This window comes from Shewanella hafniensis, from assembly GCF_019655335.1.
Taxonomy (GTDB): domain Bacteria; phylum Pseudomonadota; class Gammaproteobacteria; order Enterobacterales; family Shewanellaceae; genus Shewanella; species Shewanella hafniensis.
In genome coordinates, this window is record NZ_BPFD01000011.1 from 1 (window position 1) to 57,671 (window position 57,671).

Consider the following 57,671-nt stretch of genomic DNA (forward strand, 5'->3'; position numbering starts at 1 on the left):
GATGTCATCAGAGCTTCTTAGTGAGGCAGGTGGAATAGCTGTTTGACTGTTTGTGGCTCGTATGATTCGATCTCTAGCTTCTTCATTTTCTTCACATATTACTCTTACAAGTACTGCTCTTTCATCACCCTCGTGATTATCCAACGGCGAGAAGTATTGGTATATTTCATGTGATGTCTGAAGCCCATTAACAATTTGAGGATCTTCAATTGTAAGTTGCTTTCCTGCCATTACTGCTTTAGGTGTGATGATTGTTACGCCATTATTCAAATACCAAAAATTTTCTGAGTCCCTATTTTCAAGTGTCTTCCGTATGCCGGTATTGACTACAACACTCCCCTGATAGTCTCTAACATTTGATTCGAATATGCTGCGTGCCAACGACCCTGAATCAGATATAAACTCGTAGTATTTAGACAGACTCACTAAACATAGATAACTACCAGCGGTTGTGCCAATTGGTGATTCCGCAACCTCAAGTACTCTCGAAGTAGACGGCACATTTCTTGTCATCTCAAGGAGTTCAGATGCTCCAATAAATTCAAACGAAAAATCTGCCCCACTAAACATTTTGACAACATCTTCCTGCAGCTTTTGCACTTTCCCTGACACATTATGGTGAACTTCATCACCCTGAGTAGCATAAAAATATCGTATTTCAATTTTTGGAAATGTCTTTGCTAACTTTGCATATGAATCTCTAAAAAGCTTAACCTTATCGATCAAATCAGCGTTGTAGCGAGCGGCATAATCGTCTGGATTATTTGCTAAGTTGAATAAATCCTGTGCTGACTCCCTGAATTTGATTACAGCATCTTCTTTAAAGGAGGCCGAAGTCTTCGATTGAATTATAATCAGTTCAATGTGGTTCTTTCTCTGGTTGGTATTTACTGGCGTATCTTCTTTTAATGGCTCGCCATTTATAAATGTATAGATTGAATCAATTCCACCATCCCCACCATCACCCACTATTCCGTATGAAATGTCATCGTAGCTAAGGTCATAATTCTTTAATATTTCTGATGCGGAATATATTTCGAAATACTCTGAAACGGTCAGTTCATCACCAGATTCAGCACATCGTTCCTTAATTATCTGCTCAAGAATTATCTGATCATTTGTCTTTTGAGCCATTTTTATTCCTTAGTAATTTGATACTTATTTGCCTTCAAAGAGCTAACATTTTATTAGTGCGCATACGTACACAGTTAACTAGTTGTATTGAAAAGAACTTATCAGCTTTCGTCTAAATAAACCATCCGGGGAAACGCGTTTGCCGTTTTTCAAACCTACCACCCAAACCAAAATACCCGTAAGCCATTAATTTTAAATAACTTTTACTTTGACGATTGAAGTGACGCACAAAAGTTTAAAACCAATTAAGTTTGAATATGGCTGTATACCCATCCCGCTTCACTCACTCATGATGAAGAGTTAAAACTCTCGGTTAATAGATAAGAATTGGTAGGACAACTCGTGCGGAAATTTTCGATTAAGCTGACGAGTGAAAACACGGAATGGGGCAATAGCTTTTTAGCTAAACGAACAGCAGAAGTGTTAGTTAAGATTGGCACTGTTGCAACTGTGACCGTTTGCGGCATGGATGCCGTCGTCGAGCCCTCAGGGACGAGTTTATGGCGAGTCACAGGGGAAACAATGACAATTCATGCTGCACAACTGACGACAAAATTATCTTGCTTTAGGGCAAATATCTTTTTAGTTAAACGAACAGCTGAAGGGTTAATGAGGATTGGCATTGTTGCACCAGTGACCTTCTAAAACATGGATATTTTATTAGAGCCCTCTGGGATGCTTCTTGTTAAATAAAGAGACGGAGTGTCACTGGGGAAACAATGACAATTCATGCTGCAAACTGACGATAAAGTTATCTTGCTTTGGTGCAAAAAGAAAAGCCCGCGGCTGCGGGCTTGGCGTCACTTAAAATCAACGGAATAGAAGGACTGACTTAACGATACGTCAGCGTCGTAGTATCCGTTAACTTGTCGTTATCTTTAACGGTCAGTTCAACTGTGTGTTGTCCACGGCGGGCAAGACGTAATACCACTTGACCGTTAGCGCGGGTGCCATTGTCGAACGTCCATTTATGTTGCTTGATTACGCCATCGGTATCGTAGCTAGTCGAGATAAACATATCGACGAACAATAAATTGATACGCTGAATTTGCGCAACGGGTGGTTGTTTAACATTGCCAGCAACCACTGTCACCATTTGCGACGTGCTATGGGTTAAGCCGTCATTATCAGTCACAGTTAGCGTGACCAGATACTCACCGCTTTGGCTGTAACTGTGAGTCACTACCTCACCCACTGCGACTGTATTATCACCAAAGCTCCACTCGGCAGACACGATTTGTCCATCGCTGTCGGTTGAAGTGGATGTCAGTTGCACCGCAGCGCCATTCACCACTTGAGTGAAACTGGCCACTGGCGCGACTTTTTCCGCTTCGAGCAAGAGTGAAATCACCACAGGATCGTGATCCGATGAGCGATACGCATCAGTTGCGAATAAGTCTTGGATTTGAGTAGGCGTCTTAAACTCTTCGTTATAATCCAATACGCGCGGTTCGTCGGTATTGATATGCCACTCAGTCACATCCACCACTTTATCCAGCAGGGCAGCATTCGCTAAAGCATGATCCAACTGACCCGATTCTGCCGAGAACACATAGGAATAAGGGTTCGGCTTTTCAAGTTTGGCAAACAGCTCACTAAAGCCCGCGTTACCTAACGCCGTTAATGGCTCTTCCTTCGCATAGGCGTTCAAATCACCAATCAGCAACACGCCTTGATCTGGATATTGCTCGCTAATCCATTGACCTGCAGCAGTCGCCGCACGGGTACGAGTGATATTACAGTTGCCTTGACCATCATTGAGATCAGGATCGCCCGCACATTCACTGCCCTTAGATTTAAGGTGATTAACCGCAACGACCACGCCTTCTTCACTGCCGTTCACGCTAAAGGCTTGGGTCAGCATTGGACGGTTTTTACTATCATCAAACAAGGGCTTTTGATCGCTATCTAATGGCGAATTGGCACTGGATAGAATACGTGCAACGCCCTGCGGCGTGACTTTATCGCTACGATAAATCAAGCCAACTGTGATGGCATCGGTGCCAATCGCATTCATGCCTGTTGGCGCGATATAAGCGTAACGCGTTTCACCTACAGCAGCATTCAAACCTGCGACTAAATCGGCAATGGCCGAATTGGCGCCAAAGCCATCGTTTTCAATCTCCATCAAACCAAATACGTCGGCACTGATGCCCACCATGGCGCTGACAATCTTCGCCTTTTGACGCTCAAATTCGCTTAAGGTATTAGCACCACGGGCAGTTGGGAAACCTGCACCTTGACCATCACCATTGAAGTAGTTAAGTACGTTAAAGCTAGCGACTTTTAGATTACCGCCCTCAACCAATGTAGGCGCAATTGGACGTGGGTTTTCCGCCACAAAATTCACCGTCTCGATTGGCATAATGCGATACAAATTAAAGCCATAGTGCATTACACCCGTAAGCGATGTGGCTTTATCGCCTACACGCACAGTGTTTGATGCGCTAAGACCAGGAGCGGGGAATTGCACAGGATCAGGATTCTGCGCCGTTAAACCGTCATCCAATAAAATACTGTCGCGTTGGTTAGCCGCGCTCACCGCCAGCGCATCCGCGCCCGGTGCCGCCACTTGCGTACCAATAAAGTGGCGCTGACTGCCTAATGAAATCTCGCCGTAACGACCGAGGTTGTAGACTTCGTTCACCACTAAATCTTGGCTGAAACGAACACGCATGCCCTCAAATGGCTCAAAATCATCACTGCTGTTAACCGGTAAGGTCACCACAGCCGCCGTTGGCAATGCTTGTGCAGTGGCACACAACTTATGATCTGATACAGTCGTTAGTTCAGTTAAGCCTTGGTATTCAGTGACTTTGGCTTTTAAACGAATACGATCGCCCGCCACATACGCGGTAGGCGCAGTGCCGGTATACACAAACACCCCTTCCGAGGTTTGGGGATCGCTATCGGCCTCGTTATCAGCCATTTGCACGAAAATGCCCTTAAGCCCGGCTTCTTGATTACTGACGACAACCGCTTCAACCACTAAGGTTTGACCATTAAGAGGACTGGCTGCGCCCGCGCCTTGCAGCGCATGAATTGCTGTGGCTTCTTCGCCGCACACTAAAGAACTCGGTGGCGGGTCGACGGGATCGGTTGGCGTACCGGCGTTGAATTTACCGAGATCAGAAATATCATCCTTCGCAAAACCTAACCAAGTGCTAAAGCTGACAGCATCGTCACTGATGGGATCGGCAATCAGCTGATCAGGATTACGGCGCAGAGTATTATCTTGAGTGGATAAATCACCACTGCCCCACTCTGCACCGGGATCGACACCAACTTGGCCTAAACTATCAATCACTTGATTTTGATAAGCCAGTTCAATCGCATCGTCACCGTTAAAGAAGCTGGCGTTACTCTGTTGATTGGTAACCGCAAGAATATCGGCAGACGCGTCGTTATCGGCAACCACATACGTCGCCCCCGCCGCTAATGAGCCAGTGAGCGCTATGGTCGTACCGACGTTGGTGCTGCCATTGAAATAAAAACGCAATTGGTATTGGCTTAAATCAATAGCGCCCGCGGTTGGGTTATACAGTTCGATGGCTTTATTATTGCTGCTGCCTTCGACATATTCTGAAATGATCACATTATCCGCGCCATGGGCAAGCCCACAAACGCTGCTGATGGCTAACGCCAGCACAGTTTTAGTGTTAAACATTGAGACCCCTAAATGTATTGTTTTAATATTTTGTATTGAATTGCGATTTAATGGATGTGCTTAGATGCTTCAAGATGATGTCACCTCGAAGACTGACGATACTATAGGCGACCAAGGTTACAAATTGGTTGCGCTAAAGTTGCAGCTTAAGGTTGATATTATTGGTAGGATTTGACAATCAGAGCTTAGCGATCAGAACTAGGAAGAAAGCAGTACGGGAAATGCTGGCCGCTCATTACAAATGCGGCAGGAATAATCAATGTGATGGGATAAATGGCTCTTAAAAATAAGCAGAGCCAATGGATGAAAGTCCTGACGCTGGGCTATAAGGGCTCAAGTTTTTCATCAAGTAAACTGACCAGCAGTAACTCACCTTGGGCGTTCACCCTAAACTCGCCGTATTTAGCCGCACTAAAATGATCGGCTTGCCCTTCTTCAAAGAAAAAGCTGTTCGATGCGAGCTTAATTTGATTACCACGGACACGAAATTGCACCCGCAGCTGATCTTTACCCAGCGCTTGGTCAGTATAAAAATCCACAAAACGTGCCACTTTTTGCCCATCCAGTGCCAGCAACAACTGGCCCTGCATTTGTTGCGGCGCTAAGGCGCTGCGCACATCGCGGGCAATGGCATATTCCAGCGCCATGTAATCCCCCTGCATTAACGAGCGCGGATCGACTGGCGCTAATGCAAAGCGCACGACTTGGCCGTGATTCAGCAGTTGTTCGAATTTGAAAATGCGCCAATTCACGCCAGCAAGAATCGCAACGGTCGTAAAAAGTACTATGCCCAGCGCCCATTTATGTGAAGCCGCCAGTTTTCCCATCACATTTCCCATCAAATAGTCTCCTTGGCATTTTCATTGGCAGGAAATAACCGCCACATCAGCATCCTTGCCACCAGCAGTAGCGCACCCAAACCCATCAAATAAGCAGATTTAAGCAGTAGTGTTGTTTCTAAGGAATAATAATATCCGCTGACAAACAACAGCGCCGACACCATTCCCATGCCTTTTAGCCAAGGCTCATTGCAATAGTGGCCAAGCAGAATCAATAGGATAGCCGTCGATAATCCCTGCATGGGTAAAGATAAACCGCTAATAACCATTAAACCGAGAAAACAGCCTATCGCCGCTATTGAGCTAAGTGATTGTTGGCGTTCGCGAAATACAGTGATCAACAATAATCCGCAAATGACAAAAATAATCGACAGATGGCTAAGCGTGAGCCACAGACTTTGCTGCCAAGGACTGAATAAGGCTTCAAAAATACTGTCCATGCTAAAGGCATGCATCAGTTGCAATGTCAGTAATGCCAGTGCAAAGCCGTAAATAAGCATGCGCGCGCGGCGGTAATGACGCCCGCACCGATTGATATTGAACAACACTAGACTAATGATTAAGGCAAACAGACTTGGGCTGACATTGAGCCATTCGAATTTATCCATGAGGCCAATCACGCACCAACTTAAGCCAAACGCGAACACAAACTGGGCTAACCCATGGGCAATTAAGCCCCACAGCAGCAAGAGCATGCCCGCCATACACAGATACCAATTAAAGCTAAAATCATTGTCGATTAAATCATAGAATCCCCAAGCCACACCGATCAAACCACTCAAACAGGCGGCAAAAGCAAATTGCTCAATGAAAATCTGTTGCCGCGGTAAAAAGTACAGCCCAATGCCCACCGCCAAATAAGTTAAGCCGATAAATAAGGCGACGCCCTCACCACTCTGATCGAACATAGCGCCAAATGCTGCCATCATAAAACCCAATAGAAACAGAGCCGCTATCCAAGCGGCGAAGGCTTGCATAGCGGCAATATACCAAGGAATATCTTGGTTTTCTGGCATTTGGGGCGCGCTGACTTTCCCCTCGGTATACAAGGATTGCCACAGTGTTATCAGACTGAATTCACCCGATGCATCAGTTGAAGCGGCATCCTCTTTTGATGGAGATTTTAAAGGAGTCGCTACTGAACTCGTTAAAGAATTGGTCACCATGTCGCCATCCGGTAAGCCATTATTATTGCTCATGAATGTCTCCCACTTTCCCTTGGGTCGCTCTCGCAGCGGGCTTAGGTGCTAATTCAGACATAGATTCAGGCATAGATTCTGACTGTGGTTTAAGCTTGCGACTAAGTGCCTTTAACCAAAGGCTTAATCCTGTGCTCGCCAAAATGATGTAAAGCCCAATAAACAAAAATCCGCCTATGGGATCATTGTCCTCAAACATCAGCCGGATCAGTAACGCAGCGCCCACGGCAATCAGGCTAAAACCGCCCAAGGCCAAGGGATATATGCGCGGTAAGCGATAGCGAAAAATAACGAATCCAAATATCAGGTGGGCAATATAACCACAAATGATCCAAGTACTCGCGCCATCAGACTTAAAAAGATCGTCGAAAATCAACCAAGTGATTAACCAAGTAAAACAACCCATAGCAAACAATGAGCAGGCATATTCGAGGATTGGCGCGTGCCAACGCCCCGCGACGTTACGGCCTAACAATACAAAAGCGTAATAAAAAGATAAATTCAAACAGATAAAGATCAGCAGTTGGCTTTGCTCATCCAAGAAAGCTCCCCATAAATGCGAAAAGGAATCCAAAAATATCCCTATGCTTAGGTTAATAAGCCCCACCAACAGCAGCCATAAACCATCGAATCCTGCCACCCACGCAAAGGGGAAAATCACTAACGCCCATAGGGCGAATAGCTGCCAAGGATCGGCACCCGTTTGGTAGGTTTGTCCAACCAGCGCTAATAAACCGCCCACCAATACGCTCGCGGCCAGTAACACGCCATTGGCTGTCGTCGCACCAAATCTGCTGTTGTTGCTGTCGTTGCATTGATTACTGCGGTTACTATGACTGTGACGAAGGGAATGGGCAGCCGCAGAAAGGGAATTAGCACGATAATAGAGCCAAGCAAATGCGGCGATGGCGAGCACTATCGCCACTTCAATCAGTCCGAATTTGGCAACACGCCCGAGGGATTGCCAATTGTAGGCAAAGAAAAAAATTACCCCAGAGGCAAAGCTTAACGCGCCAAACCAGAGCAATAGGTTAGCGATTAAACTGCGCCAGCTCGACGCATCTGGCAACACTGTAACCTGCCGATAAAGCGTATTCGCTTGCTCTTGCGTGATATGTCCCTGTTCAACCCAGCCACACACTTGAGATTTTATCTGGCTCAATGTGAGTTCTCCCTCGTCCTGTTTACGCTAGCTTACTATGACCCATTAAAAACTCGCACCATATCAACAGGGTTAAGTAAATTAAATTGTGTATACTTGTAAGAAAATCATTAACCTTTGGAATGATTAGGGGTAAACATGGTATTTAGACACTTGTATCGTCTGCTGTTTATTTTTATCTTAGGCTTTAGCATCTTTTCGGCCGCAATCGCCCAAGATAACAATCAGTCACCCACAGCACCTAATACAATAGTCCCCAATACAACAGCACCCAACACGATACCGACTATTCGTGTCGGTGGTTATCCATTTGCCCCCTATGTGGATCTACAACAGGATGGCCGTTATACAGGCCTCACCCTCGATATCATTAATGCATTGAATCAAATACAACAAGAAGTGTTTTTTGAATTTACCGTCACCAGTATTGAGCACAGATATAAAGCCTATATGTTAGGCCGCTTCGACATGATGATATTTGAGAATCCCGCCTGGGGATGGCAAAAAATTGCGGATCAGTTTATTCCGCTAAATATGATAGATGGAGAAGTGTTTATTGCGCTTAAGGCCAAAGCCCATAATCAAAATTATTTCAAAAACTTAACCAATAAATCAATCGCATTCGTTAAGGGCTATCACTATCAGTTTGCCCACTTTGAAACCGATACTGAAACGCTGAAAAAGCAATTTCGCCCTTTATTTGTCAGCAACAATAGAGCCTCTATCGAAAGCATTCTGCGCGAACGGGCTGATATCGCTCCTGTCACTCATTCCTATTTACAGTATTATTTAAAGGCTAATCCACAAGAGAGCCATTTACTTTTAATATCAGATAAATGGGACCAAAAGTACGATAATGGCATCTTGCTTAACCACAGTTCATCACTCGATGCTAAGAAGCTAACACACTGGATTCAGCAGCTCATCAACAATGGCAAACTCACCGAACTCGCTGCCCAATACGCAATCCAGTCGAGCCAATAATGTTTTATTCACACTATTAGCGCAATTAGTTTCGCCAAGCCGTTAACGCGTCAAGCGCGATGATTATCTGAGCATGATTAGCGATTTATGCGACAGACAACAGAGGCCCAAGCATTGCCAAAGTGCCAATTAGCAAAAAAATTAAAGCCTGCACTATAATCATCTGGCCACTATTTGGCGGGCTCAAAGTGGCAATATAAAACTGCCAAATTGCGAAGATCCCGTAATTCATCCCAAGAAATAACAATAAGCTATAGGCATACATACCTGGGATCACTCTAAGCGCACAGGCCAAAAGTACCGCAGTTGAGGCCACAAAAAACACTGACTGACAATGAAATAAACAGCGCAGCATTTGCTTGCTCTGCTGGGAAACATTGGCCTTTAACAGCGGCGCCAATAGAACACGCTTACCATAGATCAAATGGTATCCACAGACTCCAGCACTCAAGACAGTTGCTGCCATTAATGTTAAAACCATACTGCTCCTCGTTATTGCTCATATTGGCTGGTGTTTGAAGATAAAGCGTAAACAGAACTAAAATTGCAACCCTAGCGATAAGACCCTGAAAACCCCAGTTGAGTTTCAGCAGAGTGCAAAAAGGAGCCCTTAGGCTCCCTTACATCACATATTTCAATTCACAATGCTCAAAGTCAAATGCTCAAAATCACATGCTTAAAAACCTGTACTGACTCAAACCTGCCGACTACATAGTCGCCATAGTCCAATAATCTAAACGCTTTTGTGGATCGGCTAATAGGTTTTTACATTCTTCTTTATATTTGCCCATTAACGCACCTAAGTTACTTGAGCCCCCTAAGCTTTCGATTTGACGCGCTTTCGCGTCGGCAACTGCTTGAGTCACTTCAGCTTCAGAGCTGTATTTCTTGGCTAAATTCTCAGATTCAATTTTAGAGCTTTTTAAACGCTCACCCACAGCCTGCATTTGCGGTGCATTCATCGCCCCAATAGCTTCTGAGCTAATTTGGTAATAAGCGGCACACTCAATGGCTTCTTTACTAAACGCTTTTTCTGCTTCATCAGCCCAAACTACGGTACTGGCACTCAATACTAAACCACCTAATACCAATGTTTTTACCTGAGTTAACATGTTACTTTCCTTCTAATCGTCATAAATAAACCTACTCAAGCCCTGGGTGGATCTCAAGCTCGTAGATATAAAAATCTTGGTTTCGCACAAAGCCTAAGCCTTCATATAAGCCCTGCGCACGCTGGTTTTTTTGCTGAGTTTCTAACATCAAATAACTCATATTATGCGCTTTGGCATAACTGGCGGCTTGCTGCACTAGCGCTCGCCCAATTCCGACACATCGAGCATGTTGAGTCACAAACACATCATTGAGGATCAACATAGGGGCCAGACGTAACGATGAAAAGCTGGGATACATTTGCACAAAGCCTAATCCAAGCCCTTGATTATCTTTGGCAATAAATATCACCGATGACTCATCTAGCAATCTTGCTTGAATAAACTGCTCCGCCGCCGCGACATCATCCCTGCGCCCATAAAACTGTCGGTACTCATTGAATAACACTGCAATCTCATGGGCTTGAGTCACATCTGCTCGAGTTATAATGCTTGCCATGGGCCTTTCCTTGGTATCGTTAGAGTGTTGGCGGGTGTTGTCGCAATCGAAATTGCAGACTGTTTTTCACCGCTGGCCACTCAGCATCAATAATGGAATACACCACAGTATCGCGAATTGTGCCGTCTTTAAGAATTTTGTGATTACGCAACACACCATCTTGCTTAGCACCTAGTCTGGCGATGGCTTGTCTGGAGGCTTGGTTATGCCAGTGAGTTCGAAACTCAACGGCAATGGCATCTAAGGTTTCGAAGGCAAAGGTCAATAGTAATAACTTAGCTTCGGTATTGATCCCCGTACGCTGAGCACGTTTTGCATACCAAGTGTAGCCAATCTCAAGGCGACGATTTTCAGGCTCCCAATTGCAAATTCGCGTACAGCCGACAATTTCACCGCTTACTCTATCCCGCACTGCAAAGGGAAAACTCTGACCCCGCGCTTTTTCTTCGAGGGCTTTTGTCACATAGGACTTCACCTCGGCAGGTTCTGGCACGCTAGTAAACCACAAACGCCAAAGCTGACCATCTGTCACAGCTAAACTCAATGCCGCCACATGGGACAAAGATAAAGGCTCAAGCACAATATGCTCACCCGTTAAACAACCTAAGTTATCTTCACAGCCCACAGCCTCGCCTCCGTTAGATAATAGAAAAGTGTGTTGTTGCGCACATTTTTATCTAGCCTAACATTAAACGAGAATAAAAAAACACCCTATTTTCAGCATGATTGGACAAATTTGTCCTATTGTCGGCGGCTTAGATTACCTAAAGCTTAAGAGTGTAAAAAAATTTGAAGAAATGAGTGAATGGCAGTTAAATCCGCTTTGAGTCAATACTGCTATCACAGCATACGTCGCGAAATGAGATAAGCAATCGGGGCCAATAACAGCAAACACCTAAATCTGCGTTCAGTATTTAAGTGTTTGCTATCCGTTGAAGCTAGCCACCATAGTTAAAGGCTAAAGTTAAAATCTAAAGTTAAAAGCCATGCACACTGTTACTGACCCTAAACCAACCCGCAATACTATTGCGCTGGGCTAAGGTTTTAGTCACTTCATGGGGAAAGCGCTCACTGAGAAAAATCACAAAATGACCCATTTTAGGTGCGATGCGTTCGATCTCAATATCAGCTTCATCATAGATAATCAACTCGCCACAATCTGCCGCTTTCCAGTCAGGATTTAAGAAAAACACTGTGGTTAAGATGCGATTTTGACTGCCTTTTAGCGCATCGACATGCTTTTTATAAAATGCCCCTGGCTGATATACCGCATAGTGACTTTCATAGTCGAACAATCCCATAAACAAACGACGATTTAAGCCATTTTTGAGTTGCGTCATCAGTTTAAGATATTGGGCATCAGGCTCGTTGTGCTCTTCTAGCCATTGTATTCTGTCGCGGCGAATGTCGGGGTTTAATTGCTGCTCTGCGCCACGACCAATGGACGCAGCTTTTAGCTCATGTGCTTGCGTTGATTGAATTTTATCCAATAGCACTTGGCTTATATTGTTTGGAACTAAGTCAGGTAAAAAGATATAGCCTTTGTCTACCAAGGCATCAGCGATCACGTCCAGCATTGCTTCACTTAATTGCGAAACCATTATGCTACATCCAATAAAAGGGCTACGCTTTTGCTGTACTCAAGGGCTCAAGGAGGGATTAAATGAGCCTGATTTTCGAGGGGCGTCGATACGAGATATGATTGCCATATCTCAACAGTAAATTTTGCAGAATTCTAGAGTAAAGAACGCCGAATTACAATAAAATAAAAACCAATACAAACAACAACTTAAATTCAACTAAACAGTTCAACTGGCTCATCATCTGGGCTAAGCTGCACACACTGCTCAAACTGTAATCCCAGTTTGTTCAGCAATGCCTTTGACGCGCCATTATGGGCGCTCACAATCGCCACAATACGCTCGATACCTAAACTTTTGCCTAAATCAAAAGCGGCTTTCGCGGCTTCGAATGCGTAACCCTTACCCCAATATTGCGGCAAAAATGCATAGCCTATGTCGACATTATCAAGCGTCGGCCGTTTGATTAAACCGCAAATTCCTATGGTGAATCCGTTCTCCGCAAGCACCACGGCGTAAAAGCCAAAACCACATTCGGCATAACTTTTCATTGGTCCATTGAGGATATAATCCTTGGCCTGCACAAGCGTGCGTACTCCTCTGTCCCCTATATTCTCAATAAAGCCTTGGCTATTGAGCAACACTAACATAAATGAAGCATCGGCTGGGGTTAACTGCCGCAGGATTAATCTAGGAGTACGCGCAACTTGCATAGGATTTCTCCACTAGAAATAGACAATGTTTATAAAAATATAGTCATAAGCTTTTTCATAAATAACGGACGTATTGGCTGCCGTCCTTTTGCGGTTTTTGGGGTGCCACAACCGCTGGCGTACCGACATACAAAAAGCCGACAATTTGATCGTGTGGTTCAAGGCCTAAGGCGGCATTCACATTAGCATCGAAGGCAAAATCGCCCGTGCGCCATACCGCGCCTATGCCTAAAGCAAAAGCCGCTTGTTGCATCGCCATCGTTGCGCAGCCCGCTGCAATTTGTTGTTCAAGTACAGGCACTTTAGGGTGTTGCTGCGTTTTTGCAACGACAGTGATCACCATAGGCGCACGCATTGGCATACCCTTAGCTTTATTAACGAAATCCTCGTCGGCGCCGCTGGCTTTAGCCGCCTCAACAAAGATATCGGCTAAGGTGTTTAACCCTTGATCTGTGGCAATAATAAATTCCCATGGGGCTAATGCACCATGATCTGGCACACGAATGGCAGCATCTAAGATGATTTTTAATTGACTCGCATCGGGAGCGGGAGCGATTAATCGCGGGGTCGATTGACGGGTGAGCAAAAGTTCAATAGCGTCCAAGTTCTTATCCTAGTTCGATATAAATTGCGTTCAAGCATAGCAAATTGCAGGCAAAGAGGCATAAAAAAATCCCACCGCATGGATGGGATTTAACGCTTTGATTGCGCTTGAAAATCGAGAGCTCTTTATAAAAGGCTTACTTAACCCCGCAACGCTTAGCGATGAAATAATCTAGGCTAGTGTAACGGCCGCCGCCTAAGGCAAAGAGTGCCAACAACATAATGAAATAAGTGGCCGCAAACTCAATACCATTATTAAGCACAGCTAAGTTACCTGAGCTGGTCAGCCAGTCGTAATTACCATGCTCCTGCAATATTTCTTTGGCTTTCGCCAGTTTATCCCCAGCCTCAAGCACTCTGTCGTTGGCAAGCCAAGAACTGCCATCGGCAATCGCTAACCAGCCATTTGGCCAATGCACTGCCAATGCGGCGACCAACATAGTGACCATCAAAGGGATAGAAATCAGCCGAGTCGCAAGCCCAAGCAGTAATAAGATAGCGCCAAAGAACTCGGTTCCCGCCGCCAATCCTGCCATTACCGCCGGCATTGGCAGGCCTAAACCCCAATCGGGATTAGCAAACCAAGCCACCGTATCGTCAAAGTGGGCGAGCTTGTTATAACCCGCTTGCATCAACACGGGCGCAAGGTAAATCCTGAGGGCTAATGGTGCTAAACCATCGAAATAGCGACTCATATTGAGCAATTTTTGGTAACGGGATGCAAGTGGCATAGTGTCTCTCTTTGACCTGATGAATTGGCTTGCAGGAATAGACCCTAGCAAGCCCATTAATCTTTCATGGTCTAGGCTTTTTTTGCACTTACCTCTTTTTCAATGGCTTCTTGATTTAGCTCGGTGAGATCTTGAATGAGTCCGCCCAACTTTTTATAAAAGTGCTTCGACTGCTTATCCGATAGGCTCGCGTTCATTGCTAGCAGTAAGGTTCCAAATGCCTCAGTATTTTTACGCAAAAACACTTTATGTTGTTCAGACTTAAGCTCATCGGGCTGCGTCATTAGCAAGGTCAAACGCTCGGTTAATAGCGCTTTATCGGCGCGCTGACCAAGGGCGACCTCAAACTGACGTAACCATTCGTGGCGATACTCGAGCCACATATCTAAGGTGGATAAGCGCTGTTGATTATACTGATGAATAAGCTCTTTTTGTTCAGCACTCACGCTGCCAAGCCAGTCATCAAATTGTTCTTGAAGGTTTTCATCGGCCTCTTTTTGTAACTGCGTTGGGGTTTTGCCGGCAAACTCTTTGACAAGCTCCTGCTCATCTTCCCGTAATTTGGCGAGGATTTGCTTCACCTGTGCATCGGACAAGGACATTATGATGGGCAGTAATTCTGGCAAGGCAAACTCAAACAAACGAAACCAATGCCGCTTAGCAATCTCCACATGCTCGGCCCATAACACTGGCGTTAAGGTATTGGTTTTGATGAGGCTTTCGACTTCGGTTAGTTGCACCACATAGTGGGACAATTCTTTGGATTGGTGCCACAGGACAAATTTTTCAATGAGGGCATCGAATGCCTTTTGCTGTGATTTATCTAAAGTAACGTAATCCTCTTGCTCCCAACCGATGGCCCAATCGAGGAAATGGTAACTGAATTTAGTGGAACAGGCGCTTAAGCCTAAGAGACACACAAGTAGCATCACGCCTTTTTTCATTCTGAATCATCCATCCTAGAACTGTTGCTAATATGACGCTTGAGCCTATATAAAGTTGCCTCTTATATCAAACAAGTTTGTCTAATAAAGGTTTTCAACATGTTAATACTTTGCCTACTTTATGATTCAAATCGAGCAGCCATCCTTATGATGCTTGGGTGATGAGCGGCCAAAAACAATCAAACCATGCGAGATAGTCGGCGCTACGACTGGGCTCCGTTTGCGCCGCCATCAATAATGCCCAGTAACAGGCAAATACCCAGTACATGTCAATGGCGGCGGGCACGGCCGCTGCGGCGTTTATTGAAACATAAGGGTGTTCACTCAGATACTGCGTCACTAACTCGTTTTGCTGGGCAGGCGTTAACGCATGGGTCGCTAACACTACGGCTAACTCACACAGGGGATGCGACGCCGTCGCATACTCAAAATCGATACAATACAAACGATTATTTTTGAGTAGCAAGTTGTGGGGATTAAGATCGCGATGACAAAACTGCGGTTTAATTAAACAAGCCGCTAAGTTATCGCACCAATCTTTGATGGCGATTTGGATGTTAAGCAATTTAGCCACACGCTCATTCCAATTGTGCATTGTGGTAAGAGATGCCTGATAAGCAAGCATCTGCTGGTGATATTCCTGCCATTGTTCAGTGATACTAATGGCATAAGGACCTGTGGGCAGTTCCCGCAATTGCAGCAATAATTCCAGCAGTAAGCGCGCAGTTGAGTTGGGATGCTTATCTTGCTGTATTGGCATCAACCTAGGCTCAGGACTTAAACAAGCTTGTGGTGAAGAGCCGTGATGTAAAATGCCCAAAGACGACTGCCCCAGCACAAAATCAGCGGCACTGGTTTGGCGCTCTAATGCTGGCCAATGGATGAAGCGTTTACGTTGAAAGCATTGGCTATCAATCATAGTGTGTTCAATTGCCGCACACTCTGCTGCGCTCGCTACTGCACTTTCGATAAAGTCACTCTCAATAAGGTCACTCTCAATAAGGTCACTTTCAATAAAATCGCTGAGGTAATAGCGCTCATCTTCACTCACCCACAGCAGTGCAGGGGCAAGTTTAGCTTGGGCGAGTTGTTGCCAGTAAAAACGCTCCTGCTCGCGGGTGCAAAAACTGTCCGCCGCATCGGCATTGACCCGCAGCACATAACACCCTGTTGGCGTAGTGATCTTATAATTATGATTACTCAAGCCGCCCGAAAGCTCGCAAATACTCTGCACTTGCTCAAGCCCAGCTTGTTTGAGTATGGGCAAGAGTGTATTGAATGATTCGCCCGTTGAGTATGGCTTAGCAGCATTGACATCGAGCATTAACTGAGTAACTTCAAGGCATTGGCCTCACGGGCATCGGCTAACGCAGTGCGCCACAGGAAATACCCTACAACTGCAAGCCCTACATAGAGTACGAATAATAACGAGGTCAACATCAAGCCTTTACTGAGATAAAGGTAAATAGACACTATGTCGATAACGACCCAATAGAGCCAATTCTCAAGTACTTTCTTCGCCACTAAATAGGTCGTCATCACTGCAAAACAGGTCGTGGCCGCATCTAAATAGGGGAACGCGGCTTGGGTATACATCGCCATGCCGTGCCCGACAAAAAGCGAAATAACGCCTGTCACCGCGATCAACTTCAAGTGGGTTTTCAACGACCAAGTAGTCACTTTGACCCCTTGATGTTTATCGCCGCCTTGGGTCCAGAGCCAATATCCATAGAGCGCCATCGCCATATAATAGATATTCAGCACTGACTCCATCAGTAACGACACCTTCCAAAACAACACAGTGTAAATGGCGGTACTGGCAAAGGCCGCCGCCCAGCACCAGACGCTCGCCTTCATTGCCAGCAGTAGATATGCCATGGCCAGCAATACCGCTAAGGCTTCCCATGCGGTCATCACATGGACTTCACCAAAGGCCGCATTCATACTCTCGACCAAGGTTAACCATAAATCTGTCATTGTGTTGTTCTCACTGCCTATTTGTCGCGTATGTGACGCTAAAACATTATTCGCTGTGGGCTAAATTCAGCTCACCACCGATAAACTTACACACAAATACTGCCTTGCCCCACTTCTCATGGGCGGCTTGCATCTCTGTCGCCAGCATAGTCATCACATCTAAATAATCGCCGCACACTTGGGTTGCCATCGCATTGGTCACGCGCTCGATATTAGGATAGCTATCCACGCGACCAATGAACCACTTTATCGGATCGAGGTAGTTCTCATTGAAGGGATACATGCTAATTTCTGCGGTCAGTTTCATCTTAATTCCTTAAATTTGAGAGAAGCTATAGCCCTTACACCGGACTACAGCTTAGTCATAAGTTAACTCAAATGGCTCATAGTGACCTGAGCCATTATATGAGCTTTTACATAAACTTAACGTTAAAGGTGACGCCAATCTGACGCGGATCACCGTAACGAATATATTGCTTTTCTGCCCAGCCATTATCTGGCTCGTTACCGAAGTAGAAACCGCGTACACCGTATTCTTCATTGAACAAATTACGGCCCCATAAATAAGCCGACCATGCACTCGCCTCATAACCCACGCGGGCATTGACGATAGTGTAGGGTTCAGAACGGGATTCATTGCTGTCTGAATAGTAAAACTCGCTCTTACCGCTTAAGTTTAGGTTAGCAAACCAACCCGAATTGGCACGATAAGTCCCACCAAGGCTGTAGGTAAAGTGTGGTGAATGGGCCAGATCGCGGCCAGTTAAATCCACCTCAGTGCCATATTTGTCCTGATACTGATAATCGCCGTAGGCGGTTTCTAACCAACCTAAGCTTGAGTAAATTTGTAGATTATCCGTGGCATACCAGGTCGCATCTAACTCAGCACCATAGTTATTCGAACTGCCTGCGTTTTCGGTGAATAAAATAAAACGCTGTGGTTTATCAGGGTCTTGCTGGGATGCCGCCACCTGTTGATCTTGTCTGTCCATATAGAACAGTGCCAGATTAGTATCGATAAGCCCTGCTAGCCAATGGGATTTAAGGCCGATTTCATAGTTATAAAGCGTCTCAGTACTGAACTCTTTTTTATCGTTCAGTTCGACAGGCAAAGTCATGTTAAAACCGCCCGCCTTGTAACCGCGCGCGACACGGACATATGCGTTGTGTGAGTCATTCAGCACTTTACTCACTGCAATATGACCACCCCACATGGTTTCGCTCGGGTCGAAATTATCGTTATTCGTATCTGAGTAATGGCTATTGCGGCGCTCTAAACGTAAACCCACAGATAAAGCATAATCTGAGCCCAGATCCGTATCGAGCTGACCAAACAAGGCATAGTTCGTCGCTTCATACTCAGAGTCTAAGACTTCATCCGGCCAAGTATTGTATTCAGAATACAATTGGTTATCTTCTTTCAGATTCATGGCGTACACACCAAGCAACCAATCTGTGCTGTCCGCAAAAATTCGGCCCTGCTCGGTAGAACTTAAGCGAAACTCTTGCGACACAGTTTTACGTTGGCCAGTTTTATCCCAAAAATAATCATATTGGCACGGCGCCAGATTGCCATCGTCATCACTGCATTGCTTAGAAGCCCAATACTCTGGGTTCGACCAATCGCCATCGTAACTGTAATGGTGATCGGTATTCGCAAAAGAGGTTAACGAGGTCAACTCAAAGGTTTCGGCGCCAGAATAGGTCGCTTTAAAGCCTGCGCCTGTGGTGCGCTGGCTATCGACACCCGGTTGATCCGATGTCGTCTGGGTCGGTGAATTGGTTAAACTCCACACATCGTAGCCATTATCAAAATCGGCGTGCAGCACAGTTAAATCAAACTGCAAATCGTCAGTCGCATACCAGCGCAGCTTAGCGCGGCCGCTGAACTCATCGCGGCCATTGGTATCGTCACGGCCTAAATAGAGGTTGTCGTGGTAGCCATTTTGTTGATGTTGCTGCAGTGACACGCGATAAAGCAGCTTGCCAGAATCCGTTAATGGGCCAGAACTGAAACCGCTAAACGTGCGTAAATCATCATCGCCTAACGAGACTTCGCCGCCATGTTCAAACACATCAGTGGGATCGTTACTTTTCAGATAAATCAGTCCCGCTAAAGCATTGGCGCCATAACGTGTGCCCTGTGGTCCACGCAGCACTTCGACTTGCTGTAGATCGTACATGCTCGACACCATACCAATACCGGATAAATCGATATCATCAATGATGTAACCCACAGAAGAATTAGGCGCACCTTGGTATTGCTCTTGCTCACCTACACCGCGAATTTGAAAATATTTTGGCCGCGAACTTCCACCTGACCAGTTAAAGTTAGCAATAGAATTAAGCACATCCTCGAAATGCTGCGCGCTTTCATCTTGAATTTTTTGACTGTCGATAACGGTAATACTTGAAGGCATTTTTTCTAAGCTTGAACTGCGAAAATCCGCCGTCACTACCATGACTTCCATCTCAGTGCTGGGATCGGGTTTATCGATAGCGTCGGTTTGTGCAAATGCAGCAGAGCTCAGCGCGGCAGCAATGGCTAATGCCAGCGGCGCTCGGGTTAAAAACGGGGAATGACGGTTTGACGTTTTACGGTTTGACATAGGACCTCAAATATAATGTTTGAGATCCGGCAACGAATAAGCGATTCAGAAGTGTGCTGTTAATTGGCCCATTCCTACGCCGGTATTAGCCGGATCAGGTTCTAAGGGTTCGTCAGCTGACATCTCAGTTTGCAGTAATCAACGTAAATTCATTCGCTGCAAACACCCCTTGGCGGCGCCTAGTATACATGAGTAATAGCATGGGATGACACATTTACGTCATAAAAAGAAAAATGCCAGCATAGCTGGCATTTTCTGGGCGAACTCAGGCTTAGTTCGAAAAGGTTTCGCGCACGTACACATCAAATTTAACCACTTGGGCATTAGGTGCCACGGCGGAAACTTGCAATTGTTGCTTGCCGTGTAATTTGACCGATTTCCAGCTGGTTGCCTCATCTTCTATGGTGTAACCGCTGGCGTCGTACCAAGTGAATTTATACTGCACACGCATGTCAGTTGATGATTTGCTAACAATCAGCGCAGAGCCCTGCACTAAATCACCGACTCGGCGAGCATCCACACTCTGTAACGCAATATCTCGGGCAAAGCTGGTATTATCGACGCGGGTTTCACCCAGTGAACTCACTGAAATCCCGGCGGTATGTGAGGCACAAGCACCTAAGGTCAGCGCCGCGGCCAATAATAGTCCGGTATAAATTTGTTTCATATATTTCTCCCAGTCACGCGACTAAATGCGCGGCTAGCGCGCATTATTCCCTATTAAACGACAAGCTAAGTGAACTGTGCTGAACTTATGCTTAACAAGACAGACTTAATCATCACTCAACTATCTGCTCACTAAAACGAGTTAATCAATCAGAAAGTGCGCCCGTGCCGTAGCAATAAGCTGCTTACGATTGGTTTGCCAACAATCAATATTCACATTGGCGACTCGTCGACCCTGACGGGTAATACGACACTCAGCAAAACTATCCTTGTGCAGACCTGCACGTAAATAGTCGATTGAAAAATCAACGACTTTAGGCACCTTTGCCGTTTGCATAAATACCATTAACTGCACTATCGCTGACATTTCCATAAAGCCCGCAATCACGCCACCATGAATGGCGGGCAACACAGGATTACCGATATTGTCGTCTTTAGCGGGCAATTTAAAAATCAGTTCATCACCAAAACGCTCCACCTTCATCCCAATAAATTTGGCATAGGGAACGTGCTCAAGTAAATGGCCAAAATCATTAAGTTCAGTGGCGCGCTTAACAATGCCTTGCACATCGATAGGCGCTTTGACTTGGGCGTGTTGAGTGGGACTGGCAGTGCCAAGTTCCGAATTATTTGCGCTCATCAGTATCTCCTATCTCAGACACAGCTTCACCCATCAACGCTTGTCTAAAGGCATCACCGACCATTTCTGGGCTGATCCGCATAAAGGAACCAACAGCATGGGCAATGGGATCATCGATGCTGTCTTGATAAGCAATCGCGCGGGTAAAGGCAATATTGGAGGACAACTTGTAGCATTCCGCAAATCCGAACACAGGTTTATGGGGCTGAGCGGGCTTCATATAATCCACCCGCAAATCGAGCGTGGGTGAGATTTCTAACAATTTGAATTTATGGAAAATTGCACTGACCACTGCACTACCACAGGCGGTATCCATTAAAGTAGTAATGACTCCGCCATGGATAACGCCCGTATCGGGATAACCAATTAATTCAGTGCTGTAGGGCAACTCAATCAACACATGGTGCTCACTCGCCTCCAATACGGTTAAACCGAGACGGCGACACTGAGCGAGTTGATCCACAAACCGCTGCGCCATTTGGGTCAGCGGGAAAAAATCCGAATTTACCTTCATTTGCCTTGGCTCAACATGGGCCCCAGAGGCTCCCCGCCCACAAGGTGGAAATGAATGTGATAGACTTCTTGTCCACCGTGTTGATTGCAGTTCATGATCAGTCGGTAGCCATCTTTAGCAATCCCTGCTTCCGCCGCTAATTTAGCTGCAACCGTCATCATACGGCCAAGCACAGGCTCATCAGAGGCTTTCATGTCGTTTGCCGTTGGGATTAAATGATTTGGGACAATCAAGAAGTGCGTAGGCGCCTTAGGGGAAATGTCTCTAAAGGCAGTCACTAGTTCATCTTGATAAAGAATATCCGCGGGAATTTCGCGACGAATAATTTTGCTGAAAATCGTTTCTTCGGCCATGGGGCGTCCTCCTTGGGTTAGTTGGCATAGTATATACCCAAACAACTTGAAGATGCATGATTCAGCGGGAGTTTAACGCACTTTAGGCAAGGCGGTTATTTGCAGACCTAGTGGGCTAAGTTAAAAATAACCAACAAAGCATAAAGTGCGTTAAAACCCGCCGGGACGGAGCGTCTAGGGCACTCCACTCCCGTGTTGCATCAATTCAAAAGGTGGCCGACATTCTGTCATTGATGCGCCTTGAATTGAAGCACCCTAGGCGCTCTGAACTCGTATCTTCAGGTTGCTTGGGTATATTGACAATTCAATGCTTTGTGTCTGTAGATATTTTGCTTTTCATTTGCCAGTTGCAGGCATTTTTGGCAGCATGGCCACCATTAAAATACTCAGGTTTTGCAGGATAAATATGATCCATTACCAGATAATCCCCGTCGATCCGAAAGCCCATTTATTCGCTGTTACTATGACATTATCCCAACCCAAGCCAGTGCAAGTCTTTAGCCTACCCGCTTGGCTGCCTGGCAGTTATATGGTGCGCGACTTTGCTAAAAATATTATTGAACTCAAAGCACAAGATGCACAAGGCCAAACGCTCAAGCTCAGCCAACTAGATAAGCAAACTTGGTCGATTGACAATAATAGCAGCGAAATTATTCTGACTTATCAAGTGTATGCTTGGGATCTGTCGGTGCGTACCGCGCATTTGGACACGACCCACGGCTTCTTTAACGGCAGTAGCGTGTTTCTATCCGCCCACGGTTTTGAACAACAAACCCACACTGTCACTATGTTACCGCCCTCTGAGTCCACATTAAGTGATTGGCGCGTCGCTACCAGCATGACCCGCATCAGTGGTGACGACTTTGCCTTCGGCCAATTTAGTGCCACAAGCTATGACGAGCTCATCGATCATCCAGTGGAAATGGGCTTATTTACTTTAGCTAGTTTCGATGCCTGCGGCGTCCAACACGATATCGTCCTCAATGGCCGTCACCGCGCTTGCATGCCAAGACTCTGCCAAGACTTGAAAGCCATTTGTGAGTATCAGATCAACCTTTTTGGTACGCCTGCGCCGTTTAAACGTTACTTGTTTATGACCACAGTATTAGACAATGGCTTTGGCGGGTTAGAACACAGAGCATCTACCGCATTGATGTGTTCACGCAAGGACTTACCGCTGTCGCTCAATGCGCCAATCAATAACGACTATCGCACTTATTTATCCCTGTGCAGCCACGAGTATTTCCACAGCTGGAACGTGAAGCGTATTAAGCCAGAGTGCTTTTTACCCTATAAACTTGAGGCTGAAACCTATACGCCGCAGCTATGGGCCTATGAAGGCATCACCTCCTATTATGATGACTTCCTTACCTATCGCGCCGGGTTGGTAGATGAACAAAGTTATTTAGATATGCTGAGTGAAACCTTCACCCGCGTTTATCGCAGCCAAGGACGCTTTAAACAAAGCGTTAAGGACTCGAGCTTTAATGCATGGACTAAGTTCTATAAGCAGGATGAAAACGCGCAAAACGCTATCATCAGTTATTACACCAAAGGCGCGCTGTTTGCGCTGTACTTAGATTTAACCCTGCGCCATGAAACCCAAGGCAAATACAATCTCGACCATGTGATGCAGATCCTGTGGCAGGAATATGCCCTGCAAAATAAAGGCACGACTGACAGCTGCCACCAAGCGATTGTCGAGCGACTCCTTGGCCGTGATTGCCACGATTTGTTTACCTACTTAGATAACACCGACGATATTCCACTGGCTCCACTACTCGCCGAATTTGGTGTCGAGTTTAACCTTCGCGCCAGCCAAGGCCCGCAGGATGTGGGCGGCGGGCAACTAAAAGGCTATGACATTGCCTTTGGCGCGAAAACTCAAGTGGCGCCGATGGGATTGAAAGTGGTGACCGTTACCCAAGGCAGCCCTGCCCACCTTGCGGGATTAAGTGCGGGGGATGTGTTAATTGCCGCCGATAACTTGCAAGTCAGCGCGCAATTTGAGGCGCAGCTACAGCAATATCCGCTAGGTGAATCCTTGAATTTACATTGGTTTAGACGAGATGAATTGATGACGGGTGAATTGATGATAACTGCCGCACCAAAGGACACTGTCGCCCTAGCAATTAGTGACAGAACTAAACTCGCGGCTTGGTTAGGACGTTAATTTAACGTTTTAATTCGATTGATTTTAAGACAAACAAAAGGGGCAAAAGCCCCTTTTATCATTTCTGAGATAACACTTAACTTAGGTACTAATCTCTAAACGCACACATCTATGTCTAGAACAGTATTCCCTTGCCAAATTAGTGTCTTCTATCAGTGCTAATACAGATTTAAACCACCACATCGTGCAAATAGGTTTGCGCCCACGCGATCGCTTGACCACGGCTCGACACACCGATCTTACGGAATACTCGGTACAAATGGGTTTTTATCGTGCTTTCACTGACAAACAGCTGATTAGCAATATCTAAGTTAGTGCTACCCGTTAAGAGGGCTTGTAATACTTCTCGCTCACGAATCGTCAGCGGTTCAGTATCTTCGAACAAACCAAAGTCATCGTTCACCCCATTGACGAGTTGAATTGGGATCACCCTATGGCCTCGTAAAATATTCGAGAATCCTAGGCTAATCTCAGTTAAACCCGCATCGAGATAAAACACCCCTGCGGTCGTGGCAGCTTGCATTAAAAAGCGCGCATCCACTTGTTTAGGGAATTGTAAATAGACGACTCGTACACTTGGTTGTTCACGGGCAAGTAAACGCTGAAATTGATGGGCTTTTTGAAGATCAACAGTCGCTAAATCAATCACTACCATGGAGGCATGATTATCCTTGATTTGTTCACACATCTCATCTGGGCTGACTTGCGTCAACTTAACGAGAAACTCCTGTGGCCAACGTCCTGCTAGCAGTTCCATTAATACTTGCGATCGTGACACTACAATCCAATGTAATATTTTGAACATCCTGCTCACTCCCTGTCTGATTAACGATTATTCATTTTGAGAACCTAAGATCCTCTCAATACAACTTCAACATCCGTTCAATAGACTTCCAAGTCTATCGTGGTGACGATATTAGCATTAGATAAAACAGATTAAAAAGACTTACGTGAAAAATATTTACCGTACGCAAATCAAAAACTTCTAACACTTTCGTTGAATACACTATCAATCAGAAGTCTTAATTGAAACTGAAAAAAATTACTGAAATTTTGAGATAAAAGCGTAAGATCATACCAACAAAAAAAATAAGGAAATTCCATGTCCAACAGCAAACCCAGCGCGTTTGAAGTTAAATCCTACTCAGTTTGGGACAAACTGACGCGATTATTCCATTGGATTAATGTCATTCTCGTACTCGCACTCATCTTAGTCGGTGGCATCATGATGTATCGTGCAGAGTTAGGCATCACTGAATTAACGGGCAAAATTGGCTTAAAAACTTTACACGTGTACATAGGCTATGCGTTTGCAATCAACCTCATTATTCGCCTTGTGTGGGGTTTTGTCGGCAACAAATATGCGCGTTTCAGCCATATGTTTCCCAATGCTAATAGCAAAAATGAATTAATGACCTATAAGTCAGAATTGGCCGCGGGTAAAAATCCGCAGTATTTAGGCCATAATCCTAAAGGCAAATTTGCCGTTCTCGGCATCATGCTGCTATTAATCACTATCATGGTTACTGGGCTTTTACGTGCAGGAACCGATATTTACTTTCCGCCATTAGGTAGTGCAGTACAAAGCTATCTGGCCGATACCAATGTCGACCCAGCAAGCTTAAAACCCTATGATGCCACTGGGGTGAATACTGAGAAAGCGGCTGCGCTTAAACCGCTGAAGGGACTAGCCGGTGAAGTTCACGTTTATGCGGTTTATCTACTTTTGCTACTGATTTTACTACATGTATTCGCTGTGGTTTATACCGAAGTTAAACGTCAACCTGGCATTATTTCAGCCATGTTCTCAGGTAAGAAGATCATCCAAGGCCAACCAAAAGACGAGTAATTGATTCATTTACTGATAAAAATAACGCCAACATTTGCTGGCGTTATTTATGTAGACTTGAAGGCAGATGCCAACGCTTCTAACATTTTTTAATTATTTTTTCAGAATCGTCGCTGGTGTGCGGCCATCATCATGGCAACTTTCACAGGTCGGTTTTTCACCTACATTCATATCATGCACCGCATGACAATCTGCACAGACTAAATTGCCGTCATGTGGTTTATGCACAGCGTCCATTTCAGCAAGAGAACCGTGACAGCTTTGACACTGTTCAAATTCAAAGGCACCATCCGCAGAAGGTGTACCATCTTTATGACAGCTTTCACATCCACCCGACTCAGCGTGGAAATCAGACAATTTTTGATCTGCAGCAAATGCGGTTGGCGACAGCGCTAACGCTGCGAGACTTGCCCCGAAAAGCGCACTTAATAGTTTTTTGCTCACAATAGTATCCTCCAATGGCGATTGTCAGTGGAAATTCTTGTCAGGGTGACTTCCATCTCGCAACCAAAAGTAAATAGCACGACTCGATATAACTTAGCTAAGGATGTACGAATAAGCAAACCCATGCTAAGTAACCCAACTTTATCAACATACTCAAGGGTAAAATGTGCGCTGCATCATGTAACCACATGCTTATATAAGAGTTTTACATATACCTAACCTAGAGGCTACATAATGTAAATCCCTATAGCAACTAAGGACATAATAAAAAGCCAGGGTTAAACAATTTGGGCTCTACTCGAGGGACTTAAGGACAAACTCAAAACCATAAAAGTTAACGAAAGGAGTAAGTGCTGCTTGATAAAGATGTGTAATGACGACTATACGTGGAAATTAAAAAGAGTGCCTAAACGCCCTACTCGTCTCTGACACTGAGCTCCATAGCGGAACTCAGTGTCAAATTTAGTCTCTAAATTTAGAGACTAAATTCAGTTGTTACATGCAAGCCAGCAGACAAAACAAGCTCTGGAAATCGAGCGAGTCGTCATCAACTCGCATCGAGTCCCTGAAGAGTCTCAACCTCAGTTTTAGGCCAAGCGTTAATCACGGCTTTAACCAAGGAAGCCAATGGAATGGCAAAGAATACCCCCCACACGCCCCATAAACCACCAAAGACTAATACCGCGGCTATGATTATCACTGGATGCAAATCCACCGCATCGGAGAACAAAATAGGCACGAGTAAATTACCGTCGAGCGCCTGAATAATACCGTAACCCAACATTAAATAGCCAAACTCAGAACTAAAACCCCACTGAAAAAATGCCACTAGGGTGATAGGTAATGTAACTAAGGTTGCACCGACATAAGGGATCAATACCGATAACCCCGTTAACACAGCGAGCAAAGCCGAATATCGCAGTCCCATCAAGGCAAACAAAATATAAGTTGCAACACCCACAATCACTATTTCGATCACTTTACCACGAATGTAATTAAAAATTTGTTGGTGCATTTCAAACCATACTTTGCGGGCTAATTGACGATTAGCAGGGAAAAAACGCTTACTGCCACTGATCAGCTGATCTTTATCCTTTAAAAAGAAAAACACCAACAGAGGCACTAAAATCGCGTATACCATCAAGACGAGTAATGACGCTGAATAGCCAATTAATTGCTTAGCAATATCCAGTACATGCTGAGTATCGAGCAGTTTTTTAAGCTCTGCGACCATCAAATCTAATTGCTCAGGATTGATAAATTGCGGGTATTGGTTGATCAAGGTTTGTAGCGTCAGCAGCCCTTTATCTATCATGCTCGGCAAATCGGCAATTAAGCTCACGCCTTGACGCCACACACTCGGAATTAAGCCAAATGTCAGTAAGACCACAATGCCCAAAAACAACACGATAACTAAGGACGCACCAGCGGTGCGATTAATGCCTAATTTCAGCATTTGCGCCACGGGCCATTCCAATAAAAATGCCAACACCAGCGCGACTAATAAGGGGGCAAGTAAACCTGCGGCAAAATAAATCACTAAAGCGAACCCAACAAGAATAGCCATTAAGGTCACAGCTTGTGGATCACTAAAGCGCTCTTGATACCAACGAGAAAAAACAGTAAACATGGATCATTCCAATAGTGATGGTTGGCTAGGCTTCCCAAACGCTCAGGAAAGTTTATTTATCATGGTGTTATCTACGACGTTATCAAACTACTTTCACTTCAACTTGTTAGCAGAACGGAAATCTTACGCCCAGCTAGCAAACTCATTTGGTGAACTTATCTAGCGTGCACATTAAATTAGGTCACGACTCGGAAAGGATTTAAACATGAAAATCCTCAATTTATCCCTGAGATAGATCAACTTTGGTGACCATCAAGGCTAACAGACTCACATCATTACGCAACTCTTGCACGACATGACCTTGTTTTTTTAAATATTGGGGAACATCTCGCCGCGAACCTGAGTCTGAGAGTAAGATATGCAATTGCTCGCCGTCTCGCATTGGCTTCAATGCAAGTTTCACTTTAACTAAAGGTACAGGACAGCGAAATAGCGTTAAATCAATAAAAATCATAATGAACTTGCTATAGACGAACTTGGGCTATTATCCTAAGTTGCACCTCAAACTACAAGCTAAGTGCAGTATCTCTGCCTTTAGTTGAGATAATTAGAAATAAAGGATCCGCTTGCGTAACTTGACTTTTTTGACTCGATTAAAACCTTTTGTTGCAGGCGCATTCTCTTTGATGCTGCTTACCTTAGCCGCCAAAAGCTTTGCCAACAATGACTTACCGGATTTAGGTACGGCCGCAGTTAACACCTTCAGCCTTGAAAAAGAAATGGTTTACGGTGATGCCTATATGCGCATCATTCGCTCCTCGGCGCCTATGTTAAATGATCCTGTGTTGAGTCAGTACCTTACTGAACTTGGCAACAAACTGGTCGCCCATGCCACAGGGGTAAAAACGCCCTTCTATTTCTTCTTGTTACAAAATGATGAAATCAACGCCTTCGCCTTCTTCGGCGGCCATGTTGCCGTGCACACAGGCTTATTTCTCAATGCCGATAACGAAAGCGAACTCGCCTCAGTACTCGGCCACGAAATTACCCACGTTACCCAACGTCACCTTGCGCGTTCGCTCGAAGCACAACAAAAGAGCAATCCTGCGACAATTGCGGGTTTACTCGGCGCCATTTTATTAACCATTGCCGTACCACAAGCCGGTATGGCTGCACTGGCGACGACCCAAGCGATGGCAACACAATCAAAAATCAACTATACCCGTTTGCACGAGAAAGAAGCCGACCGCATCGGTATGCAAATTTTGGTGGATGCAGGCTTTGATCCCAACGCTGCAGCGGATTTCTTTGGTAAGTTAGCCACTCGTTACCGCTTTACCACCACACCGCCACAAATGCTGCTAACTCACCCATTACCAGAGTCGCGGATCACTGAAGCCCGTAACCGCGCCGAGCAATATCCTAAGCGTTATATTCCCGATAACCTGAACTTCCAACTGGCGAAAGCTCGTATTCAAGTCCGTTTTTCCAGTTATAGCGACGAAGCGGTTTTGAGCATGTTTGACAAGCAACTAAACAAACAGACCTACAGCTTTAAAGAGGCGGCGCTCTATGGCAAAGCGCTGGCGTTATTTAGATTGAAGAAGTTTGATGAGTCGGAAAAAATCGTCGATGAACTGTTAAAAATTGATGATAACAATCTGTTTTATATCGATACTAAAGCCGACTTATTGACCGAACGTAAGGACTATGCAAAGGCGATTGCTATGCTTGAAGCCCAGCGAAAAATGAAGCCAACATCGCAAGTGATTAACGCCAACTTAGCCAATATTTACATCGAAGCTGACCAAGCCCCTAAAGCTATTCCTTTATTGGAGGAAATGATATTCCTCGATAAACAAAATCAGCTGCCCTACCAATTACTGAGCGCTGTTTATAAAAAAACAGGCAATCAGGCGTTAGAATATTTTTCTACCGCTGAGCTCATGGCTTTGGGAGCTAATTATAAGGGCGCTATCGATCAGCTAAACTTTGCCTACCGTGCATCTGAAAGTAATCCCTTACAGCTTGCACGTATTGAAGCCCGTATACGCCAGTTCAAAATGGCCGATAAAGAGATGGAAGCGCTTAAGTAATCAGTTGTTTTACAAATTGATTTAACTTCATTACCCATTTATACGCCCCGAACACACTGACGGGGCGTTGTTTTTTCTGTTATCATCCGCTCCATTGTTATTTCAGCCCGTATTGAGCCTCTAGCACTATGACCCAAGCGACGATTTACCATAACCCACGTTGTTCAAAAAGCCGTGAAACCTTAGCTCTACTTGAGCAACAAGGTTGTGACATTACCCTAGTGGAATACTTAAAAACGCCTCCTACGGCTGAAGTCATTGGCGACATTCTGACAAAATTAGGCATCAGTGCTCGCGAATTAATGCGCACCAAAGAAACGGAATATCAAACCTTGGGGCTTGCCGACACCTCATTGACTGAGCAGCAATTGATTGAAGCCATGGTGAACACGCCTAAACTCATAGAACGGCCAATTGTGCTCGCCAATCAACGCGCTGCCATCGGCCGTCCTCCAGAGAATGTGCTCGCTATTCTTTAATTATGATTTTTATAAAATCGCTTTAATTTTAATTCTTAGGTAGACATATGACGTCCAACACCTTATTTACTCTTAGCCGTTTAGGTTACTTTGCGCTCGTCCTGCTATTAGGCGGCTGGTTTGTTGGTCAGGGTATTAGCGGTGAGTATACTCTGCTATTTAGCCTCTTATGGATAGTGCCATTGTTACTGCCTGCAAAAGGGGTTTTTCAAGGTAATCCATATACTTATGCTTGGGCGAGTTTTATTCTGTGCCTCTATATGCTGCATGGGCTGACGCTGCTTTATGTCACTACCGATGCCTTCGTCTTTGCATTAATCGAAGTATTGTTGATTGGTGTACTGCTGATTGCCTTTCCCTTCTACGCTCGGATCCGTGGTCGAGAACTGGGATTAGGCCTGAAGAAAAAATCCAAAGAATAAGCCATTGCATACAATGTGATTTCAGCGCCGTCTTGCCTTACTGGGTATGACGGCATTTTTATATCGCAACGCCAAACTCCGCTAAAGATCTGCGTTCAAATACCCTCTTTATCCTCAGTTCAATGCACAGTTAATCGAACAACTAAATCGCATAAAAATTAACACTTAACATACCTATAGCGACTTTTTGCAACTTAACCCCCGTGCTATAGTCAGTTTTTCATCGTGGAGTATTGATGTCCCGCGAGTCACAAAAAGCCTGACTGCACCGCTGAGTTAACATGGGAGAATGTTGTAATGGGGATATCGATACCACTGAAACTTTTAGGATTAATAACCTGCTCTAGCCTACTTATGGCGTGCGGAGGCGGTGGAGACAGCAACACAGATAATGGCGGAGTCACGCCCCCCTCTAGCTCGTTGCCACGCTGCACAGAAAGCATTTCGCCGCTTCTTGTTACCACATCATCCTCAATCCGTTTTCAAACTGAGCCGACGTATGTGGCAGGTCAATCCAGTGCCATCATTGCCAACATCCTTAATCGCGATAGCCAAAACTTAACCTTTCGCTGGCAGCAAATCGATGGGCCGAACATACAATTAGTCAGTCAAAACAGTCCTGTATTAGCATTCGATGCTCCTACCGCTGGCGACTACCGTTTTAGCTTGCATGTGACGGGAAGTAATCTAGATGTCAGCGGAGAAATCGGCATTAATGTCGACCCCGCATCGTCGGCTATACTGAACGTTCGCCAAGATCACCAAGTGGTTGAAGGCAATAGTGTCAGCTTAAGGCTCGGACAACAATCAGGATTAAGTACTGCGAATATCTCTTGGTGCGTAGCGTCTGGCCCGGATTTAATGGTCGATGTAAGCGATCCGTTTAGGCCGTTATTTACCGCGCCAACCGTCGCCCAAGATACAATCACTCGACTCAAAGTGAACGCCAGTATCAATGGCAATCCACTCAGTGATGACGCCTTTGTGCTAACAACTGCGGCGCCGGCGATCAGCTCGCAATATTTCGATACCCCAGTGGCACGCACCCACGCCTATCGTCCAGCCTCACCTTACGCCAATGTGTTAGCGGGCTGTGTTTACTCCAATCAACTTAATGATAGCTGCACTATCAATACCTTACCTTTGATAGGCCAAACCTCAAGCGATCTAAATCGCGAGACTATTCTTAATCGTGTACTGGTTTCCCACGACTGGATGGGCGATAATTTTGCCGCCTTTTTAGCTCAGATGGACCCCAACAGCGATTTTGCTCGCCTGTTACAATCCGTCACGGCCGTAGTGATTAGCTATGATGTGCGCCCTTCCTTCTATTGGGTCGTTACAGGAGCAATTTATCTCGATCCCGACGATTTATGGCTTACGCCAAGCCAGCGCGACACCATTAATGAAGCGCCGGATTACCGCAGTAATTTTGGTGATGATCTTAACTTTGTGATGCCTTGGCGTTATGTGAAAGACAATCAATATGCGTCACTTAGCGTACCTATCACCGTCAGAGCAGACCGCACGTTAGCGCAAATCAATCCCGATCTAGCCTCATTGCTGTATCACGAGCTTGCCCATGCCAATGACTTCTTCCCCCGCAGCGTACATGCCTCACTCACAGGGCCAAGACTGCTAGATGATTACAGTCGCCGCAATGCCAACAAGAGCCTGATATCCGATCAAGTCAGCAGCAGTTATCCATTAATGAGTGATGAAATGATGGGACTTGCCAATGTCCGTTTCCTCGGCGCAGCGGCGAATAATGTGCAAAAAGCCTATCAACCATCGGATGTGAGCACTTTCTTTTCTACCGATATCGCCAGCGACTTCTATGCCTATTCCAGTACCCGTGAAGACACGGCCATGTTATTTGAGGAAGCCATGATGAGTTATCGCTATCAAATATTGCGTGATGTCGCCGTCACCAATAAACCTGCGGTGTTAACCGCTGATACGCTGATTATTGACTGGGGACAAAGAGGTAGAATTGCACAAGACAGCCTAGAGAATCGCGCTGCACTGGTGATTGATGAAATTCTGCCAGAGCTTGATGGCATCAGTCTGATTGAAAGTCTGCCCGAACCGATTGCCATGATCCAAGGTCAAAGCTGGCGTCAAACGCTTGCGATATCACCTACGAATGCACAGCTCAAAGGCCAAAACAATGCTCCAGCACGTGATGCAGAACCACGCTTTGAGCCTGAACTTCGCTTAAGTGGCGACCGTCACCGACATCCTCAGCAATAGAGTGTTTAAGTTGTAGATAAACAAAAGCCCGTCTGCATTCAGCATGACGGGCTTTTGATTGTTAGGCTTTAGGCTTTAGGCTTTAGGTTTTAGGTTTTAGGTTTTAGGTTTTTTACATTTTCTAGCGTTTACATCGCTCAAGACTAATTCAAAACCACTCAAACCGTGTCTCTAACCAATCATGCTTTTATAGATGCAGCATCTCTTTGGCAAAGGGAATAGTGAGCTTGCGCTGATGCACTAATGAGGCTTTATCTAACTTATCCAATACATCGAACAAGGTACGTAAATCCCGCGCCATTCGGTTCAACAAAAAACGCCCAACGTCTTCCGGTAATTGCAGACCACGCATAGCGGCGCGGCGTTGCAGAGCGGCAAGCTTTTCATCATCAGCCATAGGTTGCAGTTGATAATTCAACCCCCACTGCATGCGTGAAACGAGATCAGGTAACAGAAAACCCGCGTCCGCAGGAGACGAACTGCCACTGACCACTAAGGCACAATTTTTATGTTCAGCGACGCGGTTGTAGAGATCAAAAATCGCTTCTTCCCAGACGGGGTGACCGGCGATGGCATCGACATCATCGATACAGACTAAATCTAACTGTTCTAGTCCTTCAAGCAATGCGGTCGAAATGCTCGCATGTATGCCTAAGGGAATATAAAAGCTGCGACGCTCAACTTCGTTGGCGTGAGCACAAGCGGCGTGCATTAAATGAGTTCGACCCGATTTCACTGGGCCCCACAAATAAATGGCGGCTTCACCCTGTCCTTCGGCATTGGCTCTCAGTTTTTGAATAAGTTCATCATTACCCGCGGCGGGGTAATAACTATTAAAGGTTTCGTCATCTGGCAAATGCACAGGTAACGAGAGTTGCAGAGGTGAGTTTAAGGGCACTCGGTCTTCTCAATATCAAATAAAAACAATGCCGTGCTTAGCATAACTCAGCACGGCCGATAACATCTTAAGGTAAACGCCATTCATATACAGGCTTGCCTGTTTGGTTAGAGACAGGGCTAAATTCCCCCGCACTCACAGGTGCGACCACAGAAATCCGCGGCTCTAAGCTTAATAAACGTTGTAAATCCGTTTCTGAGCCAAACAAATCTAACGAGAAGGTCGCGGTATGGCCTTGAATATGCGTTAAAGTGGCATTTTTAATCGCGCTAAGTTGCTTCAAATATCTTTCAACTTCTACTAATTGCGCCATTTTTTGAATATTAACAAAAGTGACACTCGCGCCTTGCTGTGTACCAGTATCGGCAATCGCGTACTTAGTAAAATAGTATTCGCCTAACGCCGCCATCATGGCTTCAATCGCCTGAGTCGAATTTTCAGCAGTGCCGTTGTAGCTGAATAACGGTGGCGTCAAAGAGTCAATGGTGGCCTTAGTATAGAGATTTAAACGATAACGAACTTGACTGCCAGCGGCATCAATCGCCACCAGCGCCAAAAAGTCAGCTTGATAGCGGCCGGAGACACTGGCCACGATATCTGCAAACATACCTTTGATATCGTTAGGATTAATCCCCATCAACTCATCAAGATCTAAGATAGGCAAAAGTACCGGAATACCACGTGCATCGGAAAAATCACTAAAGAGTTTACGTTCGGCTAACGCAGACGAGTCACCCAATATCACAGTGTCGCCATCACCTGGCATTGCGACCCAAAATAAGGTCAGCGGGCGTTGTGTTCCCCAAACCGGTAATTGCGCCTGACGCAGTAGCGCCACGATGCGACGGTGTTCAAAACTGGCCGTTAACAGTAATTGGCCATTCTGCTCGATATAACCATACTGGCTCAGCAAGGTATCAGGATTACCGAGCTGAGATTGGATCAGACTGTTATCGAGGGATCGCGCCGTGCCAGTGTTCTTGATAATGACTTGCTCAAGTGCACTTTTTAAGGCTTTGTCGCGTTCTGCAACCGCGCGCGAAGACACAGGCACATTGGCCTGATCTAATTTACTCACCTCAACAGCATTGACGCTATTAATCGTGAACAGACAATATAGAAATGCAATTAAGCTCGGCTTCAATAGGAATTTCAGCATCTTTGAGTAGTTGAAGTAACGTCAGATGGGGCAAATTGTACCATAGTTAGCGCCTTAAGCGAGTCTTGGCAAAATTTAGCCCCATTTCAGTGCCAACCATGGCATGGAAAACCCAAACAGTGATCCGAGTCGGCAAAACGGGCGATTTTCTTCTGCTGAAAATCCAACAAACTGATATCATCTGGCGGTTTACCCTAAAATTAACGAGAATAATAAATGAGACGACTCGCTATCCCCCTACAGGGCGCACAAATGCTGTTTGTGGCCTTCGGTGCCCTAGTGTTAATGCCGCTGCTGACAGGACTCGACACTAGTGTGGCATTGTTTACCGCTGGTATCGGTACCCTTCTGTTCCAATTGATCACTAAACGCCAAGTGCCTATCTTCCTTGCCTCATCCTTCGCCTTTATCGCCCCCATACTCTATGGCGTGCAGACTTGGGGAATTCCCTCCACCATGGGCGGCATTATGGCCGCGGGCGTGGTCTACGTCATGCTCGGCGCCTTGGTCAAAGTGCGCGGCACCGACTTCATCCATAGGCTATTACCGCCTGTGGTAGTGGGTCCTGTGATCATTATCATCGGCCTTGGACTAGCTCCAGTTGCCGTGAATATGGCATTGGGGAAAAGTGGCGATGGTAGCTTGACCCTTGTTGACACCAATACTGCGCTATTTATTTCACTCGCGTCACTCTGTACCACAATAGCAGTGGCAATTTTTGCCAAGGGCTTACTCAAAGTCATGCCGATTTTAGCAGGGATAATTGTGGGCTACGGCTTAAGTCTTGCCTTTGGTATTGTTGACTTTGCCGTGGTGACTGCCGCCAGTTGGATTGCGATTCCTAAATTTGTCGCACCCGAATTTAACTGGCATGCCATCGCCTTTATGATCCCAGTGGCAATCGCTCCGGCGGTTGAACACATAGGTGATATTCTGGCGATATCCAATGTCACAGGTAAAGATTTTATGAAAAAACCTGGCCTACACCGCACACTAACGGGAGACGGTGTCGCTACAATTGCCGCGGCAGCCTTTGGTGGCCCGCCAAACACGACTTACTCAGAAGTCACTGGTGCTGTAACCCTAACGCGCAATTTTGATCCAAAAATTATGACTTGGACCGCCATTACCGCCATCACGTTGGCCTTTGTCGGCAAACTAGGTGCGCTGATGCAAACCATTCCCGTCCCAGTCATGGGCGGTATTATGTGTTTGTTATTCGGCTCAATTGCAGCCGTTGGCCTCAACACCCTTATTCGCAATCATGTGGATTTGTCTGAGCCGCGTAATTTAAGCATTGTCGGAGTCACCTTAGTCTTTGGTATCGGCGGCATGGCATTTGGCATAGGCTCATTTAGTCTGACCGGTATCAGCTTGTGCGGTATTGTCGCAATTACCATGAACTTATTATTGCCTGCGACCAAGCCTCACGATAAGCACAATGCCTCAGATGTCGCCCCTCACTAATTTTTGCTTGGGGGCTTGAGGAATCACAATGTTATTGAAGTGTTTGTTGTAGTGGTTTTTTAGCAATAGAACTGTGAAAAGCAGCGACAAAAAAGCCGCCATGATAATAATCACGGCGGCTTTTTCATTCAGACTTATAAAATAAGCATTAACGCTTATTCTTCAGTCTTGATCTTAGCGGCAGCGGCTTTAATCAAAGGTTGTAATTCGCCTTTTTGGAACATGTCCACGACGATATCACAGCCACCAATCAACTCACCTTCAATCCACAATTGTGGGAAAGTCGGCCAGTTAGCAAACTTAGGTAATTCTGCGCGAATGTCTGGATGCTGAAGAATATCCACGAATGCAAACTGCTCACCGCAGTTAATCATGATCTGAGCGACCTGTGACGAGAAGCCACAGCTAGGCAACTTTGGAGAACCTTTCATATAAACAATGATAGGGTTTTCCGTGATCTGTTGCTTAATTTTCTCTACTGTTTCCATTTTGATTCCTAAGTAGGATGACATTGACTCAATGCTGCTATTGTACGTCAGCTAGAGGCAGAACAAAATCCCACAGTTTGTAAGGTTATGCCGACATTTGATTTTTCGATGGCGTCTATCTAGTCAATTAGCTAAACAATGATTCACATCACAAATTTTATCGGTACAATAGTCCTAAGTGAGCACGTTTAAAAACGATAACCTAAGACCATGGAGAGATACTAATGGCTTTCGAATTACCCGCATTACCATATGCAAAGAACGCACTAGAACCACACATTTCTCAAGAAACCATTGAATACCACTACGGCAAGCATCACAACACTTATGTTGTTAAGCTAAACGGCTTAATCGAAGGAACGGATTTCGCTGGTAAATCTTTAGAAGATATCATCAAAACTTCTACGGGTGGCGTATTCAATAACGCAGCTCAAGTGTGGAACCACACTTTCTACTGGAACTGCCTAGCACCAAATGCTGGCGGCGAGCCAACTGGCCCAGTTGCTGATGCAATCAATGCTGCTTTCGGTTCATTCGACGCATTCAAAGCCCAATTTACTGATTCAGCAGTAAACAACTTCGGTAGCGCTTGGACATGGTTAGTGAAAAAAGCCGATGGCACACTTGCTATCGTTAACACTAGCAATGCTGCAACGCCACTGACTGACAGCACAGTCACACCAATCCTGACTGTGGATGTGTGGGAACACGCTTACTACATCGATTACCGTAACGTGCGTCCAGACTACCTTGCCCACTTCTGGCAATTAGTTAACTGGGACTTCGTTAACCAAAACTTCGCTGGTTAATTCATTTAATCTAACGTTGTTTACTGCCGAATGAGCAGTGGGTTAATCCCAGTAAAAAGAGCCCTAGTGGCTCTTTTTTTATGCCCCTCGTTTGCCGCACATCCCTTATCCCGCAGATTTATCCTCCGCTAACTACAAGTGCAATAATTGCGTTTGCAACTATTTGTTATTGTTTTTATTTGATATTTTTTGACACAGATAGTGAGTTTGTGTCTAAGATTAGAGTAGGAGGCTGGTTAGCCAGTTATCCGTTCCATGACATCACTGGCGTTTCAGGGGGTTTATATGGGCATTTTCGAGCATTACCAAAAGCGCTACGAACAAAAACTCGATGAAGAATATTCTTTGCAAGAGTTTCTGGATATCTGCAAAGGAGATCGCAGCGCTTACATGTCAGCATCTGAGCGACTACTGCTTGCAATCGGTGAAGCAGAAGTCATTGATACCGCAAAAAATCCAACACTTAGCCGTATTTTTTCGAATCGACTTATTTCACGCTATCCCGCATTTAAAGATTTCTTCGGCATGGAAGATGCCATAGAGCAAATCGTGGCTTACCTAAAGCACTCGGCACAAGGATTAGAAGAGTCCAAACAAATTTTATACCTACTGGGCCCAGTGGGCGGCGGTAAGTCATCGCTCGCCGAAAAACTCAAAGCCCTGATGCAAAAAGTGCCCATTTACATTCTGAGCGCAAATGGGGTACGTAGCCCTGTCAACGATCATCCCTTCTGTCTGTTTGATTTAGAAGAAGATGGTCAACTGCTAAAAGATGAATTCAACATTCCCAACCGCTATCTTAAAACCATCATGTCGCCTTGGGCGGTAAAACGTCTGCATGAGTTTGGTGGCGATATCTCTAAATTTCGCGTGGTAAAAGTCTTCCCATCAATTCTGGACCAAGTGGCGATAGCGAAAACTGAACCCGGAGATGAAAACAACCAAGATATTTCCTCCCTCGTCGGTAAAGTGGATATTCGTCAGCTCGAGCATTTCTCCCAAGATGATGCCGATGCTTACGCATATTCGGGGGCTTTATGCCGCGCCAACCAAGGGGTAATGGAATTCGTTGAAATGTTCAAGGCACCGATTAAAGTGCTGCACCCGCTACTGACTGCAACGCAAGAAGGTAACTATAACGGCACAGAAGGCTTATCAGCCCTGCCCTATAGCGGGATTATTCTGGCTCACTCAAACGAGTCTGAGTGGTCAACCTTCAAAAACAACAAAAATAACGAAGCCTTCCTCGACCGTGTTTACATAGTCAAAGTGCCCTACTGTTTACGGGTCTCAGAAGAACTGCAAATCTATCAAAAACTGCTGATAAACTCTGAGTTATCAAAAGCGCCCTGCGCGCCTGGCACCTTAGAAACCTTAGCGCAATTTAGTGTGCTGTCGCGCATCAAGCCACCTGAAAACTCCTCCATCTACTCTAAGATGCGGGTGTATGACGGTGAAAGCCTAAAAGATACCGATCCTAAGGCTAAGTCTTACCAAGAATACCGTGATTACGCGGGTGTCGATGAAGGCATGAATGGGCTATCCACCCGTTTCGCCTTTAAGATTTTGTCGCGGGTATTTAACTTTGACCATTCAGAGATCGCCGCCAACCCAGTGCATTTATTCTATGTCCTCGAACGACAAATTGAACAAGAACAGTTCCCCGGTGATACCGCCGAACGTTATCTTGAATTCCTAAAAGGTTATTTGATCCCTAAATATGTGGAGTTTATCGGTAAAGAAATTCAAACCGCTTACTTAGAGTCTTACTCTGAATACGGCCAAAATATCTTCGACCGCTATGTCACCTACGCCGATTTTTGGATCCAAGATCAAGAATACCGCGACCCTGAAACAGGTCAGCTATTCGACCGCGCCGCCCTCAATGCTGAACTTGAGAAAATTGAGAAGCCCGCGGGGATCAGCAATCCTAAAGATTTCCGTAATGAAATCGTCAACTTTGTGCTGCGCGCCCGCGCTAACCATGAGGGTAATAATCCGCTCTGGACCAGCTACGAGAAACTACGCACTGTGATCGAGAAGAAAATGTTCTCCAACACAGAAGATTTACTGCCTGTAATTTCCTTTAACGCCAAAACATCGAACGACGATCAACGTAAACACGATGATTTCGTCAATCGTATGATGGAGAAAGGTTATACCAAAAAACAAGTCCGACTCTTGTCTGAGTGGTATTTACGGGTTCGTAAATCTTCTTAAACTTGCGCTAACTAAGTACAGGGCTTTGGTGTTGCCAAAGCCTTCGCTGGGTTTTGGGAGGTGCGTATGGCGAACTTTATCGATAGACGGTTGAATGCGAAAGGAAAAAGCACAGTAAACCGCCAACGCTTTATCAATAGATATAAGCAACAAATTAAAAAAGCCGTCAGCGATGCAGTGACTCGCCGCAGCGTAACGGATGTAGATAAAGGCGAAAAAATCAGTATCCCCACTCGGGATATCAGTGAACCTATGTTTCACCAAGGCAAAGGCGGTGTCAGGGACAGAGTGCATCCCGGTAATGACCAATTTACCCGTGGCGATAAAATTGATCGGCCACCCGGTGGTTCAGGCGGCGGTTCGGGCAAAGGTGAGGCCTCAAACTCGGGTGAAGGCGACGATGACTTTGTGTTCGAAATCTCTAAAGACGAGTATCTAGAGTTATTGTTTGAGGACTTAGAACTCCCCAATCTACAAAAAAATCGCCTTAATAAACTGGTGGAATACCAAATCTACCGTGCGGGATTCACCAATGATGGCGTCCCCGCTAACATCAATATTGTCCGTTCATTACGCTCATCACTGGCACGTCGCATTGCGATGTCGGCCAGTAAAAAGAAACTATTAAAAGAGTTAGAACAAGAACTTGCCGAGCTGGAAAATATTCCAGGCACTAAGGCCGAGTTGATTTTGGATTTAAAAGCCCAAATTGAGGAGTTAAAACAAAAAATTGCCAGAGTGCCGTTTATCGATACCTTCGATCTGCGCTTTAATAACTATGCCAAACGGGAAATCCCTTCTAGCCAAGCTGTGATGTTCTGCTTGATGGATGTGTCTGGTTCTATGGATCAGGCAACTAAAGATATGGCAAAACGCTTCTATATCTTGCTATATCTGTTCCTCACCCGTACCTATAAAAACTTAGAAGTGGTCTATATTCGTCACCATACCCAAGCTAAAGAAGTCGATGAACATGAGTTCTTCTACTCCCAAGAAACGGGTGGCACTATAGTATCGAGTGCATTGAAATTAATGCATGAAATTCAACAAGCCCGTTACCCCGCCGATGAATGGAATATCTACGCAGCCCAAGCATCCGACGGTGATAACTGGGCCGACGATTCACCTACCTGTAGGCAATTGTTAGAACAAAAAATCTTGCCACTGGTGCGCTACTACAGCTACATCGAAATCACCAATCGCGCCCATCAAACCCTGTGGCGTGAATATGAATCCCTGCAACAGCATTACGACAACATCGCCGTGCAGCATATACGTCAAGCCGAAGATATTTACCCTGTCTTTAGGGAGCTATTCAAGAAACAAGCGGTTTAAGGGGGCACTATGGGGATAACTAAATCAACACCTTGGACACCACTGAGCGATGGTCCTGACTGGAGCTTCGAGCTACTGCAGGACTATCTCAAGGAAATTGAACGGGTAGCGGCACTGTATAAGCTCAGCACTTACCCAAATCAAATTGAAGTCATCACTGCTGAGCAGATGATGGATGCTTATGCGGGCATAGGTATGCCCATTGGTTACACCCATTGGTCCTTTGGCAAACGTTTTATCGAAACCGAGCAAGGTTATAAACGCGGGCAAATGGGGCTCGCCTACGAGATAGTCATTAACTCTAATCCTTGTATTGCCTATCTTATGGAGGAAAACACTATCACAATGCAAGCACTGGTGATCGCCCATGCTTGTTTCGGACATAATAGCTTCTTTAAAAACAATTACTTATTTAAGACATGGACAGATGCGAGCTCGATTATTGACTACCTAGTGTTTGCTAAAAACTACATCAGTAACTGCGAACAAAAATACGGTGTAGAGCAGGTCGAAAGCGTCATAGATTCCTGCCATGCGCTGATGAACTATGGTGTAGATCGCTATAAACGCCCCTCTGAAATATCATTCCGAGAAGAACAAGCAAGACAAAAAGATCGCGAAGCGTACCTGCAAAGCCAAGTAAATGATTTATGGCGCACTATACCCAACCAACACCAAGAACTGTCTCAAACAAAAAAACGTCGTTTCCCCGCAGAACCGCAGGAAAACATCTTATATTTCATCGAGAAAAATGCCCCTTTACTTGAACCATGGCAAAGAGAAATAATCCGTATTGTGCGTAAAATGGCGCAATATTTTTATCCACAAAAACAAACTCAAGTGATGAACGAAGGCTGGGCCACCTTCTGGCACTACACTATTTTGAATCACTTGTACGACGATGGTGTGGTCACTGATCGCTTTATGATGGAATTTTTGCAAAGCCACACGGGTGTGGTTGCCCAACCCGACTACAACAGTCGTTATTACAGTGGCATCAATCCCTATGCTTTAGGTTTTGCCATGTTCACCGACATTCGACGTATTTGTGAAAATCCAACCGATGAAGATAAAACTTGGTTTCCCGACATTGCCGGCAGCAATTGGGTCGAAACCTTACACTTTGCAATGCAAAACTTTAAAGACGAAAGCTTTATTAGCCAATATCTTTCACCTAAAGTTATCCGCCAATTTAAGTTGTTTGGTATCCATGATGATGAGAAGCGCAATTATCTGTCGGTATCGGCCATTCACGATGAACAAGGTTATCAAGATATTCGCCAGTTATTATCACAGCAATATAACTTGTCGAACATTGAACCAAATATCCAAGTGCATAATGTGGAGATCAACGGTGATCGTTCCTTAACCTTACGCTATGTACCAAATAACGATATTCCCTTAGCCAGCAGCCATAAAGAAGTATTAAAGCATTTACATAGATTATGGGGTTTTACTGTCACCTTAGAGCAAAAGAATGCGGATGCGAGTATTACCGTATTAGCATCCTGCCCTGAAGTGGCTAAAGCAGAATAATAAGCCTAATAAAAAAGCCGTTTCCATTGGAAACGGCTTTTGTGTATTTATCGCTATTTTAATGCGACATCAATAGCCGCAATTAATTGTCCTGTGCAATAGACGCGGGCATATCATCGCGTAATTGTAACCACATCTTACCGCTGTTCATGCCATAGGTGCGCATCAGCGCTGGGACGTCGAGATAATTTTTCGCTTGAGCCAGTAACTCTAACTCTTTGTAAAAATTCAAAGCCAATAATCGCGCATCTGAACTGGTGAAATAATAGCGACCGACTCGGCTATACAATCCCTTAAATCCATTTAATATCAATACGTAAAGTGGATTCCCGGAGGAGAAAGCTAAGGTATGATGCAATAAATAGTCGAATTCGGCATAGGATTCAGCCGTATCTTCAAGCTGATGAATTTTGGCGAGCACATTCACAGCCGTGTCTGGGTTATAACGCAGGGCACCGCGGAAATAGATAGCACTGACGTTAGTACGGGCCGACAAGAGTTGGTCAACCAATACTGGAAATCCTTCAGGATTAAGATCGGCAATCGTCTCAAGAATGTTTAAGCCCGAGGTTTCCCAGAAATTGTTCACTCGCGTTGGTTTACCGTGTTGGATTTTCAACCATCCGTCACGGGCTAAGCGCTGTAGCACTTCACGCAGAGTGGTGCGAGTCACACCGATCAATTCCGAAAGCTCACGTTCAGCCGGTAAAATGGACCCTGGAGGAAATTTATTATCCCAAATGGATCTCACAATATACTTCTCTGCAAAACTTGCAGGTCCTTTGGCATTGATAATCATCAGCCCACTTATCCAGTTGTTGTGCGTCGTAATGGTCACTGATCATACCAGAGCGGTAAAAAATGGAAACCATTGACTTAAATTCACTGTGTTATCGCCGTGTAAATGTCACACAATCGCTCAAAAAAACGACCAAGATCAAGGCAACAAACGCCAATTTTGCCGATTAGCTCCGCTTTTTGAAATGTGGGTATCAGTATCTCATTACATTAGCTTTCTCTTTAGGCTAGACTGATTTAACAAACGCAGGTATTGATATTAAACACGTGCAATTTTTAACATAATTAGAAGAGAGGCTGCCATGCCGGCGACAATGAGTCAGGCGTTTATTGGGAACTTCTTAGGAAATTCTCCTAAGTGGTACAAAACCGCAATACTGTCATTTTTAATTATCAATCCACTACTCTTTTTCTATGTCGACCCCTTTGTGGCCGGCTGGGTATTGGTGCTTGAATTTATTTTTACCTTAGCAATGGCATTAAAATGTTATCCATTACAGCCTGGCGGATTATTAGCGATTGAAGCTGTCGCAATTGGCATGACATCGGCAAGCCAAGTCTTGCATGAAATAGAAGCCAACCTCGAAGTATTATTACTCTTGGTATTTATGGTCGCTGGTATTTATTTCATGAAGCAGTTGCTGTTATTTGGCTTCACGAAAATTATCACCAAAGTCCGCTCTAAAATTTTAGTGTCGTTAATGTTTTGTTTGGCATCAGCGTTTTTATCGGCCTTCTTAGATGCATTAACAGTTATTGCCGTGATTATCGCAGTCGCTGTGGGTTTCTATTCTATTTACCACAAGGTCGCTTCAGGAAAAGATTTCGGCGCCGATCACGATCATACCTCCGAAGGGAAAAACGCTGCGGGTGAAGATATATTGAACGAAGAAGAACTCGGTGCATTCCGTGGTTTCCTTCGTAATTTGTTGATGCATGCGGGTGTGGGTACTGCACTCGGCGGCGTATGCACTATGGTAGGCGAGCCACAGAACCTTATCATTGCCGCACAGGCCAATTGGCAGTTCGGTGAATTCGCCGTACGTATGTCACCGGTTACTGTTCCGGTATTGATTTCAGGTGTCTTAACCTGCTACTTAGTTGAAAAATTTGGCATTTTTGGTTATGGCGCTAAATTACCAACGGCCGTGCATCGGATCTTATGTGAATATGCCGCCCATGAAGATGCCCGTCGAACCAACAAAGACAACATGAAGTTAATCGTCCAAGCGATAGTGGGTGTCTGGTTAATCGCGGGGCTTGCCTTACACTTAGCTTCTGTGGGCTTAATTGGTCTTTCTGTGATTATTTTGACCACAGCTTTTAACGGCGTCACCGATGAACATGCCCTTGGTAAAGCCTTCGAAGAAGCACTGCCTTTTACCGCGTTATTAGCAGTGTTCTTTGCGGTAGTTGGCGTGATTATCGATCAACACTTATTCGCCCCCGTTATCCAATGGGCACTGAGTTATGAAGGCAATACCCAGTTAGTGATTTTCTACATCGCCAACGGATTACTGTCTATGGTGAGTGACAACGTGTTCGTCGGCACTGTGTATATCAACGAAGTGAAGGCTGCATTGATTAACGGCCAAATCACCCGTGATCAATTCGACTTACTGGCCGTTGCGATTAATACTGGGACTAACTTGCCTTCGGTGGCGACACCTAATGGTCAAGCCGCGTTCTTGTTCTTACTAACATCAGCCTTAGCGCCGCTTATCCGCTTGTCCTATGGCAGAATGGTTTGGATGGCATTGCCCTACACTATCGTGCTATCCATTGTGGGCGTTATGGCGATTGAAACGGGATTCTTAGAGCAAGCTACTCAATATTTCTATGATTCCCATACAATCATCCATCACAGTGCAAAAGAAGTATTAGGCACAGTGTCTGGACATTAAACTTCTCTATTGACTGAACTTTATTTAATAAGTAGAGTCCAAAAAACGCCCCATGTCTGAGGGCGTTTTTTGTTGATATGGAGCTCACTTTGACTGTCATTACTCGCTTTGCCCATTCCCGTTCGTCTTGGTTTATTCTCGCAGGCACAGCCCTCGGCTTAGAGTTAAGCGCACTGTATTTTCAACATATAATGAAACTCGATCCCTGTGTTATGTGTATTTATCAAAGACTTGCTGTATTTGGTATATTAGCAGCGGGCCTTATCGGCATGACAGCGCCAAAATATCGCATAGTGAGGATTCTCGCGGCTATTATTTGGGCCATCAGTGCAACTTGGGGATTAAAGCTAGCGCTATCGCTGGTAGACATGCAAACCAACCCATCGCCTTTCTCAACGTGTTCATTCTTACCTGAATTCCCCGCTTGGATGCCATTACACGAATGGTTCCCTTCCATTATGATGCCTACGGGCATGTGTACTGATGTGCCTTGGGTCTTTATGGGTGTGACGATGGCCGAATGGATGGTAGTGGCTTTCAGTGGCTTCCTAGTGGCTTGGTTACTCTTTATTGTGCCTATCCTGAGTGGTTCAAATAAACCTTCTCTTTATAAATAACCCGTTTGAGATGAGGCAGGGATCAACCCTGCCTTTAATTAACAATTTTATTCACAGTTTACGACTGATTCCCGCCGCTTATCCCATTCAATCGCCGCAACTTAAACATCTGCTCATAGCAAAACAGCGAGAACGCGCTACACTGGCTCAATGAAAAGGTGATGATTTGGAAACTGGTGATTATGGGAAAAAGTTCGACATCTGAGCCACATACAGCATTAACCCAATGGCAAAACAGTTTGCCGTTCAAATTTAGCCTTATCCAACTTGTCATTGCCGCAATTTTGATTTGCAGCACAGCTTGGGTCATTCTCAGCATTCAACGCCAACAAGTGCTTGATCAACAAGCCGTATTAAACCAGAACTATGGCCAATTAATCATAGCCAAACTGCAGGAAATGACTTCACAGGTCGAAACCGTTGTCGGTTCAATTTCCAGTATTGCAAAACTTTACCGCTATGATCATGAGCAACTGGTGAAAACCATCCCCAGCCTGCTGACACTCGCTAACCAACAACGCATTATCTCTGGTGGCGGCGTATGGCCCGAACCCGGCGCGTTTAATCAACAAAAATTTCGCGATAGCCTATTCTGGGCCCACAATGTCAACGATGAATTAGTTGCCATTGATAGCTATAACAAGGACACGTTTCCGAGTTATCACACCGAAGAATGGTATCGCCCGACACGCTATTTCCCCGCGGGCAAAATTTTCTGGTCAAAGTCTTATTTCGACCCCACCACCCATGAGTCCATGATCACGGCTTCAGGTGCTATGTGGATGGACCATCAATTTATTGGTGCAGCAACCGTAGATATCAGTTTAGAAAAACTCAATGCCCTATTACGCAATGTGATGGTGGATGTTAGGGGTTATGTCATTGCCTTAGATCATCAAAATCAAGTACTCGCCTATCCCCATGGCGATAACAATCTTCAGCATCAAGCTAATACCAGCCACACCTTTGTCACTTTTAATCATCTCGTTAACCAACAGCCAGACTTCAGTCCCATCGAAGCGGCATTACACAATGCGGATAAGGCATTTATCGCAGAAGCCGTCGCCGAGCGCGTCTTTACCCAAGAACAGATGCAGCATTTGACTCGGCTAAGTCATCAAGATGAGCGCGACATGTTAGCCGCCATCGTCAATAACAATGCCTTAAACCATTTTACCACCCCAAAATTACTGACTTCAGTAACCTTAGCCCATGATCCCATTCTAAAAACAGCGTCTCTGGTTTCGGTATTTTTAATGCCTAATACCTATTGGAAAGTACTAGTTGTCACCCCAATTTCGCCACTGCAAGATACCGCCAAACACTTAGTTGAAAAGGTCGGTATTTATTTAGTGTGTATCCAGCTTTTAGGCTTAATCCTATTATTCTTGCTCCAACATAGGTTGTTTATTACCCCGATTATTGAAATCGTCCAAGCCTTAAAACGTAACGATTCCGCCTCAATTGAATTTAAAGCTAAAAACAGCCAAGATGAAATTGGCTTATTAGCCAAGACATTCCTGTCGCGCACGCAACAACTTGAAGTGGCCATGGCGAGTTTAGATGCCAGTAATCTTGCCCTAGAACAACAATTGCAGAGCCAAAACCTGTTCCAACTTGAATTAAAACGCCATAAGGAACAACTAAGGGCTTTACTGAAATTTTCCCAAAATCTTATCTATGTCAAAGATCTGCACGGCAAATATATTTTAGTGAATGACAAGTATTGCGAAATCTTAGGTATAGAACGCAGACGCATAATTGGCGCCTCGGATTTCGAGGTATTTCCTAGCCAATTTGCCCACGAGTATCAACAAAACGATCAACGCGTACTGCACAATAACGAAGCCATCAATTTTGAAGAAGCCATTCCCTCACCACTGGGGAATCTTATGTATATCGTGACCAAATTTAAGATCAAAGATGATGACGATACTGTGATTGCGGTCGGCGCTATCGCCTTTGATATCACCTTGAAAAAAATTAAAGAGCAGGAACAGGAGAAATTACTCTTAGGACAAGTTGAGACGCTCAATCATCTACAAGAGCAAGTTCGCCTTATCAATCAACATAATAATGAGCTTTACCAAGAGCAAGAAGCATTAACTAAAATGCTCGAAAAGCATCATCAACTCAATCTCAGCCGTGAACAAAGCCAACAGTTAATGCAAAACTTCTTAGCTGAAATGATGACTCAGGTCATGCATGAGCAAGACCAGCTACTCGCCAAAGTTTGCCAACTGCAACAAACGAACGAGGCAAACTACAGTACTCAGATCACCGAAGTCATGGTAACTCAGGCAGAGAAATTGCGGCATATTGCTCAGCTGCTGACCAATCATCAAAACGATATTCGTCCATTGCATCTGGCGCAATTTATGCGTCATTTATTAGGTTTACTAAAAGTGCAACTAGCGAAAGCAAACGTAGAGATTGTGCTCAATTGTGAGGAAAACATCATCATAGCTGGCCCAGCTTGGCAATATCTGCAACTCTTCTATCGCTTAATTACTAACACTTTGAATCATGCTTTTAAGACTCACAACGAACAGCGTGAAATCACCATCGCCATCGACAAATCGAACGACGTGCTACAAATCAGTATTCTCGATAATGGCATTGGTATGACACAGGCGCAGCTCACGCAATTGCGACAGGAACTGGAGCAAGAACTCTGTCTCGGGACCTTAACCTGTATCAATTTATGGCTTAAAAACGACTTCAACGGCAGCTTGACCATCAGCAGCCAGTTAAACCAAGGCACACATATACAGTGTCATTGGCCGCTTAGTACAAACTTAGCGTCGCAATAAAGAGGATGGCTTACTGATCAAGCCATGCCTTAGCTTGGCTTTGCTCATCGGCAGCAAATACCTTTACAGGGCACGGCAGCATGCAGGCAAGCGCATTGACCATAGCGCTTGTTTGAGCTTGGTTAGCAATCATGACCACTCTTGAGAAATCACTTAAGTGAAATAAGCCGAGTACCGCATCGTCCCACAGGGCAGCGACAGATATACCTTCAAACTCAGGGGAAAACTCGTACCACAGGCGAATACTGGCGTGATCTTGCAGCTTAGCTTCAATGGCGGGTACCAGATAGCCTTCCACATCCCCATGATTAACACGGCCAGATGCGACAACTGCCAATATGTCATGGGCATGGCCTGAAGAGATCGTTAGCATTGAACACTCCTTATCAATACACGAATAAAATAATGAAAGCTCACATACTAAAGATACACAGACAATGGCATAAATGCAGGAAAAGAGAGTGGTTTATTTTACGTTAAGCCGATTTGAGCGGCTTGCCACTCAAAGCTAAAGCGCCCTTCTGATTAGGCGCTGACTTGTTGTTTAGCGATTTCTTGATCGAACAAATTCTTAATTAAACCGGAAAATTCGGTAATAAATAACGTCTGAGCAGGTGTAGCTTTATGATTGGCAACTGAAGCTAAAATCTCTTCTAAATCATACACAATCGCATCAACTTCGCGGATAATCATGTTGCGCTGCGCGAAAGACAATGACGGATTTTGACCACACACCATAATGATCTGCGCCGACAATTGCTCTTCAAACAATTCCATCACAGTATCGTCTGAAATCACCTCAGAACTTGGTGTTTCAAATAAGCCAAGATGTTCAGTTAAATACTGGACCAAATGCATGTAACCATCTTTATCTGTGACCATTTTTTACCCTTTAAACTCATTAACTTAATATCTAGTGTGGTGCTATTAATACCACAATCGGAAATATCAAAGAAGCCGAAAATTCGGCTTCTCATCGAGATCCAGCATACGCCACTTATTTAACTCTAGCCTATCTTCGATAACTGACGTATTGATCTACACCAATCTTATTGAAGTTACTGAGTTAAGGTTAGTACAAATGACACAGGAACAGCTTGGCTAATGCTCGATAAACCCGCAATTTCACGTAATTTATCAATGCCTGCGACAAGATCAAACTCATTGGCATTCACAATTATCGGCTGAAAACTGTTCACTAACAGCTTTTTATCAGAAACTTTAGTGATAATTACCGAAAAAGTTTTAGTTTGCGATTTACCATGCAATGCAATTTTACCATCGATATCAACGACTTTAGTCTCACCAATGCCGAGATCTTTTAGCATTTTAGTGTCAACTTGAGACGACAGTTTAAGCTCAGGATATAAAGACACTTCGAACAATAAATTCTGCATCCGCTCATCGCGGACATCAATACCAGTGGCGACGCCCATTAACGGAATGGTTAATTCGAATTGACCATCCTCTTTTAGCGTACCTTTGAGCTGTTTAAAGTGATGGACTTCACCAATGTCACCTTTCTTTACCGAAATAAAACTGACTCGCGAATCTTGATCCATTACTTGCCATTGCGCGGCGCAGCTAAAACTGGCGATCGCCGATAAGGCAACAATTCCCATCCATTTTTTCATCGTATCCGTCCTCAAAAAGTGAGTTTAAAAGCCATGCAGTAAAGCAAATCGACATCTGCAGCAGGCGAAAATAATGCCCAGTTAACCGTGATCCACATCGCATAACTTCAGCTAAAGATACTCTTTTTATCCATTAGCGACCAGTAAACTATACTTCATACTCTAACGAGCCATTTATCTAAGCTATTGGCAAACGCCTGTTTATCCGCTTGGGAAAACGAATCCGGTCCGCCGGTATGCACGCCTGAACCCCGTAAGTCTTCCATAAAATCGCGCATCGTCAGCTTTTGTTTTATGTTATCGACGGTATAAAGCTCGCCACGGGGATTGAGTGCCAAGGCGCCCTTTTCGATGACTAAAGCCGCTAAGGGAATGTCCGCGGTGATCACTAAATGCGTTGGCTCAACATGGTCGACAATGTATTGATCCGCCACATCAAAACCCGCTCCAACGCGAATTTGGCTGATGTAGGGCGATGGCGGTACGCGGATCATTTGATTAGCCACCAGCACCAGCGGCAAAGCTTTACGCTCCGCCGCACGAAACAGGATTTCTTTGATAGGATTGGGACACGCGTCCGCGTCAACCCAAATTTTATAATCACTCAATGTCTTTTCACTCTGTTGCTGTTAGGTTCACAGACTCAGTTTTAGGCAATGCAATACCGAAGGGGGCACCCGACTATGGCGCTAAACGATCGATTTCCCACTCAGCATTATGGCGAGTATAAATAAAACGATCATGCAGCCTGTGTTCTCCCCCCTGCCAAAATTCGATACTCGAAGGTCTGACTAAGTAACCGCCCCAAAAACTGGGTAAAGGCACATCGCCTTTAGCGAACTTAGCCTTCATTTCGAAGAATTTACCTTCAAGTACTTGTCTCGCGCTAAGTTTACTCGACTGCTGCGACACCCAAGCGGCAATTTGACTGTCCTTAGGACGGGTCATAAAGTATTTAAGCACTTCGGCGGTAGACAACGACTGCGCTTCACCGAGCACCGATACTTGCCGCTCTAAAGGATGCCAAGGGAAATGCAAACTGACTTTATTATTGGCGGCAATTTGCTGGGCTTTGCGACTACCAAGGTTAGTAAAAAATACGAAACCTGTGTCATCAAAACGTTTAAGTAACACTATCCGTTGAAAAGGTTGGCCGTGTTCGTCCACAGTCGCCACACACATAGCCGTTGGATCGCTAAGCTCAGCATCCCTCGCCTGCGTCATCCACAGTTCAAACAAGTCCATTGGGTTTTGCGGTAAGTCGGCACGTCTTAAGCCGCCTTTAGCATACTCGCGGCGGATATCACTGAGATCTGTCATGGGGTTTCCTTAAGTAAATGCCAAAAATTTACATGAATTCAGGGATCAGCACTTCAGCATCAAGCTGCTGATAGTGGCTAAAGCGAATATCATAACCTTGCTCAGTCGTTAATGAGCCACGCCCTAAGCATAAATGGGCAGGAAATCCCTGCGTTGAGTCGTTGATATTAAAGCCGATAGTGTCCCAACTGATGGGAGAAAATAGTGCTAATAATCGCCCTAAGAGTTGTTGCGGATACTGGGCTAAATCCAGATTCGTTTCAAAGCTCACATAGGAGCTAGCGCAGGCATTCTCGCTTTGGGGCGTAATATGCAAGGTCACATAATACTTGCCCCAGAGACCGTTCATCGAAAAACCTGATGGATCAAATAAATGGGCGTCAAGCTCAAAGTCTGGGAATAAATCGTTAAGTTCGAGTGCGGCACAAATTTCAGCTTTGCTTTGCGAGCCACCATTTAGATAATCGGCTAGCTCACCACGAATGTGGTACATCAACAGCTCACAGCTTTGATCATCCTTTGGTGCACGATAATCACTATCAGAGCAGAAAAAATAATGATGATGACTGTCTAAATGCCCCACTCTCATTGCCTTACCCGCGATACGCTGACGCAGCTTGCCAACATCATCAGCAAAACTCGTGGTTTGCAGGTGGGCTTGGTATTCGTTTTTACGCTGATAACTCACCAACGCGATGGCAGGCACGCCAAGCGCGTCGATAAAATAACAGGCGGCGTCCACTAAGGTACTGTTACCACAGGTGAGCATGACAAATCTGTCGTGCCATACAAATAAGCTGGATTCGCTCAACAGGTAAGCATCGCAGTCAGCATTACTTAGCTGCGACAAAATCTCGGCATGGGCACAATTGACTAAGGCTGACCAAAAACTCACATCGAGTTCGCGTAAATTCGGCGTAGACGCCGCCACGATGATCTCAAGTTTCTTTTCTGAGCCTTCAAAAAACATCAAATCCTTAACTCCATTAAACGCTATGCGCCCTTGCTGTTGACATCTTTTACGCCGTAATAGCAGCCACGGACGATAAATAAATATCGTCCAGAAAGCAAAAATCAGCCTAAGTGACCTTAGGCTGATTTATTTTAACACACTAAATCTTAAGAAAAATATCTTAAGAAAAATCTTCCAAGTAAGTGTAGCCTTTCAGGCCAACTTGCAGTTCTTCTAAAATTTGTGCGCGTTCATCTTCGGCAATATGCAGATTCACTAACTCTTCGTAGGTGCGCATAAAGGCCACCGCATCTAAGTTAACGTAACGCAATACGTCAGCGACAGTATCACCCGCCAATACCGATTCAATGTTCGTCACACCGTTATCTTCGATGCGAACAACCGCAGAGTTAGTATCACCAAACAGGTTATGCATATCACCCAAGATTTCTTGGTAGGCACCCACAAGGAAGAAACCAATCAAGTACGGGCTATCTGCACTCCAGGCTGGCACTGGCAGCGTGGTTTCAATCCCTTGACCATCAACGTATTGATCGACAATACCGTCAGAGTCGCAGGTGATATCGAGCATCACAGCACGGCGCTCAGGGGCTTTATCTAGGCCCGATAACGGCAATACTGGGAACACTTGGTCAATACCCCAAGCATCCGGTAATGACTGGAATAATGAGAAGTTAACAAAGAACTTATCGGCTAACTTTTCATTGAGTTCATCAATAATAGGTCTGTGATAACGGTTTTTCGCACTCAATAGCCCTTGCACTTCATGACACACGCGCAGGTTAGCTTGCTCAGCCCACGCACGCTCCGCTAAGGTCAATTGACCTAAAGCAAATAGCGAATGCGCTTCTTGTAAGTCACTTTGGCTATCGTGGTAAATCTCAATCAAAGCACGTTGATCGGCGCGACCGCTGATCTCTGACCATGAATGCCACATGTTATGCAATAACTGTGGTGAATCTTCCGCTGGCGGTTGAATATCTTCAGGCTGATAAGCTTCAGTACCGATAACATCGGTGATAAGCACAGCATGGTGCGCGGTTAAATAGCGACCCGATTCTGAAATAATACGTGGCATAGGTTGCTCGTATTCATTACAGATGTCGGTCAATACGTTAACGATATTGTTAGCGTATTCGGTCAGGCCATAGTTCATCGAGTTATTACTTTGGCTACGTGTGCCATCGTAATCCACCGCTAAACCACCGCCGACGTCGAAGCAGTTAACACTTGCGCCTAATTCACGTAATTCACAGTAGAAACGACCCGCTTCACTCACACCTTGGCGAATATCACGAATGTTGGCGATTTGCGAACCTAAGTGGAAATGCAGTAACTGCAGCGAATCCAGCATGTCGTGTTGCTTAAGTTGTTCAACCACCAGCAAAATTTGTGCTGCTGATAGACCGAACTTAGACTTCTCGCCACCGCTCGCCTGCCACTTGCCTTTGCCTTGGAATGCTAAACGCGCACGCAAACCTAAACGCGGTTTAACGCCCAAACGTTTAGATTCAGCTAACACCATTTTCAGTTCAGACAGTTTTTCTAAAACGATGTAAACCTTGTGGCCTAACTTTTCACCAATCAGTGCTAAACGGATATATTCATTATCTTTATAACCATTACATACAATGACTGAACTGGCTTTTTGCGCCATGGCTAACACAGCCATCAGCTCAGGCTTACTGCCCGCTTCTAAACCCAGTTGTGGTACTTCTTTTGATGCCTGACTCGCCAGGATCTCTTCCACCACAGTTTGCTGTTGGTTTACTTTAATCGGGTAAACCAGCAAATAGTCCGCCTGATACTCGTACTTCTGTATCGCTTGGTCGAATGCTTGGCACAAACTGTTCACTCTGTGGTGCAGGATCTGCGGAAAACGAACTAGTACAGGCAAAGCGACGCCCGCTTTAACCATGTCTTTGGCTAGCTCATTTAAGCCAATCTTGTAATCAGGATTTTTTGGGTCCGGTGACACTGTCACCTCACCGTGATCGCTGATCCCATAAAAACCTTGGCTCCAGTGAGTAACATTGTACCCAGCACGAGCATCATCAATAGACCAATCATTCATTATTATTTAGCCCGTCTATTAAAAAATGGGTTAAACGGTTATGACTTAATAGCACAACCGCCCGTTCGACAAACCCAGGCAAAGGGACACCTTACCTGACATACACGAAGGTAGATTTTACCTTCTACTTAATGCCGCAACGTCACGCTAGTGTAAGTGACATTGCCGCGATTTTCATTAATAGCGCAAGAGACAATTCATCTTAACGCACTATATCCTATCATATTGATGGAGAAGCTTATTCCCTTCTCCCAGTAAAGCTATCTTTACTTGCCTCGCTTGCATTTATCTTAAGGCTAAAGGCCGCAAATACCGTCAAAAAGCCGAATGAAGTCCTGAGTCGCATCCTTAAAACATCAAGCTAATAAGCAGCTTAAAGACGTTCGAAAGAAGTTAAGACCTTCAGAAACCGATAACACAAGTAGAAAACGAAAACCGACAACACCGAACTAGCGAAAACGCCAAACCAGCTTATCTCTAGGCAAGATTATTTTAACAGGGGACTATTGGCTTCTTCGCGGCCAGAATTGATGCGGATCAACGTGAGATGCTTAAGGCCAGTATCATCGTATGGCACGACAATCGAGCGTTGGCATTGTGACACTTTTAGGCAAAGTGCAAAAAATGGATGCTTGTGCATTAGCTAATAAAAACCCTCTTAACCCCATGTAATTCGATATGTTGTCAATTACACGGTTAATGACTGCTGAACCATAAAACCTTTACTACTCACGTAATATTTGTAATGTCTCTAACGAGCGAAGTCGTTGAACGGCGCAATTAAACCGCGCAATGTCACAGAATGCAAGCAAGAATCTCATTTAATATTTCGCATTAAAATATAATAAACACTCTCTTAACAACCACCTACTGAGTATTCGCGTTAAGCTGAATAATATTAGCTAGTTAGCGCATGAACGCCGTACTCGTCTGTTCAATATTTTTTAATAGCCTTTGTAACTTTTTTGACATTTATTGCCGCAAATAACCCTTCATGTTGTGTGTCACTTTAGCCCCGCCCACGTGCAGCCATTGGCTAAAGCCTAGCGCTCAATATCACATTGCAAAATTCAGCCCCAATAAACCATAAACCTAAGCCTTAAACCGAGGCGCAATTCCACCTTAAAACTTAAGACAATCCCAGATACCAATATGAGGTCATTCCTAGTAACAATCCTCATCACTTTTCCAACCACATTTCTTGTCATAGCCCTTACCAACATCCAACTAAACAGCGGTGATGATTAACGGCTGAATCGCCCTAAGATAAAACCCAAAGACAATAATGCTGCAGTTTCAGCACCGAAGTGTATAATCGCAACCGAATCACATTCCATTATGCACAGAGAGATCCATGGTACAGATAGGTAAAACCTGCAAACTTGAGGTTGTAAAACAAGTCAGCTTTGGCGTGTATTTAAACGCCCACGAATTAGGGCAAGTACTGCTGCCAAACAAAGTCACCCCAAAAGACTGCCAAGTCGGTGATCTGCTTGACGTGTTTCTGTATCTAGATTCTGAAGATATCGTGATTGCCACCACGCGCCGTCCATTGGCACAGGTAGGCGAATTCGCCTACTTAAAAGCCGTCGCAACCGGCCCTTATGGCGCCTTTTTAGATTGGGGCTTAGATAAAGACTTATTGCTGCCCTTTGGTGAGCAACACAAGCCTATCGAAGAAGGTCGCTCTTATCTGGTTTATGTGCACGCTAACCGCGCCGATGAACGCATCATGGCCTCATCAAAAATCGATAAGTTCCTCGATAAGACAGAGCCAGAGTACGCTGTCGGTGAGCAGGTCGATTTATATATCGGCGGCACCACAGATTTAGGCTACAAAGCCATTATTAATCATGCTCATTGGGGCGTGATTTACGAAAACGAAGTGTTCCAAAAACTGCGTTTCGGCCAAAGACTCAAAGGTTTCATCAAACAAGTGCGCCGCGATGGTAAAATTGATCTCGTGCTGCAACAAGGCAGCAAGCAAGAATTAGATAAGCACGCGCACATTATCCTGATCAAACTCAAACAGGCTGGCGGCTTCTTAGCCCTGACTGATAAAACCGATGCTGAAATCATTTACGATCAGCTTGGTATGAGTAAAAAAGCCTTCAAAAAAGCCATAGGTGGCTTATTTAAGAATGGTCAACTGAGTATAGATAATGATGGCCTGCGTTTAACTGAAACAGCAGAATAATCAACTCTGTTCAGTACTTAGCGTTAAATTTGTACAGTTTACCGCCACTAAGGCAAAGTTTGACTGACAACTCCTAGGATATTAAGCATGGCTCTGTTATAAACAAAGCCATGCTTTTTTCTTTGGAGCTTATATGGAACTCACGTTACACGAAGCCAGAGTCATCGGATGCCTGCTTGAGAAAGAAATCACTACCCCAGAGCAATATCCTCTCTCGCTA

Annotated in this window: 56 protein-coding genes and 1 riboswitch (1 of these 57 running past the window's edge); of the genes, 18 read left to right on the top strand and 38 right to left on the bottom strand. The window is 45.0% G+C overall.

Annotated features, from left to right (window positions below):
• On the bottom strand, positions 1–1,134 hold a 1,134-nt coding region (locus tag K5Q99_RS05300; protein WP_220776265.1), incomplete at its 3' end, for an AIPR family protein.
• A 342-nt stretch (positions 1,135–1,476) separates the two neighbouring features.
• Between K5Q99_RS05300 and K5Q99_RS05305 the strand changes: the two genes are divergently transcribed.
• A complete protein-coding gene (locus tag K5Q99_RS05305; RefSeq protein WP_246604393.1) occupies positions 1,477–1,779 on the top strand; it encodes a hypothetical protein in 303 nt (100 codons plus the stop codon).
• Positions 1,780–1,966: 187 nt separating this feature from the next.
• Here K5Q99_RS05305 and K5Q99_RS05310 read toward each other — a convergent pair whose 3' ends face one another.
• From K5Q99_RS05310 to K5Q99_RS05325, 4 genes are all read right to left on the bottom strand, one after another.
• Positions 1,967–4,801, bottom strand: a complete 2,835-nt coding sequence (locus tag K5Q99_RS05310) for an ExeM/NucH family extracellular endonuclease (RefSeq protein WP_220776266.1) — start codon at positions 4,799–4,801, stop codon at positions 1,967–1,969.
• 323 nt (positions 4,802–5,124) lie between these two features.
• Positions 5,125–5,640 carry a GDYXXLXY domain-containing protein gene (locus tag K5Q99_RS05315; protein ID WP_107404731.1) on the bottom strand — a complete coding sequence of 172 codons (516 nt, stop codon included), beginning with the start codon at positions 5,638–5,640 and terminating at the stop codon, positions 5,125–5,127.
• Positions 5,640–6,839: a DUF4401 domain-containing protein gene (locus K5Q99_RS05320; RefSeq protein WP_220776267.1), complete on the bottom strand. Its 1,200-nt coding sequence runs from the start codon at positions 6,837–6,839 to the stop codon at positions 5,640–5,642. Before K5Q99_RS05320 ends, K5Q99_RS05315 begins: the two co-directional genes overlap by 1 nt.
• Positions 6,829–8,001, bottom strand: coding sequence for a DUF2157 domain-containing protein (locus K5Q99_RS05325; RefSeq protein WP_220776268.1), 1,173 nt, complete (start codon positions 7,999–8,001; stop codon positions 6,829–6,831). Before K5Q99_RS05325 ends, K5Q99_RS05320 begins: the two co-directional genes overlap by 11 nt.
• 138 nt (positions 8,002–8,139) lie before the next feature.
• On the opposite strand from K5Q99_RS05325, the gene K5Q99_RS05330 reads away from it, so the two are divergent.
• Complete coding sequence (locus K5Q99_RS05330; RefSeq protein WP_220776269.1) at positions 8,140–8,985, top strand: substrate-binding periplasmic protein; 846 nt, start codon at positions 8,140–8,142, stop codon at positions 8,983–8,985.
• 85 nt (positions 8,986–9,070) lie between these two features.
• Here the strand turns inward: K5Q99_RS05330 and K5Q99_RS05335 are convergent, their stop codons facing one another.
• The 17 genes from K5Q99_RS05335 to hinT form a co-directional block, all read right to left on the bottom strand.
• Positions 9,071–9,466, bottom strand: coding sequence for a hypothetical protein (locus K5Q99_RS05335; protein WP_106650289.1), 396 nt, complete (start codon positions 9,464–9,466; stop codon positions 9,071–9,073).
• A gap of 226 nt (positions 9,467–9,692) precedes the next feature.
• A complete protein-coding gene (locus K5Q99_RS05340; protein WP_220776270.1) occupies positions 9,693–10,097 on the bottom strand; it encodes a hypothetical protein in 405 nt (134 codons plus the stop codon).
• 31 nt (positions 10,098–10,128) lie between these two features.
• On the bottom strand, positions 10,129–10,593 hold the full coding sequence (locus tag K5Q99_RS05345; protein WP_106650287.1) for a GNAT family N-acetyltransferase: 465 nt from the start codon (positions 10,591–10,593) through the stop codon (positions 10,129–10,131).
• Between the two features lie 19 nt (positions 10,594–10,612).
• Complete coding sequence (locus K5Q99_RS05350; RefSeq protein WP_106650286.1) at positions 10,613–11,218, bottom strand: GNAT family N-acetyltransferase; 606 nt, start codon at positions 11,216–11,218, stop codon at positions 10,613–10,615.
• Between the two features lie 352 nt (positions 11,219–11,570).
• Entirely contained in the window at positions 11,571–12,194 is a 624-nt protein-coding gene (locus tag K5Q99_RS05355; protein ID WP_220776271.1) for a 2OG-Fe(II) oxygenase, read from the bottom strand.
• A gap of 194 nt (positions 12,195–12,388) precedes the next feature.
• Positions 12,389–12,886: a GNAT family N-acetyltransferase gene (locus K5Q99_RS05360; protein ID WP_106650284.1), complete on the bottom strand. Its 498-nt coding sequence runs from the start codon at positions 12,884–12,886 to the stop codon at positions 12,389–12,391.
• 55 nt (positions 12,887–12,941) lie between these two features.
• Positions 12,942–13,490: an NAD(P)H nitroreductase gene (locus K5Q99_RS05365; protein WP_011846586.1), complete on the bottom strand. Its 549-nt coding sequence runs from the start codon at positions 13,488–13,490 to the stop codon at positions 12,942–12,944.
• Between the two features lie 136 nt (positions 13,491–13,626).
• Positions 13,627–14,220, bottom strand: coding sequence for an HvfX family Cu-binding RiPP maturation protein (locus K5Q99_RS05370; protein WP_220776272.1), 594 nt, complete (start codon positions 14,218–14,220; stop codon positions 13,627–13,629).
• A 71-nt stretch (positions 14,221–14,291) separates the two neighbouring features.
• Positions 14,292–15,164, bottom strand: a complete 873-nt coding sequence (locus K5Q99_RS05375) for a DUF6279 family lipoprotein (RefSeq protein ID WP_220776273.1) — start codon at positions 15,162–15,164, stop codon at positions 14,292–14,294.
• A gap of 145 nt (positions 15,165–15,309) precedes the next feature.
• The gene (locus K5Q99_RS05380; RefSeq protein WP_220776274.1) at positions 15,310–16,488 is read right to left on the bottom strand and encodes a phosphotransferase; all 1,179 of its coding nucleotides are present in this window, start codon (positions 16,486–16,488) and stop codon (positions 15,310–15,312) included.
• Positions 16,488–17,141: a nicotinamide riboside transporter PnuC gene (gene pnuC, locus K5Q99_RS05385; RefSeq protein ID WP_220592724.1), complete on the bottom strand. Its 654-nt coding sequence runs from the start codon at positions 17,139–17,141 to the stop codon at positions 16,488–16,490. Before pnuC ends, K5Q99_RS05380 begins: the two co-directional genes overlap by 1 nt.
• Positions 17,142–17,187: 46 nt before the next feature.
• Complete coding sequence (locus K5Q99_RS05390) at positions 17,188–17,448, bottom strand: hypothetical protein (protein WP_028760297.1); 261 nt, start codon at positions 17,446–17,448, stop codon at positions 17,188–17,190.
• A 106-nt stretch (positions 17,449–17,554) separates the two neighbouring features.
• Complete coding sequence (locus tag K5Q99_RS05395) at positions 17,555–19,750, bottom strand: TonB-dependent receptor (RefSeq protein ID WP_220592723.1); 2,196 nt, start codon at positions 19,748–19,750, stop codon at positions 17,555–17,557.
• A 54-nt stretch (positions 19,751–19,804) separates the two neighbouring features.
• Positions 19,805–19,930, bottom strand: a riboswitch (TPP riboswitch).
• A gap of 91 nt (positions 19,931–20,021) precedes the next feature.
• Entirely contained in the window at positions 20,022–20,417 is a 396-nt protein-coding gene (locus K5Q99_RS05400; RefSeq protein ID WP_220776275.1) for a YcfL family putative periplasmic lipoprotein, read from the bottom strand.
• Between the two features lie 141 nt (positions 20,418–20,558).
• Complete coding sequence (locus K5Q99_RS05405) at positions 20,559–21,056, bottom strand: PaaI family thioesterase (protein ID WP_012196922.1); 498 nt, start codon at positions 21,054–21,056, stop codon at positions 20,559–20,561.
• Positions 21,043–21,570 (bottom strand): PaaI family thioesterase, encoded by a 528-nt coding sequence (locus tag K5Q99_RS05410; protein ID WP_220776276.1) that lies wholly within the window; start codon positions 21,568–21,570, stop codon positions 21,043–21,045. Before K5Q99_RS05410 ends, K5Q99_RS05405 begins: the two co-directional genes overlap by 14 nt.
• On the bottom strand, positions 21,567–21,923 hold the full coding sequence (gene hinT / locus K5Q99_RS05415; protein WP_106650276.1) for a purine nucleoside phosphoramidase: 357 nt from the start codon (positions 21,921–21,923) through the stop codon (positions 21,567–21,569). Before hinT ends, K5Q99_RS05410 begins: the two co-directional genes overlap by 4 nt.
• Positions 21,924–22,329: 406 nt before the next feature.
• Between hinT and K5Q99_RS05420 the strand changes: the two genes are divergently transcribed.
• Positions 22,330–24,096, top strand: coding sequence for a M61 family metallopeptidase (locus tag K5Q99_RS05420; RefSeq protein WP_220776277.1), 1,767 nt, complete (start codon positions 22,330–22,332; stop codon positions 24,094–24,096).
• A gap of 169 nt (positions 24,097–24,265) precedes the next feature.
• On the opposite strand, the gene K5Q99_RS05425 is transcribed toward K5Q99_RS05420, so the two are convergent.
• Positions 24,266–24,901, bottom strand: coding sequence for a LuxR C-terminal-related transcriptional regulator (locus tag K5Q99_RS05425; protein WP_006081301.1), 636 nt, complete (start codon positions 24,899–24,901; stop codon positions 24,266–24,268).
• A 297-nt stretch (positions 24,902–25,198) separates the two neighbouring features.
• Here K5Q99_RS05425 and K5Q99_RS05430 point away from each other — a divergent pair, with 297 nt between their 5' ends.
• Entirely contained in the window at positions 25,199–25,945 is a 747-nt protein-coding gene (locus tag K5Q99_RS05430; RefSeq protein WP_220776278.1) for a cytochrome b/b6 domain-containing protein, read from the top strand.
• A gap of 93 nt (positions 25,946–26,038) precedes the next feature.
• Here K5Q99_RS05430 and cctA read toward each other — a convergent pair whose 3' ends face one another.
• The 3 genes from cctA to K5Q99_RS05445 all read right to left on the bottom strand — a co-directional run bounded on the left by cctA (position 26,039) and on the right by K5Q99_RS05445 (position 28,473).
• Complete coding sequence (gene cctA, locus K5Q99_RS05435; protein WP_006081299.1) at positions 26,039–26,389, bottom strand: tetraheme c-type cytochrome CctA; 351 nt, start codon at positions 26,387–26,389, stop codon at positions 26,039–26,041.
• Between the two features lie 547 nt (positions 26,390–26,936).
• Positions 26,937–28,019 (bottom strand): AI-2E family transporter, encoded by a 1,083-nt coding sequence (locus K5Q99_RS05440; RefSeq protein ID WP_220776279.1) that lies wholly within the window; start codon positions 28,017–28,019, stop codon positions 26,937–26,939.
• Positions 28,020–28,239: 220 nt separating this feature from the next.
• Complete coding sequence (locus tag K5Q99_RS05445) at positions 28,240–28,473, bottom strand: sulfurtransferase TusA family protein (protein ID WP_106650271.1); 234 nt, start codon at positions 28,471–28,473, stop codon at positions 28,240–28,242.
• A 112-nt stretch (positions 28,474–28,585) separates the two neighbouring features.
• Between K5Q99_RS05445 and bepA the strand changes: the two genes are divergently transcribed.
• The 4 genes from bepA (at position 28,586) to K5Q99_RS05465 (ending at position 33,209) form a co-directional block, all read left to right on the top strand.
• Complete coding sequence (gene bepA, locus K5Q99_RS05450) at positions 28,586–30,055, top strand: beta-barrel assembly-enhancing protease (RefSeq protein WP_220776280.1); 1,470 nt, start codon at positions 28,586–28,588, stop codon at positions 30,053–30,055.
• 128 nt (positions 30,056–30,183) lie between these two features.
• A complete protein-coding gene (gene arsC, locus K5Q99_RS05455; RefSeq protein ID WP_107947136.1) occupies positions 30,184–30,534 on the top strand; it encodes an arsenate reductase (glutaredoxin) in 351 nt (116 codons plus the stop codon).
• 47 nt (positions 30,535–30,581) lie between these two features.
• The gene (locus K5Q99_RS05460) at positions 30,582–30,956 is read left to right on the top strand and encodes a DUF2069 domain-containing protein (protein ID WP_220776281.1); all 375 of its coding nucleotides are present in this window, start codon (positions 30,582–30,584) and stop codon (positions 30,954–30,956) included.
• Positions 30,957–31,253: 297 nt separating this feature from the next.
• Entirely contained in the window at positions 31,254–33,209 is a 1,956-nt protein-coding gene (locus K5Q99_RS05465) for a hypothetical protein (RefSeq protein ID WP_220776282.1), read from the top strand.
• A gap of 187 nt (positions 33,210–33,396) precedes the next feature.
• On the opposite strand, the gene hda is transcribed toward K5Q99_RS05465, so the two are convergent.
• Both hda and K5Q99_RS05475 read right to left on the bottom strand, forming a co-directional pair.
• Positions 33,397–34,107, bottom strand: coding sequence for a DnaA inactivator Hda (gene hda, locus K5Q99_RS05470; protein WP_006081292.1), 711 nt, complete (start codon positions 34,105–34,107; stop codon positions 33,397–33,399).
• Between the two features lie 67 nt (positions 34,108–34,174).
• Positions 34,175–35,266: a DUF2066 domain-containing protein gene (locus tag K5Q99_RS05475; protein ID WP_106650265.1), complete on the bottom strand. Its 1,092-nt coding sequence runs from the start codon at positions 35,264–35,266 to the stop codon at positions 34,175–34,177.
• 216 nt (positions 35,267–35,482) lie between these two features.
• Here K5Q99_RS05475 and K5Q99_RS05480 point away from each other — a divergent pair, with 216 nt between their 5' ends.
• Positions 35,483–36,733: a uracil-xanthine permease family protein gene (locus K5Q99_RS05480; RefSeq protein ID WP_220592716.1), complete on the top strand. Its 1,251-nt coding sequence runs from the start codon at positions 35,483–35,485 to the stop codon at positions 36,731–36,733.
• Positions 36,734–36,888: 155 nt separating this feature from the next.
• Here K5Q99_RS05480 and grxD read toward each other — a convergent pair whose 3' ends face one another.
• A complete protein-coding gene (gene grxD, locus K5Q99_RS05485) occupies positions 36,889–37,221 on the bottom strand; it encodes a Grx4 family monothiol glutaredoxin (protein WP_011846572.1) in 333 nt (110 codons plus the stop codon).
• Between the two features lie 224 nt (positions 37,222–37,445).
• Here grxD and sodB point away from each other — a divergent pair, with 224 nt between their 5' ends.
• The 4 genes from sodB (at position 37,446) to K5Q99_RS05505 (ending at position 43,121) form a co-directional block, all read left to right on the top strand.
• Entirely contained in the window at positions 37,446–38,030 is a 585-nt protein-coding gene (sodB, locus tag K5Q99_RS05490) for a superoxide dismutase [Fe] (RefSeq protein WP_220776283.1), read from the top strand.
• 285 nt (positions 38,031–38,315) lie between these two features.
• The gene (locus K5Q99_RS05495; protein WP_006086332.1) at positions 38,316–40,250 is read left to right on the top strand and encodes a PrkA family serine protein kinase; all 1,935 of its coding nucleotides are present in this window, start codon (positions 38,316–38,318) and stop codon (positions 40,248–40,250) included.
• Positions 40,251–40,316: 66 nt separating this feature from the next.
• Positions 40,317–41,585: a YeaH/YhbH family protein gene (locus K5Q99_RS05500; RefSeq protein WP_063883574.1), complete on the top strand. Its 1,269-nt coding sequence runs from the start codon at positions 40,317–40,319 to the stop codon at positions 41,583–41,585.
• A 9-nt stretch (positions 41,586–41,594) separates the two neighbouring features.
• Positions 41,595–43,121, top strand: coding sequence for a SpoVR family protein (locus tag K5Q99_RS05505; RefSeq protein ID WP_220592715.1), 1,527 nt, complete (start codon positions 41,595–41,597; stop codon positions 43,119–43,121).
• 82 nt (positions 43,122–43,203) lie between these two features.
• Here the strand turns inward: K5Q99_RS05505 and fadR are convergent, their stop codons facing one another.
• The gene (fadR, locus tag K5Q99_RS05510; protein ID WP_106650260.1) at positions 43,204–43,920 is read right to left on the bottom strand and encodes a fatty acid metabolism transcriptional regulator FadR; all 717 of its coding nucleotides are present in this window, start codon (positions 43,918–43,920) and stop codon (positions 43,204–43,206) included.
• A gap of 301 nt (positions 43,921–44,221) precedes the next feature.
• Between fadR and nhaB the strand changes: the two genes are divergently transcribed.
• The 3 genes from nhaB (at position 44,222) to K5Q99_RS05525 (ending at position 49,253) form a co-directional block, all read left to right on the top strand.
• Positions 44,222–45,823 (top strand): sodium/proton antiporter NhaB, encoded by a 1,602-nt coding sequence (gene nhaB, locus K5Q99_RS05515; protein ID WP_220592714.1) that lies wholly within the window; start codon positions 44,222–44,224, stop codon positions 45,821–45,823.
• Between the two features lie 89 nt (positions 45,824–45,912).
• The gene (gene dsbB / locus K5Q99_RS05520; protein WP_106651810.1) at positions 45,913–46,440 is read left to right on the top strand and encodes a disulfide bond formation protein DsbB; all 528 of its coding nucleotides are present in this window, start codon (positions 45,913–45,915) and stop codon (positions 46,438–46,440) included.
• A 182-nt stretch (positions 46,441–46,622) separates the two neighbouring features.
• Complete coding sequence (locus K5Q99_RS05525) at positions 46,623–49,253, top strand: PAS domain-containing protein (RefSeq protein WP_220776297.1); 2,631 nt, start codon at positions 46,623–46,625, stop codon at positions 49,251–49,253.
• A 10-nt stretch (positions 49,254–49,263) separates the two neighbouring features.
• Here the strand turns inward: K5Q99_RS05525 and K5Q99_RS05530 are convergent, their stop codons facing one another.
• The 8 genes from K5Q99_RS05530 to K5Q99_RS05565 form a co-directional block, all read right to left on the bottom strand.
• Positions 49,264–49,626: a SpoIIAA family protein gene (locus K5Q99_RS05530; RefSeq protein WP_106650257.1), complete on the bottom strand. Its 363-nt coding sequence runs from the start codon at positions 49,624–49,626 to the stop codon at positions 49,264–49,266.
• Between the two features lie 152 nt (positions 49,627–49,778).
• Entirely contained in the window at positions 49,779–50,135 is a 357-nt protein-coding gene (locus K5Q99_RS05535; protein ID WP_220776284.1) for a DUF3802 family protein, read from the bottom strand.
• A 176-nt stretch (positions 50,136–50,311) separates the two neighbouring features.
• Positions 50,312–50,887 carry a YceI family protein gene (locus K5Q99_RS05540; RefSeq protein ID WP_220776285.1) on the bottom strand — a complete coding sequence of 192 codons (576 nt, stop codon included), beginning with the start codon at positions 50,885–50,887 and terminating at the stop codon, positions 50,312–50,314.
• Between the two features lie 155 nt (positions 50,888–51,042).
• Entirely contained in the window at positions 51,043–51,495 is a 453-nt protein-coding gene (locus K5Q99_RS05545) for a YaiI/YqxD family protein (RefSeq protein WP_220776286.1), read from the bottom strand.
• 73 nt (positions 51,496–51,568) lie between these two features.
• The gene (gene pdxH, locus K5Q99_RS05550) at positions 51,569–52,207 is read right to left on the bottom strand and encodes a pyridoxamine 5'-phosphate oxidase (RefSeq protein ID WP_220776287.1); all 639 of its coding nucleotides are present in this window, start codon (positions 52,205–52,207) and stop codon (positions 51,569–51,571) included.
• Positions 52,208–52,235: 28 nt separating this feature from the next.
• On the bottom strand, positions 52,236–53,177 hold the full coding sequence (locus K5Q99_RS05555) for an adenosylmethionine decarboxylase (protein WP_220776298.1): 942 nt from the start codon (positions 53,175–53,177) through the stop codon (positions 52,236–52,238).
• A 163-nt stretch (positions 53,178–53,340) separates the two neighbouring features.
• Complete coding sequence (gene speA, locus K5Q99_RS05560; RefSeq protein ID WP_220776288.1) at positions 53,341–55,254, bottom strand: biosynthetic arginine decarboxylase; 1,914 nt, start codon at positions 55,252–55,254, stop codon at positions 53,341–53,343.
• A 487-nt stretch (positions 55,255–55,741) separates the two neighbouring features.
• A complete protein-coding gene (locus tag K5Q99_RS05565) occupies positions 55,742–55,894 on the bottom strand; it encodes a hypothetical protein (RefSeq protein WP_011846564.1) in 153 nt (50 codons plus the stop codon).
• 714 nt (positions 55,895–56,608) lie between these two features.
• Between K5Q99_RS05565 and K5Q99_RS05570 the strand changes: the two genes are divergently transcribed.
• Both K5Q99_RS05570 and K5Q99_RS05575 read left to right on the top strand, forming a co-directional pair.
• Positions 56,609–57,451, top strand: a complete 843-nt coding sequence (locus K5Q99_RS05570) for a CvfB family protein (RefSeq protein WP_220592710.1) — start codon at positions 56,609–56,611, stop codon at positions 57,449–57,451.
• A gap of 133 nt (positions 57,452–57,584) precedes the next feature.
• Positions 57,585–57,671, top strand: the 5' portion of a protein-coding gene (locus tag K5Q99_RS05575; RefSeq protein ID WP_106650249.1) for a YceH family protein. 621 nt of this gene lie beyond the right edge of the window; 87 of the gene's 708 nt are visible here — the first part of the coding sequence; the start codon lies at positions 57,585–57,587; the stop codon falls past the right edge of the window.

What these genes read in the sequence shown, in the direction of transcription:
- K5Q99_RS05355 (WP_220776271.1), bottom strand. Translation starts at nt 12,194, where the DNA reads ATGGTTTCGCAATTAAGTGAAGCAATGCTGGACGTGATCGCTGATGCC.
- K5Q99_RS05380 (WP_220776274.1), bottom strand. Translation starts at nt 16,488, where the DNA reads ATGCTCGATGTCAATGCTGCTAAGCCATACTCAACGGGCGAATCATTC.
- K5Q99_RS05475 (WP_106650265.1), bottom strand. Translation starts at nt 35,266, where the DNA reads ATGCTGAAATTCCTATTGAAGCCGAGCTTAATTGCATTTCTATATTGT.
- K5Q99_RS05320 (WP_220776267.1), bottom strand. Translation starts at nt 6,839, where the DNA reads ATGAGCAATAATAATGGCTTACCGGATGGCGACATGGTGACCAATTCT.
- K5Q99_RS05525 (WP_220776297.1), top strand. Translation starts at nt 46,623, where the DNA reads ATGGGAAAAAGTTCGACATCTGAGCCACATACAGCATTAACCCAATGG.
- K5Q99_RS05460 (WP_220776281.1), top strand. Translation starts at nt 30,582, where the DNA reads ATGACGTCCAACACCTTATTTACTCTTAGCCGTTTAGGTTACTTTGCG.
- K5Q99_RS05395 (WP_220592723.1), bottom strand. Translation starts at nt 19,750, where the DNA reads ATGTCAAACCGTAAAACGTCAAACCGTCATTCCCCGTTTTTAACCCGA.
- K5Q99_RS05565 (WP_011846564.1), bottom strand. Translation starts at nt 55,894, where the DNA reads ATGCACAAGCATCCATTTTTTGCACTTTGCCTAAAAGTGTCACAATGC.
- K5Q99_RS05500 (WP_063883574.1), top strand. Translation starts at nt 40,317, where the DNA reads ATGGCGAACTTTATCGATAGACGGTTGAATGCGAAAGGAAAAAGCACA.
- K5Q99_RS05445 (WP_106650271.1), bottom strand. Translation starts at nt 28,473, where the DNA reads ATGATTTTTATTGATTTAACGCTATTTCGCTGTCCTGTACCTTTAGTT.
- K5Q99_RS05555 (WP_220776298.1), bottom strand. Translation starts at nt 53,177, where the DNA reads ATGTTTTTTGAAGGCTCAGAAAAGAAACTTGAGATCATCGTGGCGGCG.
- K5Q99_RS05425 (WP_006081301.1), bottom strand. Translation starts at nt 24,901, where the DNA reads ATGTTCAAAATATTACATTGGATTGTAGTGTCACGATCGCAAGTATTA.
- K5Q99_RS05390 (WP_028760297.1), bottom strand. Translation starts at nt 17,448, where the DNA reads ATGAAACTGACCGCAGAAATTAGCATGTATCCCTTCAATGAGAACTAC.
- K5Q99_RS05335 (WP_106650289.1), bottom strand. Translation starts at nt 9,466, where the DNA reads ATGGTTTTAACATTAATGGCAGCAACTGTCTTGAGTGCTGGAGTCTGT.
- nhaB (WP_220592714.1), top strand. Translation starts at nt 44,222, where the DNA reads ATGCCGGCGACAATGAGTCAGGCGTTTATTGGGAACTTCTTAGGAAAT.
- K5Q99_RS05530 (WP_106650257.1), bottom strand. Translation starts at nt 49,626, where the DNA reads ATGCTAACGATCTCTTCAGGCCATGCCCATGACATATTGGCAGTTGTC.
- K5Q99_RS05330 (WP_220776269.1), top strand. Translation starts at nt 8,140, where the DNA reads ATGGTATTTAGACACTTGTATCGTCTGCTGTTTATTTTTATCTTAGGC.
- K5Q99_RS05360 (WP_106650284.1), bottom strand. Translation starts at nt 12,886, where the DNA reads ATGCAAGTTGCGCGTACTCCTAGATTAATCCTGCGGCAGTTAACCCCA.
- K5Q99_RS05480 (WP_220592716.1), top strand. Translation starts at nt 35,483, where the DNA reads ATGAGACGACTCGCTATCCCCCTACAGGGCGCACAAATGCTGTTTGTG.
- K5Q99_RS05420 (WP_220776277.1), top strand. Translation starts at nt 22,330, where the DNA reads ATGATCCATTACCAGATAATCCCCGTCGATCCGAAAGCCCATTTATTC.
- speA (WP_220776288.1), bottom strand. Translation starts at nt 55,254, where the DNA reads ATGAATGATTGGTCTATTGATGATGCTCGTGCTGGGTACAATGTTACT.
- K5Q99_RS05370 (WP_220776272.1), bottom strand. Translation starts at nt 14,220, where the DNA reads ATGCCACTTGCATCCCGTTACCAAAAATTGCTCAATATGAGTCGCTAT.
- K5Q99_RS05505 (WP_220592715.1), top strand. Translation starts at nt 41,595, where the DNA reads ATGGGGATAACTAAATCAACACCTTGGACACCACTGAGCGATGGTCCT.
- K5Q99_RS05310 (WP_220776266.1), bottom strand. Translation starts at nt 4,801, where the DNA reads ATGTTTAACACTAAAACTGTGCTGGCGTTAGCCATCAGCAGCGTTTGT.
- K5Q99_RS05345 (WP_106650287.1), bottom strand. Translation starts at nt 10,593, where the DNA reads ATGGCAAGCATTATAACTCGAGCAGATGTGACTCAAGCCCATGAGATT.
- K5Q99_RS05440 (WP_220776279.1), bottom strand. Translation starts at nt 28,019, where the DNA reads ATGTTTACTGTTTTTTCTCGTTGGTATCAAGAGCGCTTTAGTGATCCA.
- K5Q99_RS05535 (WP_220776284.1), bottom strand. Translation starts at nt 50,135, where the DNA reads ATGGTCACAGATAAAGATGGTTACATGCATTTGGTCCAGTATTTAACT.
- arsC (WP_107947136.1), top strand. Translation starts at nt 30,184, where the DNA reads ATGACCCAAGCGACGATTTACCATAACCCACGTTGTTCAAAAAGCCGT.
- sodB (WP_220776283.1), top strand. Translation starts at nt 37,446, where the DNA reads ATGGCTTTCGAATTACCCGCATTACCATATGCAAAGAACGCACTAGAA.
- K5Q99_RS05340 (WP_220776270.1), bottom strand. Translation starts at nt 10,097, where the DNA reads ATGTTAACTCAGGTAAAAACATTGGTATTAGGTGGTTTAGTATTGAGT.
- hinT (WP_106650276.1), bottom strand. Translation starts at nt 21,923, where the DNA reads ATGGCCGAAGAAACGATTTTCAGCAAAATTATTCGTCGCGAAATTCCC.
- K5Q99_RS05540 (WP_220776285.1), bottom strand. Translation starts at nt 50,887, where the DNA reads ATGAAAAAATGGATGGGAATTGTTGCCTTATCGGCGATCGCCAGTTTT.
- pnuC (WP_220592724.1), bottom strand. Translation starts at nt 17,141, where the DNA reads ATGACAGATTTATGGTTAACCTTGGTCGAGAGTATGAATGCGGCCTTT.
- K5Q99_RS05375 (WP_220776273.1), bottom strand. Translation starts at nt 15,164, where the DNA reads ATGAAAAAAGGCGTGATGCTACTTGTGTGTCTCTTAGGCTTAAGCGCC.
- K5Q99_RS05430 (WP_220776278.1), top strand. Translation starts at nt 25,199, where the DNA reads ATGTCCAACAGCAAACCCAGCGCGTTTGAAGTTAAATCCTACTCAGTT.
- K5Q99_RS05405 (WP_012196922.1), bottom strand. Translation starts at nt 21,056, where the DNA reads ATGAGCGCAAATAATTCGGAACTTGGCACTGCCAGTCCCACTCAACAC.
- K5Q99_RS05465 (WP_220776282.1), top strand. Translation starts at nt 31,254, where the DNA reads ATGGGGATATCGATACCACTGAAACTTTTAGGATTAATAACCTGCTCT.
- K5Q99_RS05410 (WP_220776276.1), bottom strand. Translation starts at nt 21,570, where the DNA reads ATGAAGGTAAATTCGGATTTTTTCCCGCTGACCCAAATGGCGCAGCGG.
- fadR (WP_106650260.1), bottom strand. Translation starts at nt 43,920, where the DNA reads ATGATTATCAATGCCAAAGGACCTGCAAGTTTTGCAGAGAAGTATATT.
- K5Q99_RS05315 (WP_107404731.1), bottom strand. Translation starts at nt 5,640, where the DNA reads ATGGGAAATGTGATGGGAAAACTGGCGGCTTCACATAAATGGGCGCTG.
- K5Q99_RS05495 (WP_006086332.1), top strand. Translation starts at nt 38,316, where the DNA reads ATGGGCATTTTCGAGCATTACCAAAAGCGCTACGAACAAAAACTCGAT.
- grxD (WP_011846572.1), bottom strand. Translation starts at nt 37,221, where the DNA reads ATGGAAACAGTAGAGAAAATTAAGCAACAGATCACGGAAAACCCTATC.
- pdxH (WP_220776287.1), bottom strand. Translation starts at nt 52,207, where the DNA reads ATGACAGATCTCAGTGATATCCGCCGCGAGTATGCTAAAGGCGGCTTA.
- K5Q99_RS05400 (WP_220776275.1), bottom strand. Translation starts at nt 20,417, where the DNA reads ATGAAACAAATTTATACCGGACTATTATTGGCCGCGGCGCTGACCTTA.
- K5Q99_RS05570 (WP_220592710.1), top strand. Translation starts at nt 56,609, where the DNA reads ATGGTACAGATAGGTAAAACCTGCAAACTTGAGGTTGTAAAACAAGTC.